This window comes from Hymenobacter sp. BT559, from assembly GCF_016427535.1.
GTDB lineage: Bacteria > Bacteroidota > Bacteroidia > Cytophagales > Hymenobacteraceae > Hymenobacter.
In genome coordinates, this window is record NZ_JAELXV010000001.1 from 1438957 (window position 1) to 1496627 (window position 57671).

At 58.3% G+C, this 57671-nt stretch carries 48 protein-coding genes, 1 tRNA gene and 1 pseudogene (2 of these 50 only partly in view); 33 read left to right on the top strand and 17 right to left on the bottom strand.

Annotated elements, in window-relative coordinates; all coding sequences use genetic code 11:
- Positions 1–1697, bottom strand: the 5' portion of a protein-coding gene (locus JAO77_RS05930) for a heavy metal translocating P-type ATPase (RefSeq protein WP_198989364.1). 637 nt of this gene lie to the left of the window's left edge; only the first 1697 of its 2334 coding nucleotides appear in the window; the start codon lies at positions 1695–1697; its stop codon lies off the left edge, out of view.
- A gap of 99 nt (positions 1698–1796) precedes the next feature.
- Between JAO77_RS05930 and JAO77_RS05935 the strand changes: the two genes are divergently transcribed.
- Both JAO77_RS05935 and JAO77_RS05940 read left to right on the top strand, forming a co-directional pair.
- Complete coding sequence (locus JAO77_RS05935) at positions 1797–2768, top strand: LysR substrate-binding domain-containing protein (protein WP_235998217.1); 972 nt, start codon at positions 1797–1799, stop codon at positions 2766–2768.
- Positions 2769–2853: 85 nt separating this feature from the next.
- Positions 2854–3882 carry a YeiH family protein gene (locus JAO77_RS05940; RefSeq protein WP_198989365.1) on the top strand — a complete coding sequence of 343 codons (1029 nt, stop codon included), beginning with the start codon at positions 2854–2856 and terminating at the stop codon, positions 3880–3882.
- A 27-nt stretch (positions 3883–3909) separates the two neighbouring features.
- Here JAO77_RS05940 and JAO77_RS05945 read toward each other — a convergent pair whose 3' ends face one another.
- The 3 genes from JAO77_RS05945 to JAO77_RS05955 form a co-directional block, all read right to left on the bottom strand.
- Positions 3910–5391, bottom strand: a complete 1482-nt coding sequence (locus tag JAO77_RS05945; protein WP_198989366.1) for an exonuclease domain-containing protein — start codon at positions 5389–5391, stop codon at positions 3910–3912.
- A 117-nt stretch (positions 5392–5508) separates the two neighbouring features.
- Complete coding sequence (locus JAO77_RS05950) at positions 5509–5970, bottom strand: ferritin-like domain-containing protein (protein WP_198989367.1); 462 nt, start codon at positions 5968–5970, stop codon at positions 5509–5511.
- Between the two features lie 148 nt (positions 5971–6118).
- On the bottom strand, positions 6119–7369 hold the full coding sequence (locus tag JAO77_RS05955) for an AI-2E family transporter (RefSeq protein WP_235998218.1): 1251 nt from the start codon (positions 7367–7369) through the stop codon (positions 6119–6121).
- Between the two features lie 273 nt (positions 7370–7642).
- Here JAO77_RS05955 and JAO77_RS05960 point away from each other — a divergent pair, with 273 nt between their 5' ends.
- The 9 genes and pseudogenes from JAO77_RS05960 to rplT all read left to right on the top strand — a co-directional run bounded on the left by JAO77_RS05960 (position 7643) and on the right by rplT (position 19078).
- Positions 7643–9571, top strand: a complete 1929-nt coding sequence (locus tag JAO77_RS05960; protein WP_198989368.1) for a DNA topoisomerase IV subunit B — start codon at positions 7643–7645, stop codon at positions 9569–9571.
- Between the two features lie 49 nt (positions 9572–9620).
- Positions 9621–10082 carry a BLUF domain-containing protein gene (locus tag JAO77_RS05965; protein ID WP_198989369.1) on the top strand — a complete coding sequence of 154 codons (462 nt, stop codon included), beginning with the start codon at positions 9621–9623 and terminating at the stop codon, positions 10080–10082.
- Positions 10083–10297: 215 nt separating this feature from the next.
- Positions 10298–13285: a DNA gyrase/topoisomerase IV subunit A gene (locus JAO77_RS05970; RefSeq protein ID WP_370549754.1), complete on the top strand. Its 2988-nt coding sequence runs from the start codon at positions 10298–10300 to the stop codon at positions 13283–13285.
- Positions 13286–13318: 33 nt separating this feature from the next.
- Positions 13319–14281: a tetratricopeptide repeat protein gene (locus JAO77_RS05975; RefSeq protein ID WP_198989370.1), complete on the top strand. Its 963-nt coding sequence runs from the start codon at positions 13319–13321 to the stop codon at positions 14279–14281.
- Positions 14282–14394: 113 nt separating this feature from the next.
- Positions 14395–15504, top strand: a complete 1110-nt coding sequence (locus JAO77_RS05980) for a tetratricopeptide repeat protein (protein WP_198989371.1) — start codon at positions 14395–14397, stop codon at positions 15502–15504.
- Between the two features lie 102 nt (positions 15505–15606).
- The gene (thrS, locus tag JAO77_RS05985) at positions 15607–17544 is read left to right on the top strand and encodes a threonine--tRNA ligase (RefSeq protein WP_198989372.1); all 1938 of its coding nucleotides are present in this window, start codon (positions 15607–15609) and stop codon (positions 17542–17544) included.
- A gap of 184 nt (positions 17545–17728) precedes the next feature.
- Positions 17729–18286 (top strand): annotated as a pseudogene (infC, locus tag JAO77_RS05990) (translation initiation factor IF-3); the annotation flags it as partial.
- A 177-nt stretch (positions 18287–18463) separates the two neighbouring features.
- Positions 18464–18658, top strand: a complete 195-nt coding sequence (rpmI, locus tag JAO77_RS05995; protein ID WP_144842930.1) for a 50S ribosomal protein L35 — start codon at positions 18464–18466, stop codon at positions 18656–18658.
- A 75-nt stretch (positions 18659–18733) separates the two neighbouring features.
- Positions 18734–19078 (top strand): 50S ribosomal protein L20, encoded by a 345-nt coding sequence (rplT, locus tag JAO77_RS06000; RefSeq protein WP_144842932.1) that lies wholly within the window; start codon positions 18734–18736, stop codon positions 19076–19078.
- 181 nt (positions 19079–19259) lie between these two features.
- Here rplT and JAO77_RS06005 read toward each other — a convergent pair.
- A tRNA-Met gene (locus JAO77_RS06005) sits at positions 19260–19333 on the bottom strand.
- 108 nt (positions 19334–19441) lie between these two features.
- Here JAO77_RS06005 and JAO77_RS06010 point away from each other — a divergent pair.
- From JAO77_RS06010 to bshB1, 8 genes are all read left to right on the top strand, one after another.
- On the top strand, positions 19442–19855 hold the full coding sequence (locus tag JAO77_RS06010; RefSeq protein ID WP_235998219.1) for an START-like domain-containing protein: 414 nt from the start codon (positions 19442–19444) through the stop codon (positions 19853–19855).
- Between the two features lie 71 nt (positions 19856–19926).
- The gene (locus JAO77_RS06015; RefSeq protein ID WP_235998220.1) at positions 19927–21378 is read left to right on the top strand and encodes an LptF/LptG family permease; all 1452 of its coding nucleotides are present in this window, start codon (positions 19927–19929) and stop codon (positions 21376–21378) included.
- A gap of 108 nt (positions 21379–21486) precedes the next feature.
- Positions 21487–21762 carry a 30S ribosomal protein S15 gene (gene rpsO / locus JAO77_RS06020; protein WP_144842936.1) on the top strand — a complete coding sequence of 92 codons (276 nt, stop codon included), beginning with the start codon at positions 21487–21489 and terminating at the stop codon, positions 21760–21762.
- A 217-nt stretch (positions 21763–21979) separates the two neighbouring features.
- Positions 21980–24118 carry a polyribonucleotide nucleotidyltransferase gene (gene pnp, locus JAO77_RS06025; RefSeq protein WP_198989373.1) on the top strand — a complete coding sequence of 713 codons (2139 nt, stop codon included), beginning with the start codon at positions 21980–21982 and terminating at the stop codon, positions 24116–24118.
- A 234-nt stretch (positions 24119–24352) separates the two neighbouring features.
- The gene (locus JAO77_RS06030; RefSeq protein WP_144842942.1) at positions 24353–25216 is read left to right on the top strand and encodes a sigma-70 family RNA polymerase sigma factor; all 864 of its coding nucleotides are present in this window, start codon (positions 24353–24355) and stop codon (positions 25214–25216) included.
- A 150-nt stretch (positions 25217–25366) separates the two neighbouring features.
- Complete coding sequence (trxB, locus tag JAO77_RS06035; protein ID WP_198989374.1) at positions 25367–26296, top strand: thioredoxin-disulfide reductase; 930 nt, start codon at positions 25367–25369, stop codon at positions 26294–26296.
- A 109-nt stretch (positions 26297–26405) separates the two neighbouring features.
- Complete coding sequence (locus JAO77_RS24345; RefSeq protein ID WP_286192436.1) at positions 26406–27527, top strand: peptidoglycan DD-metalloendopeptidase family protein; 1122 nt, start codon at positions 26406–26408, stop codon at positions 27525–27527.
- 104 nt (positions 27528–27631) lie between these two features.
- A complete protein-coding gene (gene bshB1, locus JAO77_RS06045; protein ID WP_198989565.1) occupies positions 27632–28357 on the top strand; it encodes a bacillithiol biosynthesis deacetylase BshB1 in 726 nt (241 codons plus the stop codon).
- A 125-nt stretch (positions 28358–28482) separates the two neighbouring features.
- Here the strand turns inward: bshB1 and JAO77_RS06050 are convergent, their stop codons facing one another.
- A complete protein-coding gene (locus tag JAO77_RS06050; RefSeq protein WP_198989375.1) occupies positions 28483–29448 on the bottom strand; it encodes a hypothetical protein in 966 nt (321 codons plus the stop codon).
- A gap of 424 nt (positions 29449–29872) precedes the next feature.
- Between JAO77_RS06050 and JAO77_RS06055 the strand changes: the two genes are divergently transcribed.
- The 9 genes from JAO77_RS06055 to JAO77_RS06095 all read left to right on the top strand — a co-directional run bounded on the left by JAO77_RS06055 (position 29873) and on the right by JAO77_RS06095 (position 39993).
- Positions 29873–31666 (top strand): M14 family metallopeptidase, encoded by a 1794-nt coding sequence (locus JAO77_RS06055; protein WP_198989376.1) that lies wholly within the window; start codon positions 29873–29875, stop codon positions 31664–31666.
- 250 nt (positions 31667–31916) lie between these two features.
- Positions 31917–33662 (top strand): OstA-like protein, encoded by a 1746-nt coding sequence (locus tag JAO77_RS06060; protein ID WP_198989377.1) that lies wholly within the window; start codon positions 31917–31919, stop codon positions 33660–33662.
- 78 nt (positions 33663–33740) lie between these two features.
- Positions 33741–34574, top strand: coding sequence for an outer membrane protein assembly factor BamD (locus JAO77_RS06065; RefSeq protein WP_198989378.1), 834 nt, complete (start codon positions 33741–33743; stop codon positions 34572–34574).
- 78 nt (positions 34575–34652) lie between these two features.
- On the top strand, positions 34653–34991 hold the full coding sequence (locus JAO77_RS06070; RefSeq protein ID WP_198989379.1) for a DNA-directed RNA polymerase subunit omega: 339 nt from the start codon (positions 34653–34655) through the stop codon (positions 34989–34991).
- A 55-nt stretch (positions 34992–35046) separates the two neighbouring features.
- Positions 35047–35634, top strand: coding sequence for a flavoprotein (locus JAO77_RS24490; protein WP_198989380.1), 588 nt, complete (start codon positions 35047–35049; stop codon positions 35632–35634).
- 78 nt (positions 35635–35712) lie between these two features.
- A complete protein-coding gene (locus JAO77_RS24495) occupies positions 35713–36366 on the top strand; it encodes a phosphopantothenoylcysteine decarboxylase domain-containing protein (RefSeq protein WP_198989381.1) in 654 nt (217 codons plus the stop codon).
- Positions 36359–37285: a type IX secretion system protein PorD gene (gene porD / locus JAO77_RS06085; RefSeq protein ID WP_198989382.1), complete on the top strand. Its 927-nt coding sequence runs from the start codon at positions 36359–36361 to the stop codon at positions 37283–37285. The genes JAO77_RS24495 and porD overlap by 8 nt, the downstream gene beginning before the upstream one ends.
- A 58-nt stretch (positions 37286–37343) precedes the next feature.
- Positions 37344–39017, top strand: coding sequence for a DNA repair protein RecN (gene recN, locus JAO77_RS06090; RefSeq protein ID WP_198989383.1), 1674 nt, complete (start codon positions 37344–37346; stop codon positions 39015–39017).
- 142 nt (positions 39018–39159) lie between these two features.
- The gene (locus JAO77_RS06095; RefSeq protein ID WP_144842963.1) at positions 39160–39993 is read left to right on the top strand and encodes an enoyl-ACP reductase FabI; all 834 of its coding nucleotides are present in this window, start codon (positions 39160–39162) and stop codon (positions 39991–39993) included.
- Positions 39994–40163: 170 nt separating this feature from the next.
- Here the strand turns inward: JAO77_RS06095 and JAO77_RS06100 are convergent, their stop codons facing one another.
- Positions 40164–40973: an SDR family NAD(P)-dependent oxidoreductase gene (locus JAO77_RS06100; RefSeq protein WP_198989384.1), complete on the bottom strand. Its 810-nt coding sequence runs from the start codon at positions 40971–40973 to the stop codon at positions 40164–40166.
- A gap of 219 nt (positions 40974–41192) precedes the next feature.
- Between JAO77_RS06100 and JAO77_RS06105 the strand changes: the two genes are divergently transcribed.
- Entirely contained in the window at positions 41193–42401 is a 1209-nt protein-coding gene (locus JAO77_RS06105; RefSeq protein WP_198989385.1) for a lactonase family protein, read from the top strand.
- A gap of 133 nt (positions 42402–42534) precedes the next feature.
- On the opposite strand, the gene ligA is transcribed toward JAO77_RS06105, so the two are convergent.
- Both ligA and JAO77_RS06115 read right to left on the bottom strand, forming a co-directional pair.
- Complete coding sequence (ligA, locus tag JAO77_RS06110; RefSeq protein ID WP_198989386.1) at positions 42535–44547, bottom strand: NAD-dependent DNA ligase LigA; 2013 nt, start codon at positions 44545–44547, stop codon at positions 42535–42537.
- A gap of 181 nt (positions 44548–44728) precedes the next feature.
- The gene (locus JAO77_RS06115) at positions 44729–44968 is read right to left on the bottom strand and encodes a hypothetical protein (RefSeq protein ID WP_198989387.1); all 240 of its coding nucleotides are present in this window, start codon (positions 44966–44968) and stop codon (positions 44729–44731) included.
- A 205-nt stretch (positions 44969–45173) separates the two neighbouring features.
- Here JAO77_RS06115 and JAO77_RS06120 point away from each other — a divergent pair, with 205 nt between their 5' ends.
- From JAO77_RS06120 to JAO77_RS06130, 3 genes are all read left to right on the top strand, one after another.
- Positions 45174–45428, top strand: a complete 255-nt coding sequence (locus tag JAO77_RS06120; protein WP_198989388.1) for a hypothetical protein — start codon at positions 45174–45176, stop codon at positions 45426–45428.
- Positions 45421–45765: a hypothetical protein gene (locus tag JAO77_RS06125; protein ID WP_198989389.1), complete on the top strand. Its 345-nt coding sequence runs from the start codon at positions 45421–45423 to the stop codon at positions 45763–45765. The genes JAO77_RS06120 and JAO77_RS06125 overlap by 8 nt, the downstream gene beginning before the upstream one ends.
- Positions 45766–45933: 168 nt before the next feature.
- Entirely contained in the window at positions 45934–46608 is a 675-nt protein-coding gene (locus tag JAO77_RS06130; RefSeq protein ID WP_235998221.1) for a cytochrome c oxidase subunit 3, read from the top strand.
- 138 nt (positions 46609–46746) lie between these two features.
- On the opposite strand, the gene JAO77_RS06135 is transcribed toward JAO77_RS06130, so the two are convergent.
- The 4 genes from JAO77_RS06135 to JAO77_RS06150 all read right to left on the bottom strand — a co-directional run bounded on the left by JAO77_RS06135 (position 46747) and on the right by JAO77_RS06150 (position 51931).
- Complete coding sequence (locus JAO77_RS06135; protein WP_198989390.1) at positions 46747–49062, bottom strand: T9SS type B sorting domain-containing protein; 2316 nt, start codon at positions 49060–49062, stop codon at positions 46747–46749.
- A 411-nt stretch (positions 49063–49473) separates the two neighbouring features.
- A complete protein-coding gene (locus tag JAO77_RS06140) occupies positions 49474–50115 on the bottom strand; it encodes a hypothetical protein (protein WP_198989391.1) in 642 nt (213 codons plus the stop codon).
- A 138-nt stretch (positions 50116–50253) separates the two neighbouring features.
- Positions 50254–50697: a DUF2147 domain-containing protein gene (locus JAO77_RS06145; protein ID WP_198989392.1), complete on the bottom strand. Its 444-nt coding sequence runs from the start codon at positions 50695–50697 to the stop codon at positions 50254–50256.
- Positions 50698–51361: 664 nt separating this feature from the next.
- Positions 51362–51931: a C40 family peptidase gene (locus tag JAO77_RS06150; protein ID WP_198989393.1), complete on the bottom strand. Its 570-nt coding sequence runs from the start codon at positions 51929–51931 to the stop codon at positions 51362–51364.
- Positions 51932–52039: 108 nt separating this feature from the next.
- Here JAO77_RS06150 and JAO77_RS06155 point away from each other — a divergent pair, with 108 nt between their 5' ends.
- Positions 52040–53911: a M61 family metallopeptidase gene (locus JAO77_RS06155; protein ID WP_198989394.1), complete on the top strand. Its 1872-nt coding sequence runs from the start codon at positions 52040–52042 to the stop codon at positions 53909–53911.
- Between the two features lie 93 nt (positions 53912–54004).
- Here JAO77_RS06155 and JAO77_RS06160 read toward each other — a convergent pair whose 3' ends face one another.
- The 4 genes from JAO77_RS06160 to JAO77_RS24350 form a co-directional block, all read right to left on the bottom strand.
- Positions 54005–55942, bottom strand: coding sequence for a KUP/HAK/KT family potassium transporter (locus tag JAO77_RS06160; protein ID WP_198989395.1), 1938 nt, complete (start codon positions 55940–55942; stop codon positions 54005–54007).
- 114 nt (positions 55943–56056) lie between these two features.
- Complete coding sequence (locus JAO77_RS06165) at positions 56057–56743, bottom strand: hypothetical protein (protein WP_198989396.1); 687 nt, start codon at positions 56741–56743, stop codon at positions 56057–56059.
- A gap of 9 nt (positions 56744–56752) precedes the next feature.
- Positions 56753–57475: a BamJ family beta-barrel-assembly machinery protein gene (gene bamJ, locus JAO77_RS06170; RefSeq protein WP_235998222.1), complete on the bottom strand. Its 723-nt coding sequence runs from the start codon at positions 57473–57475 to the stop codon at positions 56753–56755.
- Positions 57476–57540: 65 nt separating this feature from the next.
- On the bottom strand, positions 57541–57671 hold the 3' portion of the coding sequence (locus tag JAO77_RS24350; protein ID WP_262712148.1) for a hypothetical protein. Its footprint extends 4 nt past the window's final position; only the last 131 of its 135 coding nucleotides appear in the window; the start codon falls outside the window, past its right edge; its stop codon occupies positions 57541–57543.

A 57671-nucleotide genomic window follows, 5' to 3' on the forward strand; every position in this document is an offset into this window, starting at 1 on the left:
AAGCCCGCGGCTACTTGCTGGGCGGCAGGAAGCAGTACGATGCCCGCTTCGCGCAGCAGGCGCTCATTGCCCAGCAGTAGGGCCTGGCCGGCCACGGTAGCCGCAGCGCCCTGGCCCGCTACGGCCCGGAACCCAGTGGCGGTAAGCACCGGGGCCTGCTGGCTGTCGGCGTAGCGAACTATGGCCGCCGCCAGTGGGTGCTCGCTTTGGCGCTCTATGGCCGCTAGCAGAGGCAGTAGGGTAGCGGCTGTGTGGCCGGGCAGGGCCACTAGGTCGGTGAGGGCGGGCTCGCCGCGGGTTAGGGTGCCGGTTTTGTCAAGCAGCACAGTATCTACGCGGTAAGCTTTTTCCAGCGCTTCCGCGTTGCGAATCAAAATGCCATAGTCGGCCCCTTTGCCGGTACCCACCATGATGGCTGTGGGCGTGGCCAGCCCTAGGGCGCAGGGGCAGGCAATAATCAGCACCGATACAAAAGCCGTGAGGGCCAGCGGCAGCCGCGTATCGGCCGGGGCCAAGGCCAGCCACAGCCCTAGGGTGAGCAATGCTACCCCTAACACAACGGGTACAAAAATTCCGCTCACGCGGTCGGCCAGCCGCTGAATGGGCGCCCGGCTGCCCTGGGCCTCGCTCACGAGCTGCACTATCTGGGCCAGCATGGTGTCGCGGCCCACCTTGGTGACCCGGAAGCGGAATGCACCGGTTCGATTGAGGGTGGCGCCGTACACAGCGTCGCCGGGGGCTTTTTCCACCGGCAGGCTCTCACCGGTCAGCATGCTTTCGTCGAGGGTTGAGGAACCCGTGACGAGTTGCCCATCGGTGGCTACTTTCTCGCCGGGACGCACGGCCACTAGGTCGCCGGGGCGCAGGTCGGCCACGGGCACGTCTTCCTCGTGGCCATCGGGGCGCACGAGGCGGGCTGTTTTGGCCTGCAAGCCCAGCAGCGCTTGCAGGGCGGCCGAGGTCTGCTGCTTGGCCCGAGCTTCGAGTACCTTACCTAGGAGGATGAGCGCAATGATAGTGGCGGTGGTGTCATAGTACACGGCCGGCGCCAGGCCATGGCGCCAAAAAAAATGGGGTGCCATCGTAGCTACCAAGCTGAATAAGAATGCCGCGCCCGTGCCCAGCGCAATCAGGGTATCCATGCTGGCCGTGCGGTGGCGCAGGCCGTTCCAAGCCGCCACGTAAAACTCGCGCCCGCTGTACAGCAACACCGGCAGCGTGAGCAGCAGCAGTAGATAGTTGAGCGTGGGCTCGGGCACCCGGTGCATAAGGGATGGCCACAGCATGAGCATGCTCAGCGGCATGATGAGGGCCGCCAGCCCGGCTGCCACCCAAAAGCGGCGGCGTAGTTGCTGGTAAGCCAGCTGCTTGCGCGCCGCTAGTTCTTCATCGCTCACCTCAGCTTCAGCGAGGCTAGCTGTGGCGGGTGCCACGGCGGGCTCGGCTACATGGTAGCCCGCAGCCTCCACGGCGGCTTTGAGGCTGGCGCGGTCGGTGGCAGCGGGCGAAAAAGCTACGGTAGCTTTTTCAGTGGCCAAGTTTACCTGAGCGCTTTGTACGCCGGGCGCTTTTTTGAGGGCGCGCTCCACAAAATTGGCGCAGGAGGCGCAGGTCATGCCCTCTATGGCAAGGGTAGCGGTTTCGACGGGGCCGGGCGTGGGCGCGGCGGCCGGTAGCGTAGGCGAGAGGGGTTGCATAGCAGGGGCGCGCGTAAGCGCGGCAGTAAAAAGGGCGGATTTAGAAGCCCGCGTAGCGTCAAGGATACAACAACAAAAGTGGCAAAATAGGCCCCCTAGATGGGTACACAATTGCGAAACTGGGGCCACAACATTCCGGCCGCGTTCTTTGCGGCCATGTCCGATTTTCGCTTGCGAGTATTCGCCGCCGTGGCCCAGCACCTGAGTTTTACCAAGGCTGCCCAGGAGCTTTTCATCTCGCAGCCCGCCGTAACCAAGCATCTGCACGAGCTCGAAAAGCAATATGGCCAGCGCCTGCTGGCCCGGCACGGCAGCCGTGTGGCTCTCACCGATGCTGGCCGCCTGCTGCTCGCTCACGCCCAGGTGGTAGCTGCCGCTGAGCAGCAGCTTGATGACCAACTGCTGGCCCTGCGCGACCCCGACGAGACCGTGGGCCGCCTGCGCCTCGGGGCCAGTACCACGCTGAGCCAATACGTGCTGCCAGCCTGGCTGCCCGCTTTCCAGCAGCGCTACCCACAGGTGCAGCTTACACTGCTGAATGCCAACTCGGAGCGCATTGCCGAGGCGCTGCTGCGCGGTGACCTCGACCTAGGCTTTGTGGAAGGCCGCTCGAAGAGCCGCGACCTGCACCACGAACTGTTGCTGCCCGACGAGCTGGTGGCTGTGCGGCGGGCCACGCCGGCCGGCCCGCCCCCGGCACCATTGCCGCTGGCCGAGGCACTGGCCCACCCACTGGTGCTGCGCGAGCGTGGCTCGGGCACGCTCGAAGTGCTGGAGTTTGCCCTGCGCGAGCACAAAATCAAGCTCAGCAGCCTGCGGGTGTCATTTTACCTTGACAGCACAGAGGCCATTAAGAGCTACCTAGGGGCCGCGCCCGATGCGCTAGGCTTTGTATCGCGGCAGGCGCTGCGGCGCGAGCTGGCAGCGGGCTTGCTCGAAGTCGTGCCCGTTGTGGGCCTAGCGCTGCCCCGGCAGTTTGAGGCGGTATGGGTACAGGGGCAGCCTTTGGTGCGGGCAGCCCAGCGGTTTCTGAGCTTCGGCCAGCAGCAAGTAAGAGCGCAGCAGTTATAACTTCTGGTTATCCGGAATAACAATTATCAATTAATTAGTAGATAATGCGTTGCATAATTTTGTGGCAGCTAAAACCCTGCCTCTTATGCCTGCCCTGCCCAACGTTGCCTCGCCCATTAATGAACAACCCACAGGCTTTTTTTGCCACTTTTATACCCCGCATCAATTATTCGGGCGTGCTGTTACGCTGCGCCAAATAGCATTTGCGCTGCTGCTGGTTTTTTGTCTCACGCCCTGGGCCTCGCCGCCCATTGCGCTGGCCCTAGGTCTATTGCTGGCCCAAACGGTCGGTAACCCTTTTACCACCCAAACCAAGTCTTTCGCGCACCAGCTACTGCAATTCTCCGTTATCGGCCTAGGCTTTGGCATGAATGCACATGCTGCCGTGCAAGCTGGCCGCGAGGGGCTACTATTCACGGTAGTGTCCATTTTTGGTACGCTGATTTTGGGCTTTTTTGCGGGCCGGTGGCTAGGGTTGGGGCGCCAGGTAGTGCACCTTATCTCATGCGGTACTGCCATATGCGGGGGCTCGGCCATCGCGGCCATCGGGCCGGTACTGGGGGCCAAAGACGATGCCATGTCAGTGAGCCTGGGCACGGTGTTCGTACTCAATGCGCTGGCGCTGTTTGCGTTCCCGCCCATTGGCCACGCCCTGCACCTGAGCCAGCAGCAGTTCGGACTCTGGTGCGCCATTGCTATCCATGACACAAGCTCGGTGGTGGGGGCGGCAGCCGCCTACGGCAACCAGGCCCTCGAAGTAGCCACTACTGTAAAGCTGGCGCGGGCGCTGTGGATTATCCCGGTGGCCCTAGGTACGGCCTTCGCTTTTAAGCAAGGGGGCGTTAAAATCACGATTCCTTACTTTATTCTGGGCTTCATCGCGGCCATGCTGTTCAATACGTATGCCCCGGCCTACGTGCCCGCTGCCAAGGCCCTAGGTCCCCTGCTGGGGCACCTAGCGAAGGTAGGCCTCACGCTGACTCTGTTTTTTATCGGGGCGGGCTTATCGGGCAGCGTGGTGCGCTCGGTGGGTGTGCGGCCCTATGTGCTAGGCCTGCTGCTGTGGCTGGTAGTATCGGCGATTTCGCTCGGCGTTATTTGGCATTCGGTGTAGTGCCGGGCGTGGCTTTGCGCATGGGCCCTAGGCAAAAATCTTAACCTGCTCGCCCTTGCGCTTGGTACGCACATACTGCCGAATAATCTGCTGCACGTCTTTATTATCGGCATACGACTGCACGGCCTGGCGGAAATCGGCCAGCTTGCGCGCCGTAAACGTTTCATCGACGTAGCCAAAGCCCACGTAGCGGCCGTTCTCGACCACTACCAGCGACTTTTCGTCGGCTCGCCGCCCGCTCCCAATCACTACAAACGACTCGTGCTCGTAGGTGATACTGTCAATGGCCTCATCTACGCGCTGGTTGTAAGTTTCGGGCGACTCCTGGCCTACGCAGGCGCCCTGGCAGCGGTGCACCTGGTAGTCGAAGCACGCACCCTGTGTCTTGTACAGTCCGCACAGCTTTTGGCACAGGTTATACTTGGCCACCTTGTGGTAGAGAAAGCCCTGCGCCTTGTACTGGTTGCCAAGCGCAATGATGGGAATCTCCGAGTTCCGGGCGTCGGCGCGGCCGTAGTATAGGCATTTGTAGCCATTCTCGTCGGTCTTGAGGTAGATGCCGGCCGGAAATACTGAGCGCCGCTGGGCCCGGTTGTAAGCCGGCTTTAGCTGCTTGATGAGGTGCGACTCGTAGAGCAGCGCCACCAGCTCCGAGCCGGTCAGCTCCCAGGTGATGTCAGCGATGGAGTTTTTAAAGTCCAAGCTCTTGCGCGATTTCACATCTACCGCAAAGTGCTGCTGAATGCGCTTGTAGATATTGATGCTCTTGCCCACATAGATGACCTCGCCCGCCTCGTTGTGGAAATAATACACGCCCGTTTCCTGGGGCAGCGCGGCCACTTTTTCGGGGGTGATGAGCGGGGGCAGCAGGGCGGTTTTGATAGCCTGGGCCACGGCCGCCACGCGGCGGGCGCTAGGTTTTTTAGCCGTGGCGTCGGGCTTACGGCCAGCGGGGGCCAGGGCATCTACGCGGGCCAGCGTATCGGCAGCATTGGCCTCGGCAGCTTCGCTCTCCTGTGTAATCTTGAGCAGGCGGTCGAAGAGGATGGCGGTGGCCTCGGCGTCGCCAGCGGCACGGTGCCGGCCGTTGAGCGGAATACCGATATTCTGGCACAGCTTGCCCAGGCTGTAGCTCGGCTGACCCGGAATGAGCGACCGGCTCAGGCGCACCGTGCACAGCGTTTTGCGCGAATAATTATACCCTAGGTCAGCAAACTCCTTCTTGAGGAAGGAGTAGTCAAAGCGCACATTATGAGCAACAAATACGCACCCTTCAGTCATCTCCACCACTTTGCGGGCCACCTCGTGAAAGCGGGGCGCATCGGCCACCATATCGTTGGTAATGCCGGTGAGCTGGGTGATGAAGGGTGGAATGCTACGGCCGGGGTTAACCAGCGTAGTATAGGAGTCAACCACCTGTTGGCCGTCGTGCACAAAAATGGCCAGCTCAGTAATGCGGTCATTTGCGGGCTGGCCGCCGGTGGTTTCTAAGTCGATAATAGCGTACAAGGGCAGCGATAAGTCGGGGAGCAGAATGCTAACAAAGTTAGGGCCCGTGTTGGTTGCCTAAGGGCACAAAAAAAGCCCGCTGGTAAGGGCGGGCTTTTTCGCGGCAGCTAGGGCTGCTTATTTGTTTTTGTTCTGGGTCAGCCAGTTTTTGGCTTGCAGGATAGCGTCGTGCTGCTGCTGGAATACCGTCTTGGCACCGGCCGGAATATCCTGAGCCGACAGAGCGGTTTCGTAGGCTTTCAGGGCCGAAGCTTCGCCGGTTTCGGCAGCTTCGAGTACCGACGAGTCGCTGCCGCCCGTGAAAGCCGACTTGATGTTAATCCAACCGCGGTGTACAGCGGCGGCGGCATCAGTAGCTACACTTTCGATGGTAGTTTCTTCGCTGGCATCAATGCCGTACTGCTTGGCGTATCCTTCTAGGTCCGATACAAAGCCAGCACGCTGCTGCGAAAACTGGCTGAGCTGCGATTTCAACTCGGGGCTCGATACTTCTTCGGCAGCTTCTTGGTAGCCTTTTACCGAGGTGCGATTCAGGTTGAGAATGTCGGTGAAGGCGCGGGTGATGGTTTCGTTAGCCATGACTTAAGTCTGTAGAGTAGGATGAAAAATAGAACGACTGATTTGTTGGTGTCGCTCACATGCCCTTGTACGGGGACTGTCGGGGCAAAGGGTTCGTTTTATTGGTATAAAATTTTGGCTTTTACTCAGGCAGACGTTTTTCCTGAACCTAGGACCGGCGGTGCTGGGGCATAGGTGGCATGCTGGGCTCGGGAGCTAGTGGTGGGCGCTTGCCGCGCATTTGGTCCCAGAACTTGGCTAGGAAGCCTCGGTCGTCACTCGGGTCTTTCTTGGTCGCTTCGCCATCGCTCACGTCACCTAGGAGGAAGCCCCAGGGCTCGGTCGATTTATTGGCATCGAGCACCACCTTTATCACTGCCGACAGCGGCACGCTCAAAATCATGCCCGGCGTGCCCCACAGCTGCGCCCCCAGAATAAGGGCCAGAATAGCCGTGAGCGGGTTGAGGCTCACTTTAGAAGCCGTAATGAGCGGCGACAAGATGTTATCTGAGATAAACTGCACTAGCATAAACACGCCGATAACCAGCAGCCCGTGCGTGAGTGAGCCCGACTCTACATAAGTAATGAGTGCCGGAATAATAGAGCCCACCGTGATACCGATGTAGGGAATAACAGCCAGCACCGAAGCAAAAACGGCGAAGAAAATGGCGTATTTCACCCCAAGAGCCAGCAGCCCAATGGCGTTCATGACTGATACTACTACAATAACCGTGAACAGGCCCGACATGTAGCCTTGCACTACATTTTGAATGTTATCGACGGTGTGCAGCACCACGGTGCGCTTGTCGGCCTCCACAAAGCGGAACATGAACTGCCGCAGGTGGTCGCGGTAGTACAGAAAGCAGAAGATGTAGATGGGCACCAGCGTAATGGTGCTGAGCACACCTAGGGTCGTGTTGAGGGTAGAACTCAGGTACTTGCTCGACTGCTTTTGCAGGGCCGAGAGCGACGAGTCGATGACTTCGTCGTGGCTCATGGGCTGGAAATGAAAGCGTTTGCTTAGGAGTTGCTGCTGTTGGTCGAAAAGTATTACCAGCTTGCTCTGGATAAGCGGCAGCTCGCTGCGCAAACTGATTATCTGGGTACCAAAAAACGTGAACAGCCCGGCCACAAAAAGCACTACCAGCAAAATAGCCGCAGCAATAGCCAGCATGCGGGGCCAGCGCCACTTTTCAAGCTTCGTCACCAGCGGCATCAGCAGCAGGCTCAGCAAAATGGCGTAAATCAGCGGCAGCAGCAGGTCGTCGAGCTTGTGGAGCACAAACACCAGCAGCGACAAGCCGATGAGCATAAAAGTGTAGTGCACCACCGCCGACTGCTTTATCTCGGTGGGCGCATGGTTAAAGGTTTGCCCCGGTAAGTTGCGGGGCTGGTTGAATTGGTTGGGTGGGGGTAACATTTTTTCAGTTAGGAGTTTTGAGTTAGGAGTGAGGCCCGGGTGGCTGAACCTTGCGGCGCCAGCTGGGGTTAAAAACCCAAACATATTGGCACCGATAAACTAATAAAACTGGCAAGTCTGGATTGAATAACGCGGCATTACGCGTTACTTTTACCAGCAAACTGCCCTCAGTACGGATTTTGAGCGGCAATAGCTAACGCCCGGCTGCCTAGTCAGCTTGCCGCAGGCAAGCTTATCTGTTAAATCTTAAAAATCCGTTTGAATCTGCGATTAATGAACGACGAACCACAAGTACTGGCTCCCGCCCACGGCTACACCGAAGACAGCATCCGCTCGCTCGATTGGCGCGAGCACATTCGGCTGCGGCCGGGTATGTATATCGGCAAGCTAGGCGACGGCAGTAGCTACGACGATGGTATCTACGTGCTGGTAAAGGAGGTAGTGGATAACTGCATCGACGAGCACGTGATGGGCTACGGCCGCACCATCGAAATAAAGATTTCGGAAAGCAAAGTGCAGGTGCGCGACTACGGCCGCGGCATCCCCCTAGGGAAAGTGGTGGATGTGGTGAGCAAAATCAACACCGGTGGCAAGTACGATAGCAAGGTCTTCCAGAAGTCGGTAGGCCTCAACGGCGTGGGCACCAAGGCCGTGAACGCCCTTAGCAGCCATTTTTTGGTGCAGAGCGTGCGCGACGGCCAGCTGAAAGCCGCCGAGTTTTCGCAGGGTAAGCTCACCGCTGACCCCAAGCCCATCAAAACCAGCCAGCGCAATGGCACGCTGATTACGTTTCAGCCCGACGATACCATCTTCCGGAGCTACGTTTTCCGGCCCGAGTATCTGGAAAGTCAGATTCGTAACTACTGCTACCTCAATGCGGGCCTGGCCATTCACTTTAATGGCCAGAAGTATGAAGCCAAGAATGGGCTCTTCGACCTGCTGAACGACAAAACCGACCTAGAAACACGGCGTTACGACATCATCCACCTAAAAGGGGAGGACATCGAGCTAGCCCTGACGCACGGCAACGACTACGGCGAGGAATACTATTCGTTTGTGAACGGCCAGTATACCACCCAAGGCGGCACGCACTTAGCTGCTTTCCGCGAAGCGGTGGTGAAAACTGTGCGCGAACACTATAAGAAGGAGTACGACGCGGCCGACGTACGGGCCAGCATCATCGGGGCCATCTCGATACGGGTGCAGGAGCCGGTGTTTGAGAGCCAGACCAAAACCAAGCTCGGCAGCATCAACATGGAGCCAGAGGGCAGCGACGGGCCAGTGCGCCCGGTGCGTGGCTTCATTGTCGATTTTGTAAAGGAGCACCTCGATAATTACCTGCACAAAAACCCGGTAGTAGCCGAAGCCCTCAAAAAGCGCATCGAGCAAAGCGAACGCGAGCGCAAGGACATGGCCGGCGTGAAAAAGCTGGCCAACCAGCGCGCTAAAAAAGCCAACTTGCACAACCGTAAGCTGCGCGACTGCCGCTTCCACCTAGGCGAGAACGCTAAGGATGGGGCCGAAAAAGAGCCGCTCACCACGCTGTTCATCACGGAGGGCGACTCGGCGAGCGGCAGCATTACCAAGAGCCGCAATGTAGAGCTGGAGGCCGTGTTTAGCCTGCGTGGCAAGCCGCTCAACTGCTTCGGGCTCAAGAAGAAGATAGTATATGAGAACGAGGAGTTTAACCTCTTGCAGCACGCTCTCAACATTGAGGAAGGGCTGGAAGGGTTGCGCTATAACCGCGTCGTGATTGCTACCGATGCCGACGTCGATGGCATGCACATTCGGCTGTTGCTGCTCACGTTCTTCTTGCAATTTTTTCCCGACCTCGTGCGCAATGGCCACGTCTACATTTTGGAAACGCCGCTGTTCCGGGTGCGCAATAAGAAGGAAACTATCTACTGCTACTCGGAAAGTGAGAAGCAGGAAGCCATGCGCAAATTGGGCCGTAACCCCGAAGTAACGCGTTTTAAGGGCCTAGGCGAGATTTCACCCGACGAGTTTGGCAAGTTTATTGGGGAAAATATTAAGCTCGAACCCGTCATCCTGCAATCCGACCGCTCTATCCAACAGGTGCTGGCCTATTATATGGGCAAGAATACTCCCGCTCGCCAAGAATTTATTATTGACAACTTGCGTCTGGAGAAAGACTTGGTAACAAGCGACGTACTGCCCGTAGCCGACATAGCGTTAGCCTAGTTCGAGCGCACCTCAAAACACTAAAATTAAGCGCCCCGTAAACTTGCTCATGCTGCTACACCACCTCATTTACGAAAGCCAAGCTACTCATCCATTCACCGAGGCCGAGTTAGCGAATCTGCTTCGGAAAGCCCGGGCGACTAATGAGGAAAAGGGCCTAACCGGGCTACTGCTCTACGCGCAGGATGGGCGGTTTGTGCAGGTGCTGGAAGGCAACGTAGACGAGGTGCACGAGCTGTATTTTATGCATATTGCGCGCGACCCGCGCCACCAGCATCTCACGCTGCTAGCCGATGGCCGCCTCAACCACCGCCGCTTTGCCGACTGGCGCATGGGCTTTCGACCGGCTACGCCCGAGGCACTGGCCGAGCTGACTGGCCACGTCAGCACATCCGACGCTACTTTTTTGCTTCCGGCGCTCCCTAACTTACCTAGCTCGCTGCTCGATAAGCTGCTCGACTACGTGCAGTACACGGTTAGCGACCCGGTTCTGGAGGAAGAAACGCGTTAGTCAGCCTTTATTTGAATTATCGCCCCCGTTCGCCCGCCGAACGGGGGCTTTTTTCTGTGATGCCAGGGTGTTGCTAGTCAGGTTAGTGTAAATACACAGGTGGTGCACTAAAATTTTTGGGAACTTTCTAGGGCAACCTACTTTTTATAGTAAGGCTTTTAGGCCAATTTTTCGGTACTTTTGCCGGTTGACTGCCGACTTTTTACGTTTTGCCCGTGGCTCTTTTCGATACTCCCGCCTCTGATGCTTCCGACCCCGCCTACCTTCAGCCCGGCGATTCCCTGGATTTTGACCTAGGGGCCCCGGCCGGCCCGGAGTTGGAAGACGACGCGGCCGAGCTAGCCGCCGATGCCACCGAAACAGTAGCAACAGCGCTGTTCGGAGACGAAACCGAAGACACTACGGAGCAGCTAGACGTAGAAGCCGAGCCCGACTCGCCCGCCGAAGCTGATGCCGAGGCTGCGAGCACCGAAGCTGAGCAAGAAGAGGAGGCTGACGCTAAGTTTGCGCCCGGTGAGGTTATTCATGATGTGAATAATGTGCGCGGTATGTACCAAAACTGGTTTTTGGACTACGCCAGCTACGTGATTCTGGAGCGGGCCGTGCCAGCCGTAGAAGATGGCCTGAAGCCGGTGCAGCGCCGCATCTTGCACGCCATGAATGAGATGGACGATGGCCGCTTCAACAAAGTGGCCAACGTGATAGGCCAGACCATGCAGTACCACCCGCACGGTGATGCCAGCATCGGCGACGCCATGGTGAACCTAGGGCAGAAGGACTTGCTCATCGAAACGCAGGGCAACTGGGGCGACGTGCGCACCGGTGACTCGGCCGCTGCGCCGCGCTACATCGAGGCACGTCTTTCCAAGTTTGCCCTGGAGGTGGTGTTCAACCCTGACATTACGGAGTGGCAGCTTAGCTACGACGGCCGTAAGCGCGAGCCTATCACGCTGCCCGTCAAGTTTCCGCTGCTGCTGGCGCAGGGTGTGGAGGGCATCGCGGTGGGCTTGAGCACCAAGATTATGCCCCACAACTTCCGCGAACTGTGCCAAGCCAGCGTGGCCGTGCTGCGGGGGCGCGACTTTCTGCTTTATCCCGACTTTCCGACGGGTGGCCTAGCTGATATCAGCAACTACCAGAGCGGGCAGCGGGGCGGCCGCATCCGGCTGCGGGCCACCATCGAGAAGGTCGATAAAACACTGTTGCTCATCCGCGATATTCCGTACGGCACCACCACCACGGCGCTCATGGAGAGCATTGTGAAGGCCTCAGAAGCGAACAAAATCAAGATTAAGAAGGTGGTGGACAACACCGCCAAGGATGTTGAGATTCAGGTGCAGCTGCCGCCCGGCGTGAGCCCCGACCTCACCATCGACGCGCTCTACGCCTTCACGGACTGCGAAATCTCTATTTCGCCCAATACCTGCGTCATCATCGACGACAAGCCGCGCTTTGTGAGTGTGGAGGACATGCTGCGCCTGAGCACCGGCAAAACTGTGCGCCTGCTCGAGCGTGAGCTGGAAATTCGGCAGCAAGAGCTGCAGGAAAAGTGGCACTCGGCATCGCTAGAGAAGATTTTCATCGAAAACCGCATCTACCGCAAAATAGAAGAGTGCGAGACCTGGGAGCAAATTCTTGAAACCATCGACCTAGGGCTCAAAAAGTTTGTGCGGGTAGAAGGGGAGAAGATGAAGGCCAACGACACGCGCATTGTGCTGCGCCGCCCCGTGAACGAGGATGACTTGACGCGCCTGACCGAAATCCGCATCAAGCGCATCTCGAAGTACGACGGCTTTAAGGCCGAAGAATACATTCAGAAGCTGGACACCGAATTGGCCGAAGTGGCCGACAACCTCGCGCACCTCACGCGCTACGCCATCACGTATTTTGAAGACCTGCTGAAGAAGTACGGCGCCAAGCGCGAGCGCAAAACCCAGCTTCGCACCTTCGACGTGGTGACGGCCCAAAAAGTGGCTATCGCCAACCAGAAGCTTTACGTCAACTACCAAGACGGCTTCGTGGGCTATGGCCTCAAGAAGGATGAGGCGGCGAAACACGTGACCGACTGCTCGGACCTCGACGATATCATCGCCATCCGGCGCGATGGTACCTTCATGGTAAGCAAAATCGCCGAGAAGACCTTCGTGGGCAAGGACATTCTACATGTAGGCGTGTACAACAAGAACGACGACCGCCTGGTGTATAACATGGTGTACGTGGATGGCGCCAGCGGCATCAGCTTTGCCAAGCGCTTCTTGGTCACGGGCATTACGCGCGATAAGGTCTACGACCTTACCAAAGGCACCAAGGGCACCAAGACGCTCTACCTCACGGCTAACCCCAATTCGGAAAGTGAGATTGTAACTATCCAGCTTTCCAACAAGGCCCAAGCCCGCGTCAAGCAGTTTGACTTCGACTTTGCCGACTTGGCCATTAAGGGCAAAGGCTCTATGGGTAACATCGTGACCAAGCAGCCGGTAAAGCAGATTACTCGCAAAGCAGTGGGTGATAGCACCCTAGGTGGCCGCGACGTGTTCTTCGACAGCGTAGTGGCTCGCCTCAAGCACGAGGCACACGGCCGCTACCTAGGCGCCTTCGATACCGACGATGCCATCTTGGTGGTGTACAAAGACGGCTCGTATGAGCTGCACGCCCCCGACCTGACCAAACATTTCGACCTACCCAACATTGTGCTGCTGCGCAAGCTGGAGCCCGATACGGTTATCAGTGCGGTGTACCTAGATGGCGAAAGCAAAACGCACTACGTCAAGCGCTTCAAAATCGAAACCAGCACGCTCGATAAGCGCTTTACTTTCATCTCCGAAACCAAAGGCTCGAAGCTACTAGCGGCTACGGCCTTCGCCGAGCCAATGGTAGAAGTAAAGCTGCAGCGCGATAAGAAAGCTGAAAAGCAGACTGAAACCCTACGCCTCGACCAGTTTATCGAGGTGAAAGGTTGGAAAGCGCTGGGCAACAAGCTGAACTACTACAAGGTGCACGCCATAACGCTACTCACCGACGAAGGCCCCGAGCCCGCCCGCCGCGAAGCTAAAAAGCGCGGTGTGGCGGCCCCTAAGATAGAGGAGGGCGCCCCGGCGCCAGCCGAGCCCGAGGCGGTACACTCCGTCGAGGTCACGGCCGAGGAAGTAGCCCAGGCCCAAGCATTGCTGCGGCGGCCCAAAGCCCAACTCGGATTGTTTTAGCAACTTCCCGCGTTAGGTGCTGTATCCTCGCCTATGAGCTACTTGCCTCCGCCCACTAAGTTGCTGCTGCTTGCCCTAGGGTTGGTGGCCGCGTGCCCTAGGTTAGGGTGGGCGCAGGGCACTACCACCTCGCCGCCCTCGGCGCCCGCTACTCCAGAGCCCAAGCCAGTGCTAAAAGTAGCCTCGAAGAGTAAGCTTGCGCAGTTGCCCGATTCGGCAGCGTTGAATGAGTATTTGCGTAAAGCGGCAGCTTTGCAGCTGAAGTTCAAAGACTCAGAGGCGCTAGCCGCCTACGAGGCGGCGCTTAAGCTTAGCCCGCAGCATTACAGCGGCTTGTGGCACGCCGCCGTGCTCAGCGTGAGCATCGGCAACCGCTACTCCGACGAAACTCGCAAGAGCGCCTACTTTGCCGCGGCCCATCAGTACGCCAGCCGGGCCCTGGCTCTGCAGCCCGAAGCCGGCGAAAGCAACTACGCTATGGCCCTGGCGCTCTTCAGCCAAGCGGGGCTGCTGAGCGCTCGCGACCGGCTGCGCATTTTTAAGCAGCTGCGGGCGCACGTGTTTTTGGCCGCCGAGCGCCGCCCCGATATGCCCGAGGCCTGGCAGTTGCTGGGCCGCTGGTACTACCGCGTGGCCCATTACAACGTGCTCGAAAAAATGTTTTCTCGCGTCGTCCTAGGTGGGTACCCACAGGGAGCCAGCTCTAAAAAGGCCATGGAGGCGATGGAAAAAGCCCGCCAGCTCGACCCCATGCGCGTGCAGTACTGCTACGACCTGGCCCGCATGTACAAGTACCAGGGACACCGCCGGCGGGCTATTGCCGTGCTGCAAGAAGCTATCAAGCTCCCTACTTACACAAGTGAGGACCTGACCGTGAACCGTCTGTGCCAGCAGCTGCTGCCGCCGCTGGTGCGAGCTGCCTCCCGCCGCGACCGTGTCCACGCCCGTTGGTACGAGCGCCTGCACGCCGGAAACAAACCCGCAGCCCGCGAGTAGTGCAGAATGCTCGAACTTCGCGGCTGGTAGTTAGCAGCTGTACATTGCTGAGTTCAAGCGAAAGGGTAGGACCTAGGCACGTATAGTTTGTTTTTCAAGAGATTATAGTTAAAATGCGTAGCTGGCTAATCCTGCTTTTACCGTTTCTCGCCGCCTGCCAGGCGGCCCCCTCCGAGCGGCCCGACACCCTGGTAAACCTTGCCACGGTGCAAAGCGGCCCCCGTGTGCAGGCCGATGAATTGGACGGGGCCATCCGGCAGCAACCTGACAATACGGGGCTGCTGGCCCGCCGTGCTACGCTGCGCCTGGCGGCGGGTCAGCCTTCGGCGGCCTTAAGCGACATTAGCTCGGCCCTGGCTATCGATGATGCCGATGGCGAGCTGTATTTCTTACAGGCGCGCGCCCTGCGGGCCCTAGGGCGCCTGAGCCAAGCCCTGGCTGCCGCCCGCCAGGCGGCAGCTAACGGCTTCAACTCGCCCGAGCTTCCTTTGCTGGAAGGCGAAACGCACCTGGCCGCCCGGCAGTACGACGCCGCGCTCGAAAGCCTCGACCGCACCCTGCGCCTCGACCCCGACCAACCAGCCGCCTTATTTTATAAGGGGCTGGCCTACGCCGCCACCACCGATACTGCGCAGGCCCTTGACTACCTGCACGCCGCTCTGGCTCGCGACCCACGCCAACCTGAGATTTTGCACCAGTTGGCCTTCCTGCTCAATGCCTATCGCTTGCCCGCCGAGGCCGCCCGGTACGCCGCCCAAGGGCTGCGGCTCGATTCGACCTCGGGCGCCTTGGCCTACGACTACGGCCGGCAGTTCGAACTGCTGGGGCGGCCCGATAGTGCGCTGCGCTACTACCGCCGTGCGATACACTTCGACACGACGCAGTACCGGGCCGACTACCGGCTGGCCCTTGCAGCCGGGGCGCACGGGCAGCGGCCCGCTGCTATCATTCCTCACTTGCAGCGCGCGCTCCGCCGCAATGCGCGCCTGCCGCAGGCCCGCGCCTTGCTGGCCGAGGCCCTCGAAGCCCAGCGCCGCTTGCCCGAAGCCTACGCCCAGTTTCGGCTGCTAGTAGCCGAAAATCCTGGCAATCAGCACTGGACCTATAAAGTCTGGAAAACTGGCGAGGCCGTGCGGGCGATGCTGCCCGATAGCCTGCGCCCGCCCACTACCTACTACCGCCGAGCTGCGGCTGCCCCGGTAGCAACATCCCCGCAGCAGTAGCCAAAGTATTTTAGCGCACCCGCTACCTAGGGGCGTGCTACTCATTTCCTGGCGTGCAGGCGTAACTTGCGCCTGCTTTGCGCTCATTTGCAAGCATTAGTTATGCTCCACATCACCCTCCCCGATGGCTCCGTCCGCCAGGTCGAGCCCGGCACGACTGGCTACGACCTAGCCGCCAGCATCAGCGAAGGCCTGGCCCGCAATGCCTTGGCCGTTCGAGTAAACGGCGAAATCCGCGACCTGCATCGCCCTCTCACTGAGGACGCGACCCTCGAAATTCTGACCTGGAACGATGCCGGCGGCAAAGCCGCTTACTGGCATTCTTCGGCTCACCTCATGGCCGAAGCCCTCGAAGCGCTGTACCCTGGCGTAAAGCTGGCCATTGGTCCAGCCATCGAAAACGGCTTCTACTACGACGTGGACTTAGGCGAAGGCCGCACCATATCCAGCGATGAATTCCCCGCCATCGAGAAGAAAATGCTCGAGCTGGCCAAGAACAAGAGCAAGTTTGAGCGCCGCGAGGTGCCCAAGGCCGAGGCCGTGGCGTACTTCACCGAGAAGCAAGACCCCTACAAGCTAGAGCTGCTCGAGAACCTGGAGGATGGCAACATTACCTTCTACTCGCAGGGTGGCTTCACGGACCTGTGCCGCGGGCCGCACATTCCCGACACGAGCCCCATCAAGGCGGCTAAAATCATGAACGTGGCCGGGGCCTACTGGCGCGGCGACGAGAAAAATAAGCAACTCACGCGCCTCTACGGCATCACATTCCCTAAGCAAAAGGACCTCACCGAGTACCTAGAGAAGCTGGAAGAAGCCAAGCGCCGCGACCACCGCAAGCTGGGCAAAGAGCTGGAGCTGTTCGCCTTTTCCGAAAAAGTTGGCGCGGGCCTGCCGCTGTGGCTGCCTAAGGGCACCGTCCTGCGCGAGCGCTTAGAGCAGTTTCTGCGTAAAGCCCAGGTAAAAGCTGGCTATCAGCCAGTTGTAACGCCTCATATCGGTTCCAAAGAGCTGTACGTAACCAGCGGCCACTACGAGAAATACGGCGCTGATTCGTTCCAGCCCATTAAGACGCCTAACCCCGGCGAGGAGTTTCTCCTTAAGCCGATGAACTGCCCGCACCACTGCGAAATCTACCGCACCAAGCCACGCTCGTACCGCGAGCTGCCAGTGCGCTTAGCCGAGTTTGGCACGGTGTACCGCTACGAGCAGTCGGGCGAGTTGCACGGCCTCACCCGCGTGCGGGGCTTCACGCAAGACGATGCGCACATCTTCTGCCGCCCCGACCAAGTGAAAGAGGAGTTTCAGAAAGTAATTGACTTGGTACTCTACGTATTTAAGGCTTTAGGCTTTACTGACTTCACTGCGCAGATTTCCCTGCGTGACCCTGATAACAAGACGAAATACATCGGCAGCGACGAAAACTGGGCGCTGGCCGAAGCGGCTATTAAGGAGTCAACGGCCGAGAAAGGTCTCCCTACGGTTACTGAATTAGGAGAAGCAGCTTTCTATGGTCCCAAGCTCGACTTTATGGTGCGCGACGCCCTAGGTCGCCGCTGGCAGCTGGGTACCATTCAGGTCGACTACAACTTGCCCGAGCGTTTCGAGCTAGAGTATGTCACGCCCGATAATACTCGCGCCCGCCCTGTAATGATTCACCGGGCGCCGTTTGGCTCGCTCGAGCGCTTCGTAGCCGTGCTCATCGAGCACACCGCCGGTAATTTCCCGCTCTGGCTCTCGCCCGAGCAGTTCACGGTGCTGCCCATCTCCGACAAGTTTGCCGACTACGCTTACGAGGTGAAAGCCAAGCTCGAAGCTGCCGACCTGCGTGGCACCGTTGATGCTCGTGATGAGCGTATTGGTCGCAAAATTCGCGATGCTGAGTTGGCTAAGACGCCTTACCTGCTGGTAGTAGGCGAGAAAGAAGCCCAGGATGGCCTCGTGAGCGTGCGCCGCCATGGGCAGGGGGATATTGGGTCGATGCCGCTCGACAGCTTTGTGCAGAGCGTGCAAACCCAAATTGCCGAGGCAATGGGGTAGGAGGGCACCCACCATCCCTAGGTTAAAAAGGCGTGCTGAAGCGTGATTCAGCACGCCTTTTTATATATTATTTTGCTTTTGCAAGATTAATTGCCGATATTTGCCCCCCGAACGTCACGCCATGGGCTGGGCGCTCGGTATAACTATCTCATATCCGGCCACTTTTAGCAGGAGGACTTTCGCCATAGCTACCCCAAACCGTCGGTACGTGCCCCGCCAGCAGGTGGAAGAGCCGTTCAAAATCAACCAGAAAATCACCGCCCGCGAGGTTCGTCTCGTCGGCGATAATGTCGAGCAGGGTATCTATTCGATAGACCAGGCTCGCAAATTTGCCCAGGAGCAAAACCTGGATTTGGTGGAGATTTCGCCCACCGCTACCCCGCCCGTATGCCGCGTTATCGACTACTCGAAATTTAAGTACGAGCAGAAGAAGAAAACTCGCGAGCTGAAGGCCAAGCAAACCAAGGTTGTAATCAAAGAAATTCGCTTCGGTCCTAATACCGACGACCACGACTTTGAGTTTAAAGTAAAGCACGCCAAAGAGTTTCTTAAAGAGGGCGCCAAGATTAAGAGCTACGTGCACTTCGTAGGCCGTAGCATAGTCTTCAAAGAGCGCGGTGAGATTCTGCTGCTCAAGTTTGCCCAGGCCCTCGAAGACCTCGCCAAAGTTGAGCAGCTGCCCAAGCTCGAAGGCAAGCGCATGTTCCTCTATTTGGCTCCTAAGGCTGCCGTAGTAGCCAAACCTGCCGCGAAGCCCGCTGCTCCGGCCGATAAGCCTAAAGAGAACAAGGCTCTTAAGGACAAAGAAGCTGCTCAGGCGGCCACCGAATAGCTTAACCCCGGTTGTTGATGGCTGCCGCTGCCGGCTACGTTAGTCGTTCAGCGTCAGTACCAAACAATCAATAATCAACCACAACCCATGCCCAAAGTAAAAACCAAGTCGGGTGCCAAAAAGCGTTTCAAGCTGACTGGCACCGGCAAAGTGAAGCGTAAGCACGCTTTCAAGTCGCACATTCTGACCAAGAAGAGCACCAAGCGTAAGCGTGCCCTCACCCACAGCGGCCTAGTTAGCTCGGCCGACATGAACCGGGTGAATCAAATGCTTAACATCTAAATCCTCACCAGGCTTCCGGTCGCATGATAAGCTTCAGCAATTGCTGAGCGCCGGCTGCCAAAAACAACTTAGGTTATGCCAAGGAGTGTAAACCACGTGGCCTCGCGCCACCGCCGCAAGAAAGTAATGCGCCTCGCCAAAGGCTACTATGGCCGGCGCAAAAATGTATGGACCGTTGCGAAGAACGCAGTAGAAAAGGGCTTGCTCTATGCCTACCGCGACCGCAAGGTAAAGAAGCGCGAGTTCCGTGCCCTCTGGATTCAGCGTATCAACGCTGGTGCTCGTGAGCACGGCCTGTCGTACTCGCAGCTGATGGGCGGCCTCAAGAAGGCTGGCATCGACCTCAACCGCAAGGTGCTTGCCGACCTAGCCCTGAACCACCCTGCTGCTTTCGCGGGCATCGTTGAGAAAGTGAAGTAAAGTAGGGAAGGCGCCCGCAAGGCTCCACCCAATCGACTGACCCTGCTAAGCGCTTGCCCCCACCTAGGAGGCAAGCGCTTTTTGCTTTACGAGCTGCTACGGTTCAGCTTTTATTGCGTAGCTTGTAGAGGCTAAAAGCAAAAAACCGTCCTAGTATAAAACTAGAACGGTTTTTGATAAGTAGCGGGGACGAGAGTTGAACTCGTGACCTCAGGGTTATGAATCCTGTGCTCTAACCAACTGAGCTACCCCGCCGGGTCGGTTTGGGAGTGCAAAGGTAGTAAAAAAACTCAACCTGGCAACTCTATTTTTAAAAAAAAAGTTGTTTTCCTGCCCGCTGGGCCGCTTTTCTTCAAAGTACTTATGGACATGCCCGTTACCAGTAGTAAGCGCCGTTTCGAGATGGAATATCCGATAAACGCTTCGCCCCGTCTGTTGTTTCCCTATCTCGCCTCAGCCTCAGGACTCGCGCAGTGGTTTTGCGAGGATGTGCGCCTCGACCCTGACCACCGTTTTAATATGGTGTGGGACAAGCAGAACCACTACGCCGAAATAGCCTTGCAACGCCCCGGCCGCTCTATCCGCTATGTGTTTCTGGATGAGAAAAAACAGCCCTTAAGCGATGCTAACTATTTGGATTTTAGCCTGGAATACTCGAAAATTACAGACAGCGTGTTTCTACGCGTAACCGACTATTCCGACCATGGCAATGACCAAGAGCAGCAAGAGCTGTGGGATGGCTTGGTAGGGCGATTGCGAGAGCAGGTAGGCGGTTAACCCCCTAGGCGGGCTACGCACTATCTGATGACCACGGGCGTTGAAACTCGCGGGCAGGTTTTAGTAACGAAATGATGCTAAAGAAACTCGATAAACTTATTTTAAAAGCCTTTGCGGGGCCTTTTCTGCTCACGTTCGCCGTAGTAGAGTTCATTTTTCTGACCCAGGTTTTACTCAAGTATCTCGATGATATTGTGGGTAAAGACCTAGGGGTTGCCGTTATTCTGAAGTTGCTATTCTTTCTCAGCGTTACCATCGTGCCCATCTCACTGCCTTTGGCCGTGCTGCTATCGTCACTGATGACCTATGGCAACCTAGGGGAGCACCATGAGCTAACGGCCATCAAGGCCTCGGGTATTGCGCTCACGCGCATTTTGCGCCCCGTGTGGCTAGTGAGCTTGGCGCTGGGGGGTATTGCGTTCTGGTTTAACAATAGCATTGTACCTAAGGCCAATCTAAATGCCTATAGCTTGCTATGGGATGTGCGGCAGAAAAAGCTAGCGCTCGACATCCGTGAAGGTGTTTTTTACAACGGTATCCCTGGTTACACCATTAAGGTGAACAAGAAATTAGGTCCAAATAAAGATGCTCTCATGGGCATTATGATTTACGACCATACCCAGAAGTCGGGCAACGCAACCGTAATGCTGGCCGACTCGGGCCGTATGTTCACCCGCTTTGGCGGACAGTACCTAGGGTTAGAGCTGTTTCGGGGTCATAGCTACGTAGAGCAACCCGATGCCCGCGACCGCTCAGCATCATCGTTTGTGCGACAGGGCTTTACCCGGAATATGATAACGTTTTCGCTGTCTTCCTTTAATTTGACTAACACCAAGAAGGAGTTGTTTCAGCAAAACCGTATGATGCTGAACATTCCGCAGTTGTTCAAGTCGACTGATTCAACGCAGAAGGCGCTGCAACGCCAGCGTAAGCAGATACCGCTGCAGCTCAGCGGCTACTATACATACCTGCGCTTCGACACCATTAATCAAGCTGCCTATCGCAAGGTGTCGGCTTGGCACGTTCCATTGAGCAAGCTGGCCCCGCTGACGGGCGCCCAGGCCGAGCAGGCTGCCAATCGGGCCCGCAACATCGCCACCTTTATGAATACCAGCTCGCAGCGGCTGTTTGAGACCGCTCGTGATTCGGCCCAGTTCCGCATTGAAATCTACCGTAAGTACACGCAATCGGTGGCCGTTATTATGTTTTTTTTGATAGGCGCGCCACTTGGGGCCATTATCAAAAAGGGCGGCCTAGGCGTACCTATTTTGATTTCTATCCTGTTCTTCATTGTGTACTACGTCTTGAGCATCTTGGGCGAGAAGGGCGGCCGTGAGTTTGAGATGCCAGTAGGGCTGGGGATGTGGATTTCAAATGCTCTGCTACTTCCTGCCGGATTATTCTTCCTCTACCAAGCTTATAATGACTCGGGTCTGCTTGAGACTGACTTCTGGCGGCGCCTTGCGCAACGGTTGCCGCGCTTCCCGCGTCTGCGCCGATTAGCGTTGCCAGCTACGGAATAAGTAATTGGATTCCCGAAAGAAATTGCGTACCTTTGCGCCCGCCCTGCGGTGTAGGGCAGCCACAATTCTCTTATTTTTTAATCTAAGACGGGTCATTCCTATCTGCCGATGAAACTCTCGACCGAGGCCAAGCAGGCCATCTTCGAAAAAAACAGCCTTCAGAAAGTAAACACCGACACCGGTTCGGCCGAGTCGCAAATTGCGCTGTTCACGCACCGCATTCAGCACCTCACGGAGCACCTGAAGACCAACAAAAAAGACCACAGCACTCGTCTAGGTCTGCTCAAACTGGTAGGTAAGCGCCGCCGCATGCTGGATTATCTTCAGCACCGCGAGATTAACCGCTACCGCGCCATCATCAAGGAGCTAGGCATCCGCAAGTAAGCCAAGCTACCGGGAGTAGGGAGCCTTCTAGAGAAGGTTCCCTACTCTTTTTTTTGCCGGTGCCCAAGCCGTCCTGGGGCACTCGCAGTACCCGAAGCTAGGAGCGAGTCAGCGGCCCCCTCCCGTACTGCGTTTGCCTGAACTGTTTGCCTGCAAGTTTTTGTTTGAATAGATATTTTTTAGCTCCTAGCTTCCAGCTACTTACTCTTTCGAAAGAATGCCCGCTCCCCACTCAATTACCAAAACCCTGGCGCTGCCCGATGGCCGTCAGATTTCCATTGAAACCGGCAAACTGGCCAAGTTTGCTGATGGTGCCGTAGTAGTGCGTCTCGGCGACACGATGCTACTCGCTACCGTTGTGTCGGCTCCGAGCCAGCGCGAAGGTGTTGACTTTCTGCCGCTTTCGGTTGACTACCAAGAAAAATTTGGTTCGGCCGGTAAGATTCCTGGCTCGTTCCAGCGCCGCGAAGGCCGCCTGAGCGACTACGAGATTCTGATTTGCCGCCTCGTTGACCGCATTCTGCGGCCAATGTTCCCCAAAGACTACCACTACGAGGTGCAGGTAATGATTAACCTCATCTCGGCTGACAAAGAAGTACAGCCTGATGCGCTGGCTGCGTTGGCTGCCTCAGCCGCTATCTCGATTTCCGATATTCCGTTTGCCGGCCCGATTTCGGAAGTGCGCGTAGCGCGCATCGATGGTCAGTTCCAGATTAACCCTAAGACCAGCGACCTAGCGCGCGCCGATATGGACCTCATCGTAGGTGCTACGGCCGACTCGGTAGCCATGGTAGAAGGCGAGATGAAGGAAGTGAGCGAAGAAGAAATGGTAGCCGCCATTGCCTTCGGTCACGAAGCCATCAAAGCACAGGTGCAGCTGCAGAAAGAGCTGGCCGAGGCTGTAGGCCGCACGCCCGACGCGCAGCCCCGTGAGTATCCTAAGTACGAAGAGAACGACGCGCTGAAAGCGCTGATTCACGAAGGCATCTACCAAGGTGCTTACGACGTGGCTCGCTCGGGTAACACCAGCAAGTCGGGCCGCAAAGAAGGCTTCTCGGGTGTTAAGAAAGCTTTCCTCGATAAGCTAGTGGCCGAGCAGCCCGAGCTGGATATGAAGATGGTAAGCCGCTACTATTCGTCGGCCGAGAAAAAAGCCATCCGCGATATGATGATTAAAGAGCGGGTGCGCCTCGACGGTCGTCAGCTTACCGAAATTCGTCCTATCTGGTCGGAAATCAATTACCTGCCGGGTGCTCACGGCTCAGCCATATTCACGCGTGGCGAAACCCAGAGCTTGACCACGGCTACGCTTGGCACCAAGCTCGATGAGCAAATCATCGACCAGCCGCTGCACTCGGGCTACAACCGATTCATGCTGCACTATAACTTCCCCGGCTATTCGACCGGCGAAGTGAAGCCTAACCGGGGCGCTGGTCGCCGCGAAATTGGCCACGGTAACTTGGCTATGCGCTCGCTCAAGCAAGTGTTGCCACCCGACGAAGAAAACCCCTATACCATCCGCATTGTATCGGACATCCTGGAGTCGAATGGCTCGAGCTCGATGGCGACGGTGTGCGCCGGCTCGCTGGCCCTGATGGATGCCGGCGTGAAAGTGCGTTCGGCAGTAGCTGGTATCGCTATGGGTCTGGTGCAGGATAAAGAAACCGGCGAATATGCCGTGCTGTCCGATATTCTGGGCGACGAAGACCACCTAGGCGATATGGACTTCAAGGTAACTGGAACCGAGAAGGGGATTTGCGCTTGCCAGATGGACATCAAAATCCAGGGCCTGAGCAATGAGATTCTGACCGCCGCCCTGCACCAAGCCCGCGAAGGCCGCCTGCACATTCTGCGCGAGATGGCCAAGACCATTGACGCCCCGGCTCCTGAGCTGAAGGCGCACACGCCGCGCTCGCACAAAATGCTGATTGACAAAGAGTTCATTGGCGCGGTAATCGGGCCGGGTGGCAAAGTCATTCAGCAAATCCAAAAGGATACTGGTGCCACGGTTATCATCGAGGAAAAGGACGAAAAGGGCCACGTAAGCATTTACGCCGCCAACCAAGAGTCGATGCAGGGTGCTATCGACCGCATCCGGGCCATTGCGGCGCAGCCCGAAGTAGGCGAGACCTATAAAGGCAAAGTGCGCTCGATTCAGCCCTATGGTGCATTTGTGGAAATCATGCCGGGTAAAGACGGTCTGTTGCACATTTCGGAGGTGACGCACGAGCGCATTGCGTCGCTCGAAGGAGTGCTAGAAGTAGGACAGGAGATAGATGTGAAGCTAGTGGATATCGACAAAAAGACGGGCAAATACCGGCTGTCGCGCAAAGTGCTATTGGCCAAGCCAGCGTAGTGAATAAGTTAAGGAGAGAAGATGGAAAAATTTAAAATTTGGAATGCTAATTGCGGCGAGTAGCTAATGGTTAGAACCAAAATTTTATATTTTTCTGTCTTCTCATCCTCACCTTGCCTCGCCGAACTTTCGCCCATATAGCAGCGTTGTTTTCCCTTGAATCGGCCGTGAGCCGGCCGAGTAGTATGCTTCCAATTAACTCCTTTAAAACTATCTAATTAGCCACCGTTACCGATGAGACAGCTAAAAATCAGCAAACAGATTACCAACCGCGAAAGCCAATCGCTGGATAAATATCTCCAGGAGATTGGTAAAGTGGACCTGCTGACGCCCGACGAGGAGGTAACGCTGGCGCAGCGCATTCGCGATGGTGACCAAAAAGCCCTGGAAAAGCTGACTAAAGCTAACCTGCGCTTTGTGGTTTCGGTAGCAAAACAATATCAAAACCAAGGGCTTAGCCTGGGCGACCTCATTAATGAAGGTAACTTAGGTCTTATTAAGGCAGCTAAACGCTTCGACGAAACCCGCGGCTTTAAGTTTATCTCTTACGCCGTATGGTGGATTCGCCAGAGCATCCTGCAAGCACTAGCTGAGCAGAGCCGTATTGTGCGTTTGCCTCTGAATCGGGTAGGCTCGTTGAACAAAATCAGCAAGTCTTTCTCGGAGCTGGAGCAGAAGTTCGAGCGGGAGCCTTCGCCCGAGGAAATTGCTGAGGTACTTGAGCTGACTACTTCGGAAGTAGTGGATACCCTGAAAATTTCGGGTCGCCACGTATCGGTAGATGCACCGTTCGTGCAAGGCGAGGAGAACCGCTTGCTTGACGTGCTCGAAAACGAGGACGAAGAAACGCCGGATTCGGGCCTGATGAACGACTCACTGCGCAAAGAAGTGCAGCGGGCTCTCTCGACCCTGACCAAGCGTGAGGCTGACGTGATTACGCTCTACTTCGGGCTAAATGGTGAAGCCGCTCTAACGCTGGAAGAAATTGGCGAGAAGTTTAACCTGACCCGTGAGCGCGTGCGCCAGATAAAGGAAAAGGCCATTCGCCGCTTGCGCCACACGTCGCGTTCGAAGGCGCTGAAGCCATACCTAGGCTAGTTGTTGCCTAAATTTGTTTACTTGAAAACCCCGACCGTGAGGTTGGGGTTTTTTGTAGGTAAATGTGCGAATCCTAGGATTTGCTACGTTGTTTTTTATCTCTACGACTAATTGCTTGCGAGCGCGAAGCACAATTCTCGCGCTATTTGTATGGAACACATTCATTGCTTGATAATTGGTTCGGGGCCAGCCGGCTATACTGCAGCTATCTACGCGGCGCGGGCCGGGCTCCAACCAGTAATGTACCAAGGCTTGCAGCCGGGGGGGCAGCTGACCATTACCAACGATGTGGAAAATTTTCCGGGCTACCCAGACGGTGTAATGGGCCCGGAGATGATGGAAGACTTGAAAAAGCAAGCCACACGTTTCGGTACGGATATCCGCTACGGCATTGCCACCAAAGTTGATTTTTCGGGGCACCCGCACAAAATCACGATTGACGAAACCACCGAGTTGACGGCCGATTCTGTGATTATTGCCACTGGCGCTTCGGCCAAGTGGTTGGGCCTGCCTTCAGAAGCGCGGTTGAACGGCTCGGGGGTATCGGCTTGCGCGGTGTGCGACGGCTTCTTCTATCGTGGTAAGGAAGTAGCCATCGTAGGCGCGGGCGACACAGCGGCTGAAGAGGCAAACTACCTCGCTAACCTTTGCTCGAAGGTGTATATGCTGGTGCGCAAAGACGCCATGCGGGCCTCGAAAATCATGCAGAAGCGGGTGCTCGATAACCCCAAAATTGAAGTGCTCTTCGACACTGCTACAGATGAAATTCTGGGTGAGCACGCTGTGGAAGCAGTACGGGTAAAGAACCTCGTGACGCATGAAACGCGTGAGCTTCCCATTCACGGCTTCTTCGTAGCCATTGGCCACGAGCCGAACTCCAAGATTTTTCAGGACTACCTGCACCATGATGAGCAGGGCTACCTAAAGACTTTGCCCGGCACGGCCAAAACCAACGTGGATGGTGTGTTTGCCTGCGGCGACGTACAAGATTATACGTATCGCCAGGCCATTACGGCAGCGGGCAGCGGCTGTATGGCGGCACTCGATGCCGAGCGCTACCTAGCGGGCCTAAAATCATAGTTTTATAAGCGAACGTGCAGCTAGCCAAGCGGGCGGTGCACCTTTCGTATCTACCAACAGGCAGTAGTGGCTCGCGCACCGAGTCGCTGCTGTCATTTTTGGGTTTCTTTTGACTTTTCCTAAGCTTTTTTTTCGCCTGCCCGTGCTGTTAGTGCTGCTGGCCTGCTGGCTAGGGGCCGGCACATCTGCACAGGCGCAGCGCCGCCGGGCTTCGAGAGCCAAGCCGAGTAGGGCGCGCAGTAAAGATTTCTTCAAGGCGCGCACGCCTACATTGCGCTACGTACGGCCCGATACCACTACCATCATCGAGACGGAGGAACTACCCGACGACCGGTCAGACGCCGCCAAGTCTATTTTCAACCCGGCCCGCAAGCTGAGCATCGTGAGTGAAGACACCACTACGCTCAACGAGGGCGGGCAGGAGATAGTGGAGATGTCGGACGAGGTACTTATTGATTCGTCGTGGGTGCGGGTAGCGGGATACTACTCTATTTGGGACACGCACAACATCAACCCGTACCGGGTAGATGGCCGTCGTATTCGCGATACCATTAACCTGAAGCTGGTAGACCCCGTGCGCCAGCACTACGCCAAGATGCCGCTGGTGAAAACACCCATCACCTCGGGCTTCGTGTTTCGGTGGGGCCGCTGGCACTTTGGGGTAGACCTAGACCTAGAAACTGGCGACTCAGTAAGAGCCGCATTTGACGGCGTCGTTCGCATTAGCAAGTGGGATGGCGGTGGCTATGGCAACTACCTACTGGTGCGTCATTACAATGGCCTCGAAACGTTGTATGGCCACCTGAGCAAGCCGCTGGTGCCAGTAGGCACTTTCGTGAAGGCCGGCCAGATAATCGGCCTAGGGGGGAGCACGGGGCGCAGTACTGGTTCGCACCTGCACTTTGAGGTGCGCTACGAAGGCAATCCTATCAATCCTACACTGGTATATAATTTCCCGGGTTACCAGCTACGGAGCGATAATTTCACCATTACCTCGGCGCTTTTCAACTACTACAGCCGTGCTCTGCGGCGCGGGCGAGGTAGCAGCAGTGCGAGCAGCCGCGCGCCGGAGCCCAGCGCTGCCCGGCGCGTAGTGCAGCACCAGATACGAGCGGGCGATACGCTTTCAGAAATTGCCGACCGCTACGGGGTGCGCGTAAGTGCGCTCAAGCGGCTTAATCCTAGCCTAGGGAATACGCTGCGGCCCGGCAAGAAGCTGCGTATTAAATAGACCGCAGATTCAAACGGATTTGTCGGATACGCCTGCCTTTGGCAGGCTGGCTAAGTGGATGTAGGAGTGGCTTTGGTTTTTGTTGATTAATGCTTGGTAGGATGATTAAGCTAGATGTGTTGGCCCTGGGGGCTCACCCCGATGATGTAGAAATGTCGTGCTCGGGTACGCTGCTGGCGGCGGTGGCTGCTGGCAAGAAAGTAGGCATTGTGGACCTGACGCGGGGCGAGCTAGGTACCCGCGGCACTCCAGAGACCCGGGCGGCCGAGGCGGCAGCAGCAAGCAAGATATTGCAGCTTAGCGCCCGCGAGAACCTTGGCTTGCCCGACGGGTTCTTTAAAAACGACCGCGAGCACCAACTGCTGCTCATCGCGGCCATTCGGCGCTATCAGCCCGAAGTAGTGCTTTGCAACGCTATCAACGACCGGCACCCTGACCACGGGCGCGCCGCCCAGCTAGCTACTGACGCCTGCTTTTTGAGCGGGCTGCGCATGATAGAAACGCTGGACGAAAATGGCCAACCCCAGGCACCCTGGCGCCCCAAGAACGTGTACCACTACATTCAGGACCGGCTGTTGCCGGCTGACTTTGTCGTTGATATCACGCCGTATTGGGCGGGCAAGTGGGCTTCTATAACTGCCTATGGTACGCAGTTTTATAACCCAAGTGCCGACCCAGCTGCCCCGCAGACTTATTTGTCGGGGCAGACTTTCTCACACTTCATGGAGGCCCGCGCGCGCGAGTTTGGGCACCTGATTGGAGTAGAGTTTGGCGAAGCCTACACCGTGGAGCGGCCCGTGGGTGTACGAGAAATAGGTGACCTGATATAAGAATAGAATACATGCAAAAAGAGACCTAGGAAATAGGAGCAGGCTAGTGCTTCTATTTCCTAGGTCTCTTTTTTGGTGGCGCTAAAGTCAATTTGCGCTGAGGCCTACCACCTAGGTGGGTCGCGTTATAGTTCCATCACCAGGGTCAAGGCTGTTTCCAAAACTAGGCCGGTAGTCGCCTGGGTTTGCAGCGTCACCTTGTATTCACCTGCTGGTAAACCCGTATTAGCCAATACACTGACCTTGCCAGTGGTAGCATCGACACTGAATAGCTTGGCAGTGTCTGTAAACGGCGTTCCGTTTCGCTCAACAGCTTTGAGGGTGTAGCTGCCCTGGTATTTGGTCGGATAAAAAGTAGGTGCTTTCGACGTGTAGGCCTTGCCTAGCTGCAGCACGACGCGATTTTCGAGTATCGTTAGGTTATAGTCGGAGTAGTAGGTACCGAAGAAAAACTTGGGCTTGGGCATCAGCACCACCCGAAATTGCCGGTAGGCCACCCGGTAGCCATCCTTGGTGAGCGTTGGTAGCAGGTCGTAGGTCCATTCATGCTTCTGGTCGGGGTCGCCGGCGCCAGCCGCTACTACTACCTGCTGGCCAGCAATGCTCACTTTGCCGTCGGGGCGGCCATTCACCTCCAGCACCAATTCGGTGTTGGCCGCATTTAGGCCCGCGTAGTCTACTGTGTAGGCGAGAGGTTTATTGTCATAAATACCGTAGGCGTAAGGGATAACGTCGGTAGAGGGTACGTCTGCTAGGTTGAGTTGCGCTGGCAAAACCTTGATTTTGAGGCGCGAATGCACTTGCTTGAAGCCTGTGCTCGACGTAGCCGTAAGCGTGGCCAGGTAGTTGCGCGGCGTGCGCACGCCACTCGTGCTCGACGTAGTAGTAGTAGGGTAGAGCTGGCTTGCATCGATGCTAACCTTGCGCGTGGCTTGGTCTACCGTCACGGCGCGCGCCACTAGGGTGGTCAGCGAGTCGCTGGCATTCACCTTCACCTTAGCGTTGTCCTTAAAGCTGAGCGCCAGCGTGACATTGGGCAGGTTCTGATATTCTGCGGGTAGGTCGAGCTGGATTTTCTGCCCGTAGGTCAACGCCAGCGAATCGGGCAGCGTGATGGCGGGAGATAGCCTAGGTTCACGATTTCTTCGACCTCCGTTTTGCGGCAGCTCGACAGGCTAAGCCCAGTCAGCCCCGCTGCGAAGGTGGCAGACAGTAGTATGCTTTTACGCATTAAGAAAAAGGTAAGTGGGCTATGCGCCCAGAGTGAAACGGCCGCAAAGGTAGCCGGCTGGGATTATTAAATGCATCATAGTTGCATTTAATAATTAATTAGTTTATCCGCTTGATTTCCATCGTACGCTAAGCCTACCTGATAGCTGTCGCTTCCGTGCTATATATAAACAGATTCTATTATGTGCTTCCCAGGCTGCTTCCCACGTGACAAGCATAAGGATACCTCATAAGTGCAACTTAGTTTCTTTTGTGCAATCTTTGCAGTAGACTATAGATGAGATTATGGTAGCTATTACTGCTTGCCGTGCAGCTGCGCTCGCCGTAGCGCTGCTGGGCGCAGGTTCTTTCAACGTGCTGGCACAGAATATTCTAGATTTGCCGCCCACTCGGCCGTGGTCGGGCAGTAGCGAACGGCTGCTTGTGAAGCCCACCGACGCCTGGATTACGCCGGCCGAGGCCGCCAACTTCCAGACTACGCCACGTTACGCCGAAGTGCGCGCCTGGCTGGAGCGGCTCGATGCAGCCTCGCCCTTGCTTTCTCTCCGCACCTTTGGCCGCACGAGCGAAGACCGCGACCTGCTGTGCGTGCGCGCCAGCAAGGGCGGCTCCGCCAAGCCAGTGGTGCTGGTACAGGCAGGCATTCATTCGGGCGAGATTGATGGTAAGGACGCCGGGCTGATGCTGCTGCGCGATATTGCGCTGCGCGGTAAGGACAACCTGCTCGACCGCGTTGACTTGGTATTCGTGCCGATTTACAACATCGATGGCCACGAGCAGATGAGCGCGTGGAACTTCCCGCACCTGCGCGGCCCCGCCGAGAAGGGACGCGATGCCAACGCCCGCAACATCGACCTGAACCGCGACTATGGCAAGGCCGACGCGCCCGAAACGCGGGCCATGCTAACGCTGCTCCGCGAGCTGGACCCTGTGCTGTACATCGACTGCCACGTCAGCGAAGGGTTTGACATGCAGTATGATGTCACTTTCACCTACGCGGGCTGGGGCAAGTATGCGCGCCACCGGGCCACGGCCGATTGGCTGCAGGGGCGCTTTGGGCCGGCCGTGACGCAGGCGCTGACCAAGGCGGGCCATACGCCTACTATTTACCCTAGCCCCATCGACACGCGTGAGCCTACCAAGGGCATTCGCTACAGCCCCGAGGGCCCGCGCTACTCCACCGGCTACGGTGACTTTATCGGCGTGCCCACCGTGCTGGTCGAGAACCACATGCTCAAGCCCTACCGCCAGCGTGTGCTCGGTACCTACGTGCTGCTCGAAGCCGCGCTGAAGCTGGCAGCGACCGACGCCGACCGCATTGCCGCCGCTAAGGCGCAGGACCGCGCCAGTCGCCCCACCGAGCTGCTCACCCGCTGGACGCCCGCGCCGCAGCCCATCGGCTGGGTCGAGCAGTTTAAGGGCATCGCTTTCGAAATGTATCAGTCGCCGGCCTCGGGGCGGCTTGAGCAGCGCTGGCTGGGGCGGCCCATCACGTTTCGCATGCCCATCATTGGGCAGCAGCCTACCCAAACGGTGCAGCTGCCCAAGGCCTGGTGGGTGCCCGCCGCCCAGGCCGAGGTGCTCGACCGGCTGCGCCTGCACGGCATCGCGTTCGAGACCCTAGGTGCCCCGCGCACGCTGCAGGTTGATAATGTGCGTCTCGTCGAGCCCAAGCTCTTGCAGCCCAACGAAGGGCGCGTGCCCATAACGGCGACCTTCGTGCACGAGCAGCGCGAGCAGCTGATGCCCGCGGGCAGCGTGCGCGTGCCCGCCGACCAGCCCAAGGGCCTGCTGGCCGCCGCGCTCCTAGAGCCCGAAAGCCAAGATTCGTTTCTGGCCTGGGGGTTCTTTCCCGAAATGCTGGCTCCCGCACCGAACACCGACGACTATATCCTGGCCGCGCTGGGCGAGCGCCTGCTAGCCACCGAGCCCGCGCTGAAGGCCGAGTTTGAGGCCAAGCTGCGCGCCGAGCCCGCCTTTGCCGCGAGCCCCAACGCCCGGCTTGCCTGGCTCTACGCGCACGCAGGGCCGGGGCACCCTTACCCGCTGCGCTATCCTATTGCCCGCGAGCTGAACTGATAGAGAGGCCTCGCTGGCTGACGTGGGCAAGCGCCGCGGCAGTATGCAGTGTAGCCGTTTTGACCTCAGCCGCGCTCGGAATAGGTGCGGGCGTTGCCACGGTACCTAGGGCGTGCGATAAAGCAGCGACGCCCTAGGTACCGAAGCAAAGAAATTTTTGGCCTAGGTCGCTTTGGCCGCTCGACTACTGGACACTATGGCGTCAAGATGCGCGTTAGGCTCCGCCACCCGCTGTACCTTTGGCTCCTGAATGCCGCTCCTTCGTTTTTTTAGTTTCTGGATTTTGCTGGCGCTGACGGCCTTGTCGCTGCCCGCGCAAACCCCACGCCGCCCGGCTGCCAAAGCGCCGGGGGCTCCGGCCACTGCGGCTACCCCCGCCAAAGGCACGCCCGTGCAGCTGCTGCCCGGCACCCGCGAGCTACAAGGCGGCATCTTCAACGGCGTGAAAATCCGCAAGCTGCTAGGCAACGTCAGCTTTAAGCAGGAGGACACGTTTTTGTACTGCGACTCGGCCTACCAGTACCTAGACCGCAATGAGATTGAGGCGTTTAGCAACGTGCGTATCATTCAGAATGATACTGTTACCATCAACGGCGACCGGGGCTTTTACGATGGCGACCGGCGCACGGCCCGCATGACGGGCAATGTGGTGATGCACGACCCGCGCATGACGCTCACCACCTCCGTGCTCGACTATGACCTAGCGCGCCAAACAGCTTACTACACCACCGGCGGCCACCTCACCGACCCACAGAATACCCTCGATAGCCAGCAGGGTTTTTATGATACGCGCAGTAAAGTGTTTGTTTTTAAGCGCGATGTACACCTGGTTTCGACCGATGCCAAAGGCAGCCAGACCGACCTGCGCAACGATACGCTGACGTTTAATACCATTTCTAAAATTGCCTATTTCGACGGCCCTACTCGCATCAAGGGCCCGCAGGGTAACCTCTACGCCGAGAAAGGGGTGTATAACACCATTACCAGGGTGTCTAATTTCCAGCGCAACGCCAAGATTGAGACGCCCAACTACCTGCTAGGCGGCGACCAGCTGGTGTACGATGAGGGCAAGCTCTACGGCGTAGCTACGGGCCATGTTACGCTTATTTCCAAGAAAGACAACCTATTGCTGCGTGGCGACGTGGGCCGCTATTGGCGGGCCCTAGGGCGTACCAAGCTCTACGGGAGCCGGCCAGTGGTGCGCAATATCTCAGGCCGCGACACGCTGTATCTGGCCGCCGATACGCTGCTGAGCATTGAGTCGCGCCCTACCAAGGTCAACCAACGGCCCATCCTCTACGCCTGGCCCAAGGTGCAGATTTTTCGGGGCAACCTGCAAGGGCGCTGCGACTCGCTGACCTACGACCGGCAAGACAGTATTATCTACCTCAACCGCGACCCCATTCTGTGGCAAGCCCATAACCAAATGACGTCCGACTCGATGGAGATTCGGCAGAAGCGCGGCCAGATTGACCAGGTGCGGATGTTTGCCAAAGCCTTCGTGATAGGGGAGGACACGCTGCACGACTTCAACCAAGTAAAAGGGCGTAACATCCTAGCGTACTTCAAGCAAAACCGCGTTAACCGTATCGATGTGCTTGGCAATGCTGAAAGCCTCTACTATGCGCTGGATGGCGATACGGTAGTAACGGGGGTGAATAAGTCGCTCTCGGCCACCATCCGGCTAGCCTTTGCAGATGGTAAGATTAAAACGCTCAGCATGCTGGCCAATCCGGATGCTACGTTTATCCCGCCGCACGAGCTCAAGGAAGACGATACCCGCCTGAAGGGCTACCGCTGGCGACCTACCGAGCGCCCCACCCGGCGCACTGTGTTTGGCAAGCACTTCGCCAGCGACATCAAGGCGAAAAAACCTAGGGCCAAGCCCAAACCTACTAAAACCAAGGCCAAGCCCGCCCCCCGCAAGCGCGCCGCGCCACCCTCCAAGAAGCCCGCCACCCCTGCTAAAGCGCCGGCAGCTGCAACCAAGCGCTAAGCAAGGCGGCTCTTACAAGCGGCACTGCGGAACGCAACAGTGCGCGCCCATCGTTTTCCTCGTACCTTTGTCTTTCGTATGCGATTCTCCCGTCTTATTTCTGCCACGCTGCTGGCCAGCACCCTCTCACTAGGGGCCTGCACAGGCTACCAGAAGCTGCTCAAGAGCACCAACGTCAACGAGAAATACGAGGCTGCCATCAAGTATTATGACAAGGGCGACTACTTCCGGGCGGGCACGCTGCTGGAAGAAATGATTCCTCTGCTCAAAGGCCGGCCCGAGGCGGAAAAGGCGCAGTTTTACTTCGCCAACACCAACTTCATGCAGCGCAACTACGTGCTGAGTGCCTACTATTTCAAGCAGTTTACCGACACGTATCCCAACTCGTCGTACACCGAGCAAGCTAACTTCTTGCGAGCCAAATCGTTGTTCCGCGATTCGCCCGGCTACGAGCTCGACCAAACGAATACGGTATCGGCGCTGGAAGTAATTCAGGACTACCTGAATACGTACTCCACCAGCGAGTACCGCGCCGAGGCGGAAAGCATGTCGCAAGAGCTGCAGAAGAAGCTGGAAAATAAAGCGTTCCAAAGCGCCAAGCTTTACTACTCGCTACGCTACAACCAGGCGGCTGTCACGGCCCTAGGTAACTTCAACCAGCAGTACCCGGCCTCGGTCTATGCCGAGCAGGCCGACTTTCTGCGCCTCACGGCGCAATATGCCTGGGCCAAGGAGAGTATCGAAAGCAAGCAACGCGAGCGTTTTGTGGACGCTGTAGCCATCTACCAGCATTTTATTGACACCTACCCGCAGAGCAAAAACCTGCATGCAGCCCAGACGATGTTCGACGACAGCCGCGCCGAAATAGAACGGCTGAAAAACCTCCCGGCCGACCCCACGGCCGCTAATTAATGGGTAATGGCTAGCTGCTAATGGTTAAGTGCCATTGATGAAGCCAGTAATAACCACCTAGTAACAACTAACATCCCCATGAAGACTACCGCTTCTGCCTCCATCGTCACCCGCAACCTCGCCGACATTGCTACCGAAAATGGCAACGTGTATGAGGCTATCTCCATCATCTCGAAGCGCGCCAACCAGCTGTCGCTGAAGCTGAAAGAAGAGCTAAGCGAAAAGCTAGCCGAGTTTGCTACTACGGTCGATAACCTTGAAGAAGTATTCGAAAACCGTGAGCAGATTGAAATCAGCAAGCAGTACGAGCGCCAGCCCAAGCCCACCAGCCATGCTATTGAAGAGTTCATTGCTGGCGAGCTGCACTACGAAACCCCTGAGGTAGCTCCCATCGTTATTCCGCGCGAACTGTTCTAGGCTTTGGTAGCGCGCTCCGAGTTGGTTGCCTAGGTTTGTGTTCTTTTGCGAGTTCATGACAACCTCCGCTACCAGCCCCGCGCCCCACGCCCCGCTTCAAAATCGCCGCTTGCTCCTAGGGGTGAGCGGTAGCATCGCAGCATATAAAGCCGCGCCGCTAACCCGCCTGCTAGTGAAAGCCGGCGCCGAGGTACAGGTTATCCTGACCGAGGCGGCCACTGCTTTTGTTACGCCCCTCACGCTAGGCACCCTCTCCAAAAAGCCCGTCTTGACGGGCTTTTTGCGTGATGCGGCTAGTGGGCAGTGGCACAACCACGTCGAGCTAGGGTTGTGGGCCGAGGCCCTGGTGATTGCACCCGCCAGCGCCAACACCATCGGCCAGCTAGCCAACGGGCTGTGCCCTAACTTGCTAAGTGCCGTATACTTATCGGCGCGCTGCCCGGTGTTTCTGGCCCCAGCTATGGACCTGGACATGTATGCCCACCCGGCCGTGACGCAAAATTTGCAGCGATTGCGTTCGTTTGGCAATCATATTTTTGACTCGCCCAGCGGCGAGCTGGCCAGTGGCCTGGCCGGGCCGGGCCGCATGCTGGAGCCCGAGGAAATAGTGGCCGAGCTAGCGCAGTTCTTCGCGCAGGGCTAGCGCTTTACGAGTAAAAAAAGAGCAATTGAACCCTCCTAGCAATTGTTAATTGCTCACTGATAATTCTTAATTGACAAGATGCACGTTCTTCTTACGGCGGGCCCTACCTACGAGCCGCTCGACCCGGTGCGCTTCCTAGGTAACCGCTCGACGGGTAAAATGGGCTACGCGCTTGCCGAAGCTTTTGCCGAAGTGGGCGCCGCCGTGACGCTGATAAGCGGGCCCGTGCAACTAGCGCCGCCAACCAGCCCCCGCATCCGCACAGTGCGGGTCGAAACAGCGCAGCAGATGTACGAGGCCGCCGCGCAGGTAGCACCCGCGGCCGATGTGTGGGTATTTGCCGCCGCCGTGGCCGACTACCGGCCCGCGGTAGTAGAATACGAGAAAATTAAAAAATCTGGTGAAACGCTCACGCTAGAGCTGGTCAAGAACGTGGACATTGCCGCCACGCTCGGCCAAACCAAGCGGCCTGAACAATTTGCGGTCGGTTTTGCGTTGGAGACTACAAACGAGCTGGCGCATGCCCTAGGCAAGCTCCAGCGCAAAAACTTTGACCTAGTCGTGCTTAATTCCTTGCGCGATGCGGGCGCCGGCTTTGGCCACGATACCAATAAAGTATCAGTGCTGGACCGCGCCGGCCAGGTGCTTAACTTTGAGTTGCAAGCTAAAACCGACCTGGCCCGCGGGCTGGTGCAGCTCATTCAGTCCCGATTTGCTATTTCTCATGCGTAACGTATTCACGGTGTTGGCCTTGCTGCTGGGGCTGCTGGCTGGGTGCCCCAGCCAGGCCCAAGAGCTGAATGCCGACGTGCAGGTGTCGCTTCAAAACGTAACCATCACCGACGCCACGCTGGTAAACCAGATGCAGGCCGAGATGCGCCGCATTCTGAATGAAACCCCCTGGACGCGGCTCACCTACGCCCCCAACGAGCGCATTAACCTGCGCATGTTCGTGGGTATCACCGCTATTCCGCAGAATGGCACCTATGTGGCCACCATGCGCCTGATTGCGACGCGCCCGGTATATGGCACGGGCTACGAAACCAACGTGCTGAGCCTCAACGACCGGAATTTTATTTTTAACTACTCGCCCGCCACGCCTATTTCGTTTATTCCGGGCAGTAACACCTTCACCAGCAACCTGGCCTCGCTGCTGGGCTTCTACGCTTATCTGGTTATTGGCACCGACCAAGACACGTTTGCGCGTCTAGGGGGCTCGCCGTACTACGACCAAGCGCGCCTGATAATGCAGTACTCGGCGGGCCAAACCACGACCACCGGCGAGACCGATACCGGCTGGACCGACACTAACCCCACGAATCGCTACTGGCTGCTCAATAACCTCACCGACCCGCAGCTCGAGCCCTTCCGTACCAGCCTCTACGGCTATTACCGGCAAGGCATGGATGTATTTATTGAGAAGCCGGCCGATGCCAGAACCTCGATAATGGAGGCCCTAGGGGCCATTCAAAAAATCAACGTCCTTCGGCCGGGTACTTTGTTCGTGCGGGCGTTTTTCAACGCTAAGGCCGACGAGATAACCAACGTATTCCGCACCGGTACCCCCGAGCAAAAGCAACAGCTTGTGACCATGCTCAGCGACGCCGACCCCGATAATCTGACAAAGTATCAGACGCTGTTAAGACCCTAGGAGTAAGCTAGGCGAAGTTGCTACTTGTCCTATTGCTAAGTCATTGCTGTAGATAGATATGCTACTCGATTTACGTATCCAGAACTATGCTCTTATCGAGCAGTTAGAGCTGCGGCCCTCGCCGCTGCTCAATATTATTACCGGCGAAACGGGAGCGGGCAAGTCTATTATGCTCGGCGCCATCGGGCTGCTGCTCGGCAACCGGGCCGACTCGCGCATGCTCTTCAACACCGAGCGCAAGTGCGTGATTGAGGGGCAGTTTGATATTAAGAATTATCAGCTGCAAGACATTTTTGAGTCGGAAGACTTGGACTACGATGCGCAGTGCATTCTGCGGCGCGAAATCAGCCCCTCGGGCAAGTCGCGGGCCTTCGTCAACGACACGCCCGTGACGCTGGAGGCCCTGCGCAAGATTGGCGCGAACCTGATGGACATTCACTCGCAGCACGATACGCTGCTGCTGGGCGATGCCGTATTTCAGCTCAACCTGCTGGACCTCTACGCCAACCTAGTGCCGACCCGCACGCAGTATGGTAATGCTTATCGCCAATACCGCCGACTCGAAGCCGACCTCAAGACCCTTGAGGACCAGGCCGCCCAGGCTAGCAAAGAGCTGGATTACAACAGTTTTTTGCTGAGTGAGCTGGAAGAAGCTAATCTTGACAAGGAAGACCAGGAAGCCCTGGAGCAGGAGGTAAAGCAGCTGGAGCACGCCGAAGAAATTAAGTACAAGCTCAGCCAGGCCTTGCACGGCCTGCGCGACAGCGAGTACTGCGCCACCGGCAACATGAAAGATGCGGCCTTGCTCCTAGGTCAGGTGGCGGGCTACTCCGACGCTTTTAAGGAGCTGAAGCAGCGGCTCGATTCTTGCCTCATCGAACTGCACGATGTGGCCGATGAGGTAGAGGCTGCCGAGCGCCGTACCGAGGGCGACCCCGGCCGTGCCGAAGAGCTGCAAGCCCGCCTCACGGTGCTCTACAACTTGCAGCGCAAGCACCAGCGCCGCGACGTGCCCGGCCTGCTCGAAACCCGTGAGGAGCTGCGCCAGAAAGTAGGCTCGGTGCTGAACCTAGATAAAGAAATCACGCGCCTGCGCAAAGATTCGGACGCCGCCCTGGCCCAAGCTACCAAGCAGGCCGCCCGGCTGTCGGAAAGCCGCCGCAAGTCGTTCCCGAAGTTTGAGAAAGAGCTCAGTACGCTGCTCGCCGACCTCGGTATGCCGCACGCGCGCATCGTGGTAGAGCACAAAACCGGCCCCCTAGGGGCCAGTGGCTCCGATGTGGTAAGCATCTTGTTCACGGCTAACAAGGGCGCACAGCCCCAAACGCTGAGTAAGGCCGCTTCGGGTGGCGAGTTTTCGCGCTTGATGCTGTGCATCAAGTACATGCTGGCTGATAAGACGGCCTTGCCCACCATAGTATTCGACGAAATCGACACCGGTATCAGCGGCGAAATTGCGGTGAAGGTGGGCCGCATGATGCAGCAAATGGCCCACAAACACCAACTGGTAGCCATTTCGCACTTGCCGCAAATGGCGGCGGCTGGCGATACGCACTACTTCGTGTATAAGGAAGACCGTGCCGACCGCACCGTGAGCCGCATCCGGCAATTGAGCCAAGACGAGCGCATCAAGGAAATAGCGCACATGATAGCCGGCGCGAAGCCCAGCGAAAATGCCTTCCAGAGTGCCCGCGAGCTGCTGGCGTTGCGTGGCGAAGAGCTGGTAGGGTAGGAGTTGATAATCAGCCAGCTGCCGTGCTGACGTAGGAAGCCTCTTGTTAAGGTCGCGGACGGTAGTTCGGTCCTGGCAAGGGGCTTTCTTCGTCAGCATGGCAGGTTAGTGTACTTTTGTGGGGCTAACCCTGACTATTCTCATGTCCCACAACCTCCTCGCCGGCAAAGTCGGCATCATCTCCGGCGCCCTCAACTCGCAGTCCATCGCCTGGAAAGTCGCCCAGAAAGCCCACGCCGAAGGGGCCCGCATCGTGCTCACCAACGCGCCGCTGGCTATGCGCATGGGCGAAATCAAGGCCCTAGCCGCCGAAATCGACGCGCCCATCATCCCGGCCGATGCTACGTCGATGGAAGAACTCGGCACGCTGTTCACCGAAGCCCAAGCGCACTTCGGCGGCAAAATTGACTTCGTGCTGCACTCGATTGGCATGAGCGCCAATATCCGCAAGGGCAAGAGCTACGGCGACCTAGACTATAAATTTTTCCAGCAAACGCTGGACGTATCGGCGCTGTCTTTCCACAAGATGATGGCCGTGGCCGAGAAGCAAGACGCCCTCAACGAGTGGGCCAGCATCGTGGGCCTGAGCTACATCGCAGCCCAGCGCGCCTTCCTCGATTACACCGACATGTCGCAGGCCAAGGCCGTGCTCGAAAGCATTGCCCGCAGCTACGGCCAGCGCCTAGGTAGCCTCAAGAAGGTGCGCGTGAACACCATCTCGCAGTCGCCCACTAAGACGACTGCCGGCACCGGCATCAGCGGCTTCAACGCGTTTTATGAGTACGCCGACAAGATGGCACCGCTCGGCAACGCGCCCGCCGAGGCCTGCGCCGACTACTGCGTGTCGCTCTTCTCGGACCTCACCCGCTTCGTAACCATGCAAAACCTGATGCACGACGGTGGCTTCAGCAGCGTAGGTATCTCGGAGGCCATTGTTGATGCTATTACTAAGGCGTCGGCTGAGTCGGCCCAGTAAGTAGTACCTAGGGTGCTAACAGAAAAGCCCGGCTGGATAAGCCGGGCTTTTCTATTTTTAATGCTTTCCTCTGTCATGCTGAGCTTGCGAAGCATCTTCTCACGCTAGGTTAGTCCAGACGTGAGAAGATGCTTCGCAAGCTCAGCATGACAGAGGACAAGGAGCTGGAGCTACTTCGAGCGCTCGTCGCCGTCTATCGGCTCGCCTTGCTTGTGCATTTGGGCGGCTACTAGGCTATCGGGTAGTACGTTGCTAATGGCGGCCTGCACTTTGTTCATGAAGCCGGAAATTACTTTGTCTTTGCCAGCCATCAGCGCGTCGTATCCATCTTTGGCCACGTCGGCGGGGTCGGCCTTGCTGCCTTCGGCCACGAGCTTGGCGCGCTCCATGCTGGCTTTATTGAAGAAATCGGTATCCGTTACGCCCGGTTCCAGAATGGTGATAGTCACGCCGCTGTCCTTGGTTTCTTCGCGCACCGCCTCCGTAAAGGACGTAATGAACGCCTTGGTGCCGTGGTACACTGCCTGCAGCGGACCCGGAATTTCGGCACCTAGGCTCGAAACCTGTAGGATTTTACCGCTCTGGCGCGTCACCATCTCCTGCAAATAGAGCTTGGTAAAAGTCAAGTAGGCCGCAATATTGAGCTGGATGATATCTAGCTCGCGGTTGAGGTCGGTAGTGGTAAAGGCTCCGTACTGGCCCTGGCCGGCATTGTTCACCAGCGCGTCAATTTGGATGCCTAGGGCCTTTATTTCGTCGTAAACGGCAAGTGGCGCCTGGGGCTCAAACAGGTCTTTGGCGATGGTCTTGACTTGCACGCCGTACTGCTGCTGAAGCTCGGCGGCGGTTTGGCTAAGCTCGTCTTGGCTGCGGGCCACGAGCACGAGGTTGTAGTGGTCTTGGGCGAAAAGCTTAGCGAGTTCGTGGCCGATGCCACTGGTGCCACCCGTGATGAGGGCATATTTCTGTTGGTCTGCCATGGTAGAATGCTAGGAGAAAGAAGAACTTTGCCTAGGCTAACGAACCCAACAGGAGGGGGTTATTGCTGCGCTTTTAGTAGGGAGGAGGTTACTTGTTGCGCCCTGGCCACCTAGGTATGTCCACCGCTGAACATTGGGATTGAGGCAAAGCCCGTAGCTTTAGGCGCTTGAAAGCGGGCCGGTTGAGCCAGCGTTTCGGCCTTTACTTTTGCTCGCACTATGTTTTTCTCTCCTTCTCGCCGCCCCAATTTTTTGCGTTTAAGTGGCTTAGGCCTGGCCACCATGTGGCTCGCCGCGGGCTGCGCCACGCACCCGGCGGGTACTGCTGCCAAGGCGGGCACTGGTTACCTCGTGTATGTGGGCACCAACGTGACCTCCGACCAGGAAAATACCATATACCTCTATCGGCTCGATGCCAGTACGGGTGCCCTCACGCCAGTGAGTGCCCAAAAAGGCGGCGCCCAGCCTACCTACCTCACGATGGATGCCGGGCACCGCTACCTGTACGCGGTGAGCGAAACTCAGTCGTTTCAGGGCCGGTCCAATAGTGGCGGGGTGAGTGCGCTGAGCATCGACCAGCACACGGGCGCGCTCACGATGCTCGACCAGCAGCCCTCGCTAGGGGCGTCGCCGTGCTACATCAGCCTCGACCGCTCGGAGAAAAATGTATTAGTGGCAAATTACTCGACCGGCAACGTGGCCCTGCTGCCCCGGCAGGCCAACGGCCAAGTGGCCCCGCCCACCGACAGCGACCAGCACCAGCCGCCCCTAGGTCCGCACAAAAACCAGGATAACCCGCACGCGCACTGCATCGTCACCGACCCGGCCAACCGCTATGCCTTCGCCGTAGACCTCGGGACCGACAAGGTGTATAGCTACCGCCTCGACCCCACGCACGGTAAGCTCGGTGGACCCGGCACGCCGGCCTTCACGGCGCAGCCGGGTACGGGGCCGCGTCACCTCGTCTTTCACCCCAACGGTCGCTGGGCGTACCTAGAAAATGAGTTGAACTCGACCGTGACGGCGCTCAGCTATAATGCCACGGCGGGCACGTTCCAGGAAATTCAAACCCAGACCACAGTACCGGCTAGCTTCAGCGGCGATAATACTGGGTCCGACGTGCACGTGTCGCCCGACGGACGGTTTGTGTATACCTCCAACCGGGGTGACAACAGCATTGCTGTATTTGCTGTGGATGGCGGCAGCGGCCGCCTCACGCTGGTGCAGCACGTGAGCACGCAGGGCAAAACGCCGCGCAACTTCGCCCTCGACCCGAGCGGACGCATCCTGCTGGCAGCCAATCAGAATTCAGGTAATGTTTTCACGTACCAAGTGGATAAGCAAACCGGTAAGCTTACCCCCACGGGCCAGTCGGTGCAGCTGCCCTCGCCCATGTTCGTGCAAGTCGTGTCTGATTTCACAAAATAGATAGTCCTTAAAAAACGCTTGTCCTGCTGAGCTTGCGAAGCATCTTCTCACGGTCGAAATAACTTCACGTGAGAAGATGCTTCGCAAGCTCAGCAGGACAAGCGTTTTTTTTAGAGCTAAGCTAGCCTTCGAGCTATTCCACTAGCGGCAGCAGAGCCAGTAGCTCATTCTCCGAAATAATGGGCACCTTCAGCGTGGTGGCCTTTTCACGTTTGGCGGGGCCCATGTTTTCACCAGCTACCAAGTAGCTCAGCTTCTTGGAGATGGAGCCCGTAATTTTGCCGCCGTGCTGCTGAATGAGTTCTTGCAACTGCTCGCGGCTGTAGTTCTCAAACACACCCGAAAGCACAAAGGTGAGGCCAGCTAGGCGGTCGCTTACGGCTTTGGGCGGCTCGCCCGTTACTTCGAGTTGCACGCCAGCGGCTTGCAGACGCTGCACTAGGTGCTGGTTTTCGGGCTGTTGGCTCCACAGAGCTAGCGAGTCGGCGATAACGCCGCCGACCTCGGGTACCTCCGCCATTTCCTTGGCTGAGGCGGCCATGATGGCGCTCATGGTGCGGTAGTGCTGGGCCAGTTTTTGGGCCACCGTTTCGCCCACGTAGCGAATACCTAGGCCAAACAGCACGCGCTCGAACGGGACCGTTTTGCTTTTCTCGATGCCGGCAATGAGGTTGTCTATCGACTTCTCGCCCAGGCGCTCCAGCCCAATAAGCTCGGCCCGGCGCTGGGGCAGGTCGTAGATGTCGGCCGGCGTTTTTACCAGCCCTAGGTCAAAGAATCGGCCCACGGTTTCGGCGCCTAGGCCGTCGATGTTCAGCGCTTTGCGCGATACATAATGCTCAAGGCGCGCTTTAAGCTGGGGCGGGCAGCCACGCTCGTTGGGGCAGCGGTAGTGGGCCTCGCCCTCGGGACGCACGAGCGGCGTACCGCAGGCAGGGCACTCACTGGGGTAGCGAATGGGCTCGGCCCCGGCGGGGCGGGCCGCAAAGTCTACGCCGGTGATTTTTGGGATAATCTCGCCGCCTTTCTCCACAAATACCATGTCGCCGAGGCGCAGGTCGAGCAGAGCTATCTGGTTGGCATTGTGCACGCTGGCGCGCTTCACGACGGTGCCTGCCAGCGGCACGGGCGTGAGGTGGGCCACGGGCGTCACGGCGCCGGTGCGGCCCACATTGTACTCGATGCGCAGCAGTTCGGTGCGGGCAGCCGCCGCGGGGTACTTGTAAGCAATAGCCCAGCGCGGGCTCTTAGCGGTGAGGCCGAGCTGGTCTTGCTGGCGCAGGTTATCTACCTTGATAACGATGCCATCGGTATTCACGGGCAGCTCAAACCGCTTCTGCGCCCACTCATGGATATAATCGAGCACTTCCTGGATGTTGGCGCAGCGCCGCCAGGTGGGCGACACCGGCAGGCCCCAGGCGGCGGCAGCCTCCAGGCTCTCGCTGTGGCTGGTGAAGTGCCGGCCCGGCGTGAGCACTGAGTAGGCGTAGAAGCGCAGCCGGCGGGCCGCCACCAAGGCCGAATCTTGCAGCTTGAGCGCGCCGCTGGCTGCGTTGCGGGGGTTGGCCAGCAGAGCCTCGCCGTTTTGCTCGCGCTCCTGGTTAAGGTCGTTGAAAACCTGGTTGGGCATGAACACTTCACCGCGCACCTCCACATCGGCCGGGAATCCGGCGTGCAGGTGCAGCGGCAGGGTGCGGATGGTGCGCACATTGGCCGTTACTACGTCGCCGCGGGTGCCATCGCCGCGCGTCACGCCTTGCTGCAATTCGCCGGTGGCGTAGTGCAGGCTCATGGCTACGCCGTCAAACTTTTGCTCGCACACATAGCTGTAGGGCGCGCCTTCGAGGCCGCGCTGCACGCGCTCGTCAAACTCGCGCAGGTCGTCTTCCGAGTACGTGTTGCCTAGGCTCAGCATGGGGTAGCGGTGCTGAGCGGTGGCAAACTGCTTAGTGATGGTGCCGCCCACGCGCTGAGTGGGCGAATTGGGCTGGGCCAGGTCGGGGTAGGCTTTTTCGAGCTGGTTCAATTCGGCCAGCATGGCGTCAAACTCCTGGTCCGACACCTCCGAAATATCGTGCTGGTAGTACTGGTTATTTAGGTGGTGCAGGCGCTGGGTGAGCTCCTGAATGCGTTGTTGCGGGTCCATAAGGCAGGGGTGGGTAACCGTATTGTCAGGATAAAGGCACTGCCATTGCGAGCGCAACGAAGTGGAGCGCGGCAATCGCACCAGAACGAGACCCGTTTGGACCGTCCTGGTGCGATTGCCGCGCTCCACTTCGTTGCGCTCGCAATGACAAGCGGCGGGAAAAGTAAGCCTTAAGGGAGCCCTAGGCCATGGCCGGGCGGAAAGCGGGCACTACGAGCGTCGAGCCACCTTGCTTTTGCTCGGCATCGCGGCGGCCTTCTTCTTCGGTGCGAGCGGGCGGCGCGTTCTCGTCGCGCTCGGGGTCACCCTGCGATTCTTTCATCTCGGTAGGGATGATGGGCTCGGCGGGCGACTTGGGCATAAAGCGGGCGAGTAGCAGGATGGCGATGGTAGCGACAGCAAACCAGGTGAAGAATTTCATGGTAAAAGAGAATGATAGGCAGAACCCGATGACGACGGCAAAAATACGCCTCTAGTCGCAACGGCAACCCCGGCCCGGCGGTTGCGTTTGGGTTTTTCAAAAGTTAACTGCTTGCTTTGTGTCCGTGCTGACCAGCTTGGACCTGACCTAGGGCTCGCTACTGGCCGCTAGTTTCTTCTTATTCGCCTACCTATTCTTTCTACTCATGGCTGACCAACCTTCTTGGGCCGAAACGGCCGCTTCGCTGCTTACGCGCCTCTCGGGCGGCATCGAGCTCAACTGTGGCTTCGACCAAATGGAGCTGCAAGTACCCAACCAGCAAAACCCCGCCGGCCCGCCCGCTACCTGGCGCCTCAACGGTACCCTGCGCATCCGCACCAAGGGCGACGCCCCCACCAATGGCTTGAGCATCAGCGCCGCGCCGGCCGTTTCGCCCGACCCCAACCACCCGCGTGGCTAGGGGGCTCGAAGTAGATGCCCGGCTGGTGCTAACCTGGCCGGGCGGGCACGAAATACAACTCGCTGCCTCCGGCTCTTACCTTATCCTGAACGTGCCGAGCCAGCAGGTGCTCGATATGATAACGAGCGGCCCGCCGCAGCCGCCCGGCGCCCCCAAGCGCCCCAAGCCCAAGATTGACCCCTTGCAGCAGCTACACGACCTGGCCCGCACCCTAGGGCTGGTGCTCGACCTGCGAGTGGCCGGCAAAACCCACGTCACCTTCGGCCTGCCCGACCGCACCAGCCCCAAAATCACGCTCAATGCCGTGCTGGGCAAGATTGGGTCGTTCTTCAGATAGGCTGCCAGGAGCGCCTGGGCCCACGGCGGTGCCCCTAGGTAGCAAAATGCAGAAAAATTATCGCTAACTAGCTAGAAATGGCAACTTAACCCCTAGGCAAAAGCTTTATGACTAGGCAGGGCGCTGGCACTATCTAAAAGCCAGGGGCAGGCCTGCTTGTCTTTTCACTTGTCGTGTATTTCTTACTTGAAAACGCCTGATAATGAACGCCGCAGCCAGATAGGTGCGGGGCGCCAGCCAGCTGGTAGCTCGGCCTTTGCGCGTATCGAACGCGTGCCGCCGCTGCTCATGATGTTTTACCTAGGCCTGCTAGGGGTAGCAGTACTGTTTACGGGGCTGGTGTCAATGTACATCTTCACGCGGCTGAAAGACGGCGGGGCACCGAGCGGGCACCCGTTTCCGCGCTACTTTTCGCTTAGCACCATTGTGCTGCTGGTGTCGTCGCCGGTGGTGGCGCAGGCTCGGCGCCTCTACCGGGCCGATGACCTGCCCAATCTGGCGCGCTGCCTGGGTGCCACGTTGCTGCTGGGTAGCATCTTCTGTGGCTTGCAGCTAGCGGGCTGGCGCGAGCTGATGCAGCAGGGCGTCTTCTTCAGAGATAATCCGGCGGGTACCTACGTGTATTTTATTTCGGGAGTGCACATTGCCCACATAGTAGGCGGCATGCTCTACCTGCTGGCGCTGCTGCTGCGCACGCTGCACGCCGCCCGCGATGGGGTGCGCACCCTAGTGTTCATTCGCAACCCTTACCACCGCCGGCAGCTGCAGGCCATCACGGTATACTGGCATTTTGTAGACGCCATCTGGCTAGCGTTGTTCGCAATATTTTTGTTTATGTATTAACTTGTGTAAAAGCTCTTTAAAAAGGATGTCTCAAAGCTTGAGATTAATCAAAATACGAGCTCAACGCACACGAAAAAGGCCACCCATTGAGGTGGCCTTTTTCGTGTGCTTGCTTAGCGGCGGGTTCGTGAAAGCACCCTAGGGCATGACCTCGACCCAGCCTTTGTAGCGCTGCCCAGTGGTGTAGGTGATGAGGTAATAGTAGGTGCCGCCCACGCCATCGCCGGCCCAGCGGAAGCTGCGACTATCCGACTCGTATACCTGCTGGCCCCAGCGCGAGAAGATTTTGACACCCTTGAAGCGCGCGTCGCAGAAGTCGGGCGGCAGGTCGGCCAGGGTAAAAAATTGGTTTTTATCGTCGCCGTTGGGCGTTATGATGTTGGGCGGCAAAAACTCCTTGGCCACGGGCTGGGCCACTGCAAAGCGCACGGTGCGCGTCTGGGGCTGAGCCCGGCAGGTGCTTTCCTGCAATTGAAACGTGACCACTAGCTCGTGGGCCTGGCCGTTGGTCACGCTCACCCCGTCGCAGGTGGGCAGCCAGGTGAAGGTGCCGCTGGCCTGGCCCGGCGCCCCGGCCGGCGCTGTGAAGCGCATGCCCACATCGGCTAGGTTAAAGCCCTGGCCCGCCGCGCTCAGTACGAGTACGTCCTTGTCGCTGTCGGCCCCAGTCAGGTTGGCCGTGTACGACTGCCCTAGGGCCACCCGCACCAAGGGCGGGCCGCCCGCCGAGTCGGCAGGTAGGGTCGACGTGAGCACGGGCGGTGCATTGCTGTAGTCGACTACAACCGGGATGGTAAGGGGCGGGGCTGCCTGCCGCACCCCGCAGGGCGTGACGGTGGTAGCCGTAAATACCAGCTCGCGTACCTGGCCCGGCGGGTCGGTAACGGCAGGGCAGCCCACCGGCCAGCTGAAGCGGGCCGCACGCCGGGTGCCTACCTGGGCCTGTGCCGTAAGGGTGGCACCTAGGGCGGCGGGTGCAAAGCCATTGGTGCCGCTGAGCGCGTAGGCAATGGGGTCGCCATCGGGGTCGGTGGCTAGCAAGTCGAACCCTAGGGTCTGGCCCGGCCGCACGTGCAGGGGCAACGTGGGGCCGGCCGTGCTGGCCAGCGTAGGCAGGCCGTTAGGAGTAGGCGCAGCCAGCAAGGCTATGCGCAGGGTATCGCGCTTGGGCAGCGCGCAGCCATTGTCCGACACAATAACATCTAAGAAATTAACCTTGCCCTGGGTATCGGCGCAATCGGGAAAGCACAACGTGGCCACCAGCGTATCGGGCTGGCCGGGGCTATGCACCATGCCCGAAATGGTGCTCGAAAACGTGGGCAGTGCACCGGTGTAATTAACCGAGCGCAGGCTGAGCGTGAGCATCGAACTGGCGTCGGGGTCGGTGAAGCGCAGGCGCAGGCAGCGCGAGCCGCCGGGCACCAGGCGCAGCGTGTCGCGGCCGGGGCGGTAGGGCGTGTTGCCCGTAGTGCCTGGCAGCGCTGCAACGCTGGGCGCCGCGTTGCGGGGGCAGGCCAGCACTTGCAGCTGAAAATCGCGGCGCGTTTCGCCGATTTTTACGCCGCGGCGGTACTCCTGGCAGCGCACCCCAAACACAAACAGGCCCACGCGAGAGGGCCGCACCGTGAGGCGGCCCGTGCGGGCGCCAATGGTGAGCGTGGGTGTGCCGGGTATCTGGTTGCTGGCGCTCAGGCCCGGGTTCCAGGTAATGGGTGCGTAGGGGGCGGGTAGGGGGACATCGTTGGAGATGTTGGCTAGCGTGGGCTGGGCGGCCGTAGTGTGTCCGTTGAAAGGCGTCACCATGTCGTACACCAGCGAGTCGCCATCGGCATCCTGGCCGGCAAAATCGTAGTAGAACACCTCACCCACGCAGGCATAGTCGGCCAGCGGCGGGAAAATGCGCGGCGTGGAGTCGCGAAACGGTTGTCCGCTGCGCACTACGGCCGGAAACTCGAGGTAAAATGTTTGGGCTGCCGCGCCGGGGCTCACAATATTGCTGATGGCATTGTTGCGGCAGCAGCGCTCTACGGCCACGTAGTAGCCTTGGGCACTGTTGTAGACGCTGGTCGGCAGCACCAGCAAATTACGATTGCGATATACCAGCTGCCGGGTACTAAGCGAGCCTACCGCGCAGGCCGGCGAGGTATAGTTAACAAAGGTGTTGTTGACCAGGTCTAGCGTGACGGTGTTTATCAGCCGGTTGGTGGCCTTGTCAAAAATGCCCGCCTTGAAGGAATTATCCAGCGCCCCGGGGTTGCCATTGATGGCATCGAAGTACAGGTTCATCGAGAGCTGGTAAGTATCTCCCTGCAGGTACTGCAAGTCCAGTTCGCCACCTACGATGTGTGTGGCCCAGGCCGGTGCTGCGCCCAGCCAAAGCAGCAGCCACAGCAGCACGTGCCGGCCGGACAGGTACCGAAGCGTATGTCGAAGAGAAGTAGAAAGTTGCACCATAGGGCGGGGAATAGAGTAGCGAAACGCCTAGGTAGCCTGCCGAGCAGCTAAGGTGCTTAAACCTCTTAATTGCCCGCGCTAAGTGTTACCAATTGCAGCGTAGTAAATTTAAGCTGACTCAGGTATTTAGCACTGCTGAAAGTTGAATTTTCTGCAGCTTTTATTGCCCTCCTTGGGGGTTTGTGCTTCGCCCCAGTAAATCTGGCCCTCCTAGGCCAGCAATGGCCTTGCTTGAAACGTACTTCGGATTTACAAGAAGCTTTTAGGCCCTCATGCCGAACGCAGGGAATATAATTCCCTGCGTTCGGCATGAGGGCCTCAGACTAGGCAGTAGATGTGCTTCCCTGCATTCAGCACGGCCATAATCGAAAATCTTAATCAGGCTCTTGCACAGGCTTACGCTAGCGACTGCTACTGCCAGTACTCTGCGATGCGGGCACGGGTATCTGCGTCGGGGGCGGGGGCGTCCAGCAGGGCAGTCAATAGCTCCTCAAACGACTTGGGCGCGGTGAAATGCGACTCGCGCACGGGGTTGCTGCTGAGACGAATAAACATCGGCTGGCCATTTACGCTCACCAAGTCGAGCGTGATGAGGCCGTAGCGCTGGTTGCAGCGGCCACATTCGGCGCAGTCGGTGGGGTTAGGCTTGAAAAGCTGCTTATGCACCGTTTCGTGGTGCTGCTCGTGGCGGCGCTGGCGCTGGTCGTGGCAGGCGCGGTGGTAGCCCAGCGCCGTTACGCGCTCGCCCAGCAGCTCGTAGAGGTGCCCAAAATTGCCCGGCCCGATGCTGGGGTCATAAAACAAGAGCGCGCCTTGGCGGCCTTCTTCGCGCAGCAGCTCCACACGCAGGCCGCGCTTGCCGCCGGCTCCGCCTTTGCGCAGGTGGTAGGCTTTGTAGTAAGGCGCTAGCCAGTTGCGGTACACCTCCTCGGCCACCCAGCGGGCGTGCTGCTGCGCTTGCTCGGGCGTGGGCACCCGGGCGGGCTGCCAGGTGGCTGCCGCTGCATCGGCGCCTGCGCGCCGCCCAAAAAGCTGTTGAAGAAAGTGTATCACCCTTGCTAAAACCGATAAGCCGGACTGCGGGAAAAACACCTCCTAGGGCAAATAGTTTCGGTTTGGTAGGGGCTATTAACAAAAAACAGCGTCTTTTCCGGGCGGAAAAGACGCTGTTCTAAAAGAATCGTTTTACGGCTATTTTACCCGCGTCCAGGTTTGCGACTTGCCAATGAGCGAGAAGCCGATGTAGCCCTTCACTTCCATGGTGTTGGCGCTCTCCATCTTCATGTAGCACGAGTAAGTTTTGCCGCTTTCGGGGTCGTATATCTTGCCGTTATCCCACTTATTATCACCGTCGTAGCTAAATCCTTCCATGAACACTAGGCCCAGGCGCGGGCGGGTGCGCAGCTTGGGGTCGGGGTTTTTGGTATCGACCTTGGGCTTGCCGGTTGCGGGGTCGTTGGGTACGGCCAGGGTCACGAGCTTACCGCAGAGCTTATCGCCACACTTATAGATTTCGAAGGTGGCTTTCTTTTCAGAATTAGTCCAGATGCCGAGCGGCGAAAGGGTTTGGGCCTGGGCTGACTGGCTGGCTAATCCTAGCCAGAGCGCTAGCAGTAGCAATACTGATTTGTACATCGTGAGAGAGCGGGGAATATGGGGGGTTAGAAAGAGGGGCAAGCTAAGGTAAAAAAATCGCTTCCCAGTGCCTATTCGCAATTATGCGGCCAATTTTCATCGGTGCCTCACGGAGTGGGAACGCGGTGTCTTCAAAAACAATTGCCTTGACTTTCAGACTAATGCTGCCCAAACACCCCCTAGGGCCTTAAAAAAGCTTCAAAAGCTTTGAACCTATGTCCCGGCAATTAACTTTACCTATCAGTAGCGAGTGCTACGGCCCCCTTCAAGCAGCCCTAAGGTGCTGGGAAGCGCGATGGGGGTTATGTCGAACGTAAAGAAAGGAGGTACAAAATGTCTAGTAGTCCCAACCAAATCCTGCCGAGCCTGTCCAATGTAGTACGCGTCACCGCCGTACTCGCCTAATACACAGCTCGGCGGAGGGCACTGCGGTATCGCGGCTCCCTTTCGTTGGACAGGTCTTACTGTGAGACGTCGGCGCTGTACCCCAGCGAAGCCGCTCGGTAAGATTTGAAGGATTAGATGCCTGGTTGGCCCGATGGCGTTCGCAAGAACGCCGGGGCCGACCGGGCATCGCTTTTTTATAATGAGCAATTGGCAATGAACAATGGGTAGCCCGCTTATGCAGGGAATACTCATTGTTCATTGCCAATTGCTCATTTATTTAAATGACCCGCCGCACTTGCATAAAGCGCTGCTCGTAGCCGCTGCCCTCTACCTGGCTGATTTTGACGCCCGACTCGCGCCGGGCCGAGGAAGAGTGCACAAAGCGCAACGGCGTCTCGCCTAGGTCCGAGATAACGATGCCCGCGTGGCCAGGCGTGGTACTGCCCGGCGCTGTGCCTGTAAAAACGACAATGTCGCCGGGCCGCGCCTGGGCGCGGGGCACCGGCCGGCCCACCCCAATAAGCAAGCTGGTAGAGTGGGGCATATCTACGGCGAAGCGGCCAAACACAAACCGCACGAAGCCCGAGCAGTCGAAGCCCGTGGTGGGGTTGCTGCCGGCGTAGCAGTAGTTGGTGCCAAGCTGCGCCAATGCAAACCGCACCACGCTATCGGCCCGCACGGGGCGCGGCCGGCGCGCCGACGCGGGCCGCCGCTCGACCACCGACAAGATGGGTAGCGCCGCTTGCTGGGAAGTAGAAGCGGGCGCTGCTGCCGGGTGCTGGTAGTGCCAGCCCGCGGCGAGCACCACCGCGAGCAGTGTACCAAAAAGTAGCCAGATAAAGCGCATAAGCAAGCTAAACGGATAGATAGTGCTCAGCCTAACGCCCAGGGCATGGTTGAGGTTCGCGGTCCCTTTGGGTTGGCGTAGCCCGGTACGGGTCGTTTCTTTGTGGGTATGCTAAAAACCGCTTCTGCTTTAGGCCGCGCCACGTTGGTGCTAGGCCTGCTGGCGGCCGTACCCGTGGCCGCGCAAACCAAGGTTAAAACCAAAGTAAAAAAGGGAAACACCACGGCCACGGCGGCGCCCGCCGACAAAGGCAATGCTAGCCTGCGCTACACCCTGGCCATGCCCGCACCCCAAACCCACTACTTCGAAGTGAAAATGGAGCTGCGAGGCTTCGACCGCGAGTACACCGACATCAAAATGCCCGTGTGGGCGCCGGGCTCGTACCTGGTGCGCGAGTTTGCGCGGCACGTCGAGCGCCTGCAAGCCACGGCGGGCGGCCAGCCGCTGGCTGTGGAGAAGCTTGATAAAAACACCTGGCGGGTGCGCCACCCCAAGCAAAGCAGCTTTCAGGTGAGCTACGGCGTGTACGCCTACGAGCTAAGCGTGCGCACGAGCTACATCGATGCCGACCACGGCTTCGCGCTCGGCAGCAGCATCTTTATGTACCCGGCAGGCTACAAAGACCTCAGCAGCCAGGTAACAGTGCAGCCCGCCGCGGGCTGGAACACGGTGAGCACCGCACTGCGCCCGGCCACGGGCATGCAGAAGTTCACGTATCAGTCGGCCAACTACGACGAGCTAGCTGATTCACCGATTGAAGTGGGCAGCCAGAAAGTGTTGAACTTCACGGCCAATAACACGCCACACCAGATGGCAATGTTTGGTCCGTTTACCGCCGATGAGCCCCGCCTGCTGGCCGACATGAAGCGCGTGACGGAAGCGGCCCAGCGCGTAGTAGGCCAGAACCCGCTCGACCATTACCTCTTCATCGTGCACCACACCGAAGCCGGTGGTGGGGGCCTCGAGCACCTCTACTCGACTACCCTAGGTGCCCGGCCGGGCACGTATAGCTCAGAAGTGGGCTACAAGAATTTTATGCGCCTAGTGGCCCACGAGTACTTCCACCTCTGGAACGTGAAGCGCATCCGACCCATCGCCCTCGGGCCGTTTGACTACGACCGCGAAAACTACACGCACATGCTGTGGGTAAGCGAAGGCCAGACCGAATACATGGCCAACCAGATAACCCAGCGGGCGGGCTTCTACACGCCGCAGGAGTATTTCGACATTCTGGCGGGCGTAATCAGCGGCGTCGAAAACCAGCCCGGCAACAAGTTTCAGCCAGTGGCCATGTCGAGCTTCGACGCCTGGATTCGGGGCTACCGGCCCGACGAAAACTCGCGCAACTCGGAAATCAGCTACTACGACAAGGGCGAGCTAGTAGGCATGGTGCTCGACCTGATGATAGTGCAGGCTACCAACGGCCAAAAGCACATTGACGACGTGTTTCGCCTGCTCTACGACAAGTACTACAAGGGCCTGAAGCGCGGCTTTACTGACCAAGAATACCAGGACGCCGTGGCCGAGGTGGCCGGCCGCCGCTACGACGATTTCTTTCAGAACTGCGTGTATAACACCCGCACCCTAGACTACGCTACGGCCCTCGGCTACGTAGGCCTGGGCATCACGAGCGCCCCGGCCAGCCCCAATGGCAGCCTAGGGGCCACCATCGCCAGCCGTGGTGGCCGCTTTATGGTCACGTTCGTGAAGCGCGATGGCGTGGCCTGGAATGGCGGCCTCAACGTGAACGACGAGATACTGCAGCTCAACGGCGCCGCGCCCACCGAAGACGCTCTCAAGCAGGCCATACTAGGTAGCCCCGCCGGCACTACCCTCAAGCTGCAAGTGAAGCACGGCGCCCAAACCCATGACCTCAGCCTGACCCTAACGCCCGACCCCGACCGCAAGTACCAGATTCAGCCCCTGGCTACCGCCACGCCCGACCAGCAGCGCCTGCTGGCCAAGTGGCTCGGCAAGTAGCCTAGGTAGCCGCTCTGGCTGCTAGCAACAAAAAGCCCCGACCTAGGAAACTAGGTCGGGGCTTTTTTAATGAAAGAGAATCGCTGATGCCATCTAGGCGATGCGCGTTAGCGCTACCTCCCGCACCGGAGCAATTACCAGCGGTACTTTCTCTACTTTCACCGATGAAGTGTCGAGGCCGAAGTATTGCGGCTCGGACGAAATGAACTGTCGGATATAGAAGTAGGCTTGCATCACGAGCTTCTCCATGGTGGGGAAGTCGTTTTCGATGGACAAGTACTTCTCTAGCACCACAAAGCGGAAGTCACCCACCACGTGCTGCTTGCTCAGCGAGGCGTAGCGCGAGGTAATATCCACTTCCTTGTTGCGCACCAGGTCTTCGACCACCTTGCGGAAAAACAGGTTGATGCGCTGTTGCACCCGGAAGCCCAGCCGGAAGTTGATGCGGAACACGTCGTCGGAAGCCAGCTCGGTTACCTTGTACTCCATGGTATACGGCTCATCGGTGGTATCGACGTGAATAAACCAGTAGATGTCAGCGCGCTTGGGCCGCTTTTGGAAGATGGAGTAAATGATTTTTTGCTCAATCTCGCTGGCCCGCTCGGCCGAGGTCAGGAACACCAAGTGCGTAGCGTACTTCGGCACCGATTCGTCGTTGCTGAGCTGCTTGAGCGGCTCGATGTAGGGCTCCATCTTTACGAAGTCGGTGAGGCGGCGCTTGATGTAGAACGCCTTCAGCCACACGTACATCACGCTCATCAGTGTAGCGCCGATGGCCAGCGATACCCAGCCGCCATGCGGGAACTTGACGAGGTTGGCCACTAGGAAAGACCCCTCAATGAGCCCGTACACGAGCACAAACAAGAAGATGAGCGGCGTCGCCACCCGCTTGATGCGCCAGAGCCACACCGTGAGCAAGATGGTGGTCATCAGCATAGTAAGCGTGATGGCGAGGCCGTAGGCCGCTTCCATATTGGAGCTTTCGCGGAAGAACAATACCACGCCGATGCAGCCTAGCAGCAGTAGGCGGTTCATGCTGGGCACGTAGAGCTGGCCCTTCACATCAGTAGGGTAGTTGAGGCGCACTTTGGGCCACATATTCAGGCGGATAGCCTCAGCCACCAGCGTAAACGAACCCGTGATGAGCGCCTGCGAGGCAATAATGGCCGCTACCGTGGCCAGCGCAATGCCGGGCAGCAGGAACCACGACGGCATCAGCTCATAAAATGGGTTGCGGCCATTTAGCTGCTGGTTTTGGTGCGCCAGCAGCCATGCACCCTGCCCTAGGTAGTTGAGCAGCAGCGTCGATTTCACGAACGTCCAGCTAATGCGGATGTTTCCTTTGCCGCAGTGCCCTAGGTCCGAGTACAGAGCCTCGGCCCCGGTGGTGCACAGGAATACGGCCCCGAGCAACCAGAACCCGCCAGGATAGTTCACCAGCAGGTCGTAGGCGTAGTAGGGGTTAAGTGCCTTAAGCACGGTCGGGTCCTGGGCAATCCAAGTGGCACCCAAGATGCCGAGCATGCTGAACCACAAAAACATGATGGGGCCGAATGCCTTGCCTACTATCTGGGTGCCAAAGCTTTGCAGCAGGAAGAGACCCGCAATGATGCCAATAACGATGGGCACCGTCGGAATACTAGGATACTTGGCCTGCAAGCCCTCGATGGCTGACGCTACCGAGATAGGTGGCGTAATGACACCATCGGCCAGCAGCGCCGCGCCCCCAATAATGGCTACGGCCGATAGCCAGGCGCCCCGCCGCCGCACTAGGGCGTAGAGCGAGAAAATGCCGCCCTCGCCGTTGTTGTCCGCATTTAGCGTCAGCAGCACGTACTTGATAGTCGTTTGCAGCGTCAGGGTCCAGATAACGCAGGAAATGCCGCCCAGCACGAGCTTTGGCTCGATAAGGTCCGGCACAATGGCCTTCATCACGTACAGCGGCGAGGTGCCGATGTCGCCATAGATAATACCGAGCGCAATGAGCAGCCCGGCCCCGGATATGGCGGTGTGGGAGGATTTAGAACTCATAAAAAACGGTTCGGGTAGAGAAATGCAGCAAGTAGGGCAATAAGTAAGCAGGCGAAGCCCAGTGCGCTGCTAGCGGAGGTATATCGCCCGCAGCGCCTGGTTCATTACAGCCAGCTAGTACGCGGGTGGAGGAGGAAAGGTAGCGGCGGGTATGGTGGGCGCTTGCTGGGCGGCTTCTGCCTCAGCCAGGGCCAGCAGGTAGGCTGCTTCGGCCGCCACCCAGTCGTGGGTGCGCGCAATGCGGCGATTCAGCTCGCCTACCAGGCGCTGCCAGAGCGATAAGTCGCCGGGCAGCGCGAAATGCGCGGCAGAGCTACTGAGCCGCCATAGCCGCAGCCGGTTGGTGCCGCGCTGTCCATACGCTAGCAGCAGCGCCGTAGTCGCCATGCCCAGCATGGCGGGCCCGGTGTGCAGCCAGTTTTGCAAAAAGGCGATGAGCACTACAGCAAGCCCTAGGCTCCCTAGCAGCACCCACAGCACCCAACGCACGTGGTGCACTTCGGCTCGCTCCAACTCGCGCAGCCCAAAGGTTTGGCCGAGAACCGTCAGGTGCGTGTCAGTTAGCACCAAGCGGCCATCGGGGCTTTGCACGGTGGGCAGTGGTGGTAGTGGTGGGGGCGGGGTCGGTAGCTCAACTACCGGAGGCACAGGGGCCTCCGGTAGCGTGCTTGCAGCAGGGGTAGAAGGTGCCGGTGGGCGGTCGCCGGCAGTAGCAGTACTGCTCAGCACCCAGGCCGGGGCCGATACCCTAGGGCCCGCAGCGGGCGGGTCGGGCTGGGCGGCGGGCGACGGCTCGGGCACCACGGCGGCTCAGTTATTTACTTTTAGCAGTTCCACGTCGAATATCAGCGCCGAGTCAGGACCGATATCGCGGCCAGCGCCACGCTTACCGTAGGCCAGGTCCGAGGGGATGTACAGGCGCCACTTCGAGCCTTCGGGCATCAGCTGCAGGGCCTCAGTCCAGCCCGCAATAACCTGGTTTACCCCGAACGTAGCCGGTTGGCCGCGCTGGTAGCTGCTGTCGAACACCTTGCCATTGATGAGGGTGCCGTGGTAGTGCGTAGTCACCGACGAGCGGGGGCCAGCTTTCTTGCCACTGCCTTCGGTAAGTACTTCGTACTGCAGGCCGCTAGGCAGCGTCGTTACGCCGGGCTTGTTAGCGTTTTCCGCTAGGAAGGCTTCGCCTTCCGCTTTGTTGTTGTTCATAGAGTTGGATTGGGTGTCATCGTCTTCATCTTCCATGCCTCCGCCGAGCTGCTCTTGCAGCTGTTGCATGGCGGCTTGCATCTGCTCTTGGCTCAGGCGGCTGGGCTGGCCCGAAAGACCTTCCTTGAGGGCGGCGGCTAGGGTGTCGATGTCAAGCTCCAGGCCCTGCTGCGCAAAGTTGCGGGCCAGGTCACGGCCGATGATGTAGCTTACTTGTTGTTGGTTGGTGTCGAGCGTCACAGAGGAAGTCGAATGTAGCAGCGGGCCCGATAGCCCGGTGTGCTGATGGGGAAAAATGAGTGGGCAAATGTCGGTGCCAGCGCTCAATGCCTACGCAAAAAGCCCCGCCAAGGGCGAGGCTTTACGCGTAAAAATAAATGCAAAATGCAGGCTTACAAGTAGTGGTGGTCTTCTTCACCCTGAAGCGAGAAGGTCAGATTGAGCGTGGCCAGCCGGGCCGTGAGGTAGCTGAGCGAGCCTAGGCCGCCCAGGAGCAGTAGCGAGGAGAAGGCAGTTGTCTTTT

Coding starts and splice junctions, on each gene's coding strand:
- JAO77_RS05935 (WP_235998217.1), top strand. CDS start 1,797: ATGGGTACACAATTGCGAAACTGGGGCCACAACATTCCGGCCGCGTTC.
- JAO77_RS05940 (WP_198989365.1), top strand. CDS start 2,854: ATGCCTGCCCTGCCCAACGTTGCCTCGCCCATTAATGAACAACCCACA.
- JAO77_RS05950 (WP_198989367.1), bottom strand. CDS start 5,970: ATGGCTAACGAAACCATCACCCGCGCCTTCACCGACATTCTCAACCTG.
- JAO77_RS05955 (WP_235998218.1), bottom strand. CDS start 7,369: ATGTTACCCCCACCCAACCAATTCAACCAGCCCCGCAACTTACCGGGG.
- JAO77_RS05960 (WP_198989368.1), top strand. CDS start 7,643: ATGAACGACGAACCACAAGTACTGGCTCCCGCCCACGGCTACACCGAA.
- JAO77_RS05965 (WP_198989369.1), top strand. CDS start 9,621: ATGCTGCTACACCACCTCATTTACGAAAGCCAAGCTACTCATCCATTC.
- JAO77_RS05975 (WP_198989370.1), top strand. CDS start 13,319: ATGAGCTACTTGCCTCCGCCCACTAAGTTGCTGCTGCTTGCCCTAGGG.
- JAO77_RS05980 (WP_198989371.1), top strand. CDS start 14,395: ATGCGTAGCTGGCTAATCCTGCTTTTACCGTTTCTCGCCGCCTGCCAG.
- thrS (WP_198989372.1), top strand. CDS start 15,607: ATGCTCCACATCACCCTCCCCGATGGCTCCGTCCGCCAGGTCGAGCCC.
- rpmI (WP_144842930.1), top strand. CDS start 18,464: ATGCCCAAAGTAAAAACCAAGTCGGGTGCCAAAAAGCGTTTCAAGCTG.
- rplT (WP_144842932.1), top strand. CDS start 18,734: ATGCCAAGGAGTGTAAACCACGTGGCCTCGCGCCACCGCCGCAAGAAA.
- JAO77_RS06010 (WP_235998219.1), top strand. CDS start 19,442: ATGGACATGCCCGTTACCAGTAGTAAGCGCCGTTTCGAGATGGAATAT.
- JAO77_RS06015 (WP_235998220.1), top strand. CDS start 19,927: ATGATGCTAAAGAAACTCGATAAACTTATTTTAAAAGCCTTTGCGGGG.
- rpsO (WP_144842936.1), top strand. CDS start 21,487: ATGAAACTCTCGACCGAGGCCAAGCAGGCCATCTTCGAAAAAAACAGC.
- pnp (WP_198989373.1), top strand. CDS start 21,980: ATGCCCGCTCCCCACTCAATTACCAAAACCCTGGCGCTGCCCGATGGC.
- JAO77_RS06030 (WP_144842942.1), top strand. CDS start 24,353: ATGAGACAGCTAAAAATCAGCAAACAGATTACCAACCGCGAAAGCCAA.
- trxB (WP_198989374.1), top strand. CDS start 25,367: ATGGAACACATTCATTGCTTGATAATTGGTTCGGGGCCAGCCGGCTAT.
- JAO77_RS06055 (WP_198989376.1), top strand. CDS start 29,873: ATGGTAGCTATTACTGCTTGCCGTGCAGCTGCGCTCGCCGTAGCGCTG.
- JAO77_RS06060 (WP_198989377.1), top strand. CDS start 31,917: ATGCCGCTCCTTCGTTTTTTTAGTTTCTGGATTTTGCTGGCGCTGACG.
- JAO77_RS06065 (WP_198989378.1), top strand. CDS start 33,741: ATGCGATTCTCCCGTCTTATTTCTGCCACGCTGCTGGCCAGCACCCTC.
- JAO77_RS06070 (WP_198989379.1), top strand. CDS start 34,653: ATGAAGACTACCGCTTCTGCCTCCATCGTCACCCGCAACCTCGCCGAC.
- JAO77_RS24490 (WP_198989380.1), top strand. CDS start 35,047: ATGACAACCTCCGCTACCAGCCCCGCGCCCCACGCCCCGCTTCAAAAT.
- JAO77_RS24495 (WP_198989381.1), top strand. CDS start 35,713: ATGCACGTTCTTCTTACGGCGGGCCCTACCTACGAGCCGCTCGACCCG.
- porD (WP_198989382.1), top strand. CDS start 36,359: ATGCGTAACGTATTCACGGTGTTGGCCTTGCTGCTGGGGCTGCTGGCT.
- recN (WP_198989383.1), top strand. CDS start 37,344: ATGCTACTCGATTTACGTATCCAGAACTATGCTCTTATCGAGCAGTTA.
- JAO77_RS06095 (WP_144842963.1), top strand. CDS start 39,160: ATGTCCCACAACCTCCTCGCCGGCAAAGTCGGCATCATCTCCGGCGCC.
- JAO77_RS06100 (WP_198989384.1), bottom strand. CDS start 40,973: ATGGCAGACCAACAGAAATATGCCCTCATCACGGGTGGCACCAGTGGC.
- JAO77_RS06105 (WP_198989385.1), top strand. CDS start 41,193: ATGTTTTTCTCTCCTTCTCGCCGCCCCAATTTTTTGCGTTTAAGTGGC.
- ligA (WP_198989386.1), bottom strand. CDS start 44,547: ATGGACCCGCAACAACGCATTCAGGAGCTCACCCAGCGCCTGCACCAC.
- JAO77_RS06115 (WP_198989387.1), bottom strand. CDS start 44,968: ATGAAATTCTTCACCTGGTTTGCTGTCGCTACCATCGCCATCCTGCTA.
- JAO77_RS06120 (WP_198989388.1), top strand. CDS start 45,174: ATGGCTGACCAACCTTCTTGGGCCGAAACGGCCGCTTCGCTGCTTACG.
- JAO77_RS06135 (WP_198989390.1), bottom strand. CDS start 49,062: ATGGTGCAACTTTCTACTTCTCTTCGACATACGCTTCGGTACCTGTCC.
- JAO77_RS06145 (WP_198989392.1), bottom strand. CDS start 50,697: ATGTACAAATCAGTATTGCTACTGCTAGCGCTCTGGCTAGGATTAGCC.
- JAO77_RS06150 (WP_198989393.1), bottom strand. CDS start 51,931: ATGCGCTTTATCTGGCTACTTTTTGGTACACTGCTCGCGGTGGTGCTC.
- JAO77_RS06155 (WP_198989394.1), top strand. CDS start 52,040: ATGCTAAAAACCGCTTCTGCTTTAGGCCGCGCCACGTTGGTGCTAGGC.
- JAO77_RS06160 (WP_198989395.1), bottom strand. CDS start 55,942: ATGAGTTCTAAATCCTCCCACACCGCCATATCCGGGGCCGGGCTGCTC.